The organism is Paracoccus sp. AK26 (assembly GCF_011801365.1).
In the GTDB taxonomy this organism is placed as follows: domain Bacteria; phylum Pseudomonadota; class Alphaproteobacteria; order Rhodobacterales; family Rhodobacteraceae; genus Paracoccus; species Paracoccus aerius.
Genome location: NZ_CP041041.1, coordinates 301,270 through 356,524, shown reverse-complemented (window position 1 = coordinate 356,524; position 55,255 = coordinate 301,270). Strand labels below are relative to the sequence as shown.

The 55,255-nt window shown below is 65.8% G+C and carries 57 protein-coding genes and 1 tRNA gene (2 of these 58 running past the window's edge); 22 read left to right on the top strand and 36 right to left on the bottom strand.

Going from position 1 to position 55,255, the window contains the following annotated elements; genetic code table 11:
* The 5 genes from FIU66_RS01695 to FIU66_RS01675 all read right to left on the bottom strand — a co-directional run.
* Positions 1-1,044 carry the 5' portion of a site-specific DNA-methyltransferase gene (locus tag FIU66_RS01695; RefSeq protein WP_167621095.1) on the bottom strand. It extends 63 nt beyond the left edge of the window, so 1,044 of the gene's 1,107 nt are visible here — the first part of the coding sequence; the start codon lies at positions 1,042-1,044; the stop codon falls past the left edge of the window.
* 116 nt (positions 1,045-1,160) lie between these two features.
* Entirely contained in the window at positions 1,161-1,793 is a 633-nt protein-coding gene (locus FIU66_RS01690) for a ribonuclease HII (protein WP_167621094.1), read from the bottom strand.
* The gene (locus FIU66_RS01685; RefSeq protein ID WP_167621093.1) at positions 1,790-2,269 is read right to left on the bottom strand and encodes an ureidoglycolate lyase; all 480 of its coding nucleotides are present in this window, start codon (positions 2,267-2,269) and stop codon (positions 1,790-1,792) included. The genes FIU66_RS01690 and FIU66_RS01685 overlap by 4 nt, the downstream gene beginning before the upstream one ends.
* Before the next feature lie 22 nt (positions 2,270-2,291).
* On the bottom strand, positions 2,292-4,001 hold the full coding sequence (locus tag FIU66_RS01680) for a glycosyl transferase family 90 (protein WP_167621092.1): 1,710 nt from the start codon (positions 3,999-4,001) through the stop codon (positions 2,292-2,294).
* A complete protein-coding gene (locus tag FIU66_RS01675; protein WP_167621091.1) occupies positions 3,998-5,203 on the bottom strand; it encodes an MFS transporter in 1,206 nt (401 codons plus the stop codon). Before FIU66_RS01675 ends, FIU66_RS01680 begins: the two co-directional genes overlap by 4 nt.
* A 199-nt stretch (positions 5,204-5,402) precedes the next feature.
* On the opposite strand from FIU66_RS01675, the gene FIU66_RS01670 reads away from it, so the two are divergent.
* Positions 5,403-6,158 carry a GntR family transcriptional regulator gene (locus tag FIU66_RS01670; protein ID WP_167621090.1) on the top strand — a complete coding sequence of 252 codons (756 nt, stop codon included), beginning with the start codon at positions 5,403-5,405 and terminating at the stop codon, positions 6,156-6,158.
* Here the strand turns inward: FIU66_RS01670 and FIU66_RS01665 are convergent.
* Positions 6,155-7,396 carry a TRAP transporter large permease subunit gene (locus FIU66_RS01665; RefSeq protein WP_167621089.1) on the bottom strand — a complete coding sequence of 414 codons (1,242 nt, stop codon included), beginning with the start codon at positions 7,394-7,396 and terminating at the stop codon, positions 6,155-6,157. The genes FIU66_RS01670 and FIU66_RS01665 overlap by 4 nt on opposite strands.
* 192 nt (positions 7,397-7,588) lie before the next feature.
* On the opposite strand from FIU66_RS01665, the gene FIU66_RS01660 reads away from it, so the two are divergent.
* Positions 7,589-8,881, top strand: a complete 1,293-nt coding sequence (locus FIU66_RS01660) for a L,D-transpeptidase (protein ID WP_167621088.1) — start codon at positions 7,589-7,591, stop codon at positions 8,879-8,881.
* Positions 8,878-9,705: an extensin family protein gene (locus tag FIU66_RS01655; protein ID WP_167621087.1), complete on the top strand. Its 828-nt coding sequence runs from the start codon at positions 8,878-8,880 to the stop codon at positions 9,703-9,705. Before FIU66_RS01660 ends, FIU66_RS01655 begins: the two co-directional genes overlap by 4 nt.
* Before the next feature lie 10 nt (positions 9,706-9,715).
* Here FIU66_RS01655 and FIU66_RS01650 read toward each other — a convergent pair whose 3' ends face one another.
* Together FIU66_RS01650 and FIU66_RS01645 are read right to left on the bottom strand one after the other, a co-directional pair.
* Positions 9,716-10,447, bottom strand: a complete 732-nt coding sequence (locus tag FIU66_RS01650; protein WP_167621086.1) for a Crp/Fnr family transcriptional regulator — start codon at positions 10,445-10,447, stop codon at positions 9,716-9,718.
* A 110-nt stretch (positions 10,448-10,557) separates the two neighbouring features.
* On the bottom strand, positions 10,558-11,892 hold the full coding sequence (locus FIU66_RS01645) for a FliI/YscN family ATPase (RefSeq protein WP_370528934.1): 1,335 nt from the start codon (positions 11,890-11,892) through the stop codon (positions 10,558-10,560).
* A gap of 85 nt (positions 11,893-11,977) precedes the next feature.
* On the opposite strand from FIU66_RS01645, the gene FIU66_RS01640 reads away from it, so the two are divergent.
* From FIU66_RS01640 to FIU66_RS01595, 10 genes are all read left to right on the top strand, one after another.
* The gene (locus tag FIU66_RS01640; protein ID WP_167621084.1) at positions 11,978-12,364 is read left to right on the top strand and encodes a FlgB family protein; all 387 of its coding nucleotides are present in this window, start codon (positions 11,978-11,980) and stop codon (positions 12,362-12,364) included.
* Positions 12,364-12,756 (top strand): flagellar basal body rod protein FlgC, encoded by a 393-nt coding sequence (gene flgC / locus FIU66_RS01635; protein ID WP_167621083.1) that lies wholly within the window; start codon positions 12,364-12,366, stop codon positions 12,754-12,756. The genes FIU66_RS01640 and flgC overlap by 1 nt, the downstream gene beginning before the upstream one ends.
* An 11-nt stretch (positions 12,757-12,767) precedes the next feature.
* Positions 12,768-13,052, top strand: coding sequence for a flagellar hook-basal body complex protein FliE (gene fliE, locus FIU66_RS01630; protein ID WP_167621082.1), 285 nt, complete (start codon positions 12,768-12,770; stop codon positions 13,050-13,052).
* A 3-nt stretch (positions 13,053-13,055) separates the two neighbouring features.
* Positions 13,056-13,322 carry a flagellar biosynthetic protein FliQ gene (locus FIU66_RS01625; RefSeq protein ID WP_167621081.1) on the top strand — a complete coding sequence of 89 codons (267 nt, stop codon included), beginning with the start codon at positions 13,056-13,058 and terminating at the stop codon, positions 13,320-13,322.
* A gap of 3 nt (positions 13,323-13,325) precedes the next feature.
* A complete protein-coding gene (locus FIU66_RS01620; RefSeq protein WP_167621080.1) occupies positions 13,326-14,042 on the top strand; it encodes a flagellar hook-basal body complex protein in 717 nt (238 codons plus the stop codon).
* 11 nt (positions 14,043-14,053) lie between these two features.
* On the top strand, positions 14,054-14,839 hold the full coding sequence (flgG, locus tag FIU66_RS01615; RefSeq protein ID WP_167621079.1) for a flagellar basal-body rod protein FlgG: 786 nt from the start codon (positions 14,054-14,056) through the stop codon (positions 14,837-14,839).
* Positions 14,839-15,252, top strand: coding sequence for a flagellar basal body P-ring formation chaperone FlgA (gene flgA / locus FIU66_RS01610; RefSeq protein ID WP_167621078.1), 414 nt, complete (start codon positions 14,839-14,841; stop codon positions 15,250-15,252). Before flgG ends, flgA begins: the two co-directional genes overlap by 1 nt.
* Positions 15,253-15,261: 9 nt before the next feature.
* Positions 15,262-15,987 (top strand): flagellar basal body L-ring protein FlgH, encoded by a 726-nt coding sequence (gene flgH / locus FIU66_RS01605; RefSeq protein WP_167621077.1) that lies wholly within the window; start codon positions 15,262-15,264, stop codon positions 15,985-15,987.
* An 8-nt stretch (positions 15,988-15,995) separates the two neighbouring features.
* Positions 15,996-16,577: a hypothetical protein gene (locus FIU66_RS01600; RefSeq protein ID WP_167621076.1), complete on the top strand. Its 582-nt coding sequence runs from the start codon at positions 15,996-15,998 to the stop codon at positions 16,575-16,577.
* 61 nt (positions 16,578-16,638) lie between these two features.
* Positions 16,639-17,613, top strand: coding sequence for a glycosyltransferase (locus FIU66_RS01595; RefSeq protein ID WP_167621075.1), 975 nt, complete (start codon positions 16,639-16,641; stop codon positions 17,611-17,613).
* Here the strand turns inward: FIU66_RS01595 and rfbA are convergent.
* From rfbA to FIU66_RS01545, 10 genes are all read right to left on the bottom strand, one after another.
* Complete coding sequence (rfbA, locus tag FIU66_RS01590; RefSeq protein WP_167621074.1) at positions 17,583-18,461, bottom strand: glucose-1-phosphate thymidylyltransferase RfbA; 879 nt, start codon at positions 18,459-18,461, stop codon at positions 17,583-17,585. The genes FIU66_RS01595 and rfbA overlap by 31 nt on opposite strands.
* Positions 18,458-19,315, bottom strand: coding sequence for a dTDP-4-dehydrorhamnose reductase (rfbD, locus tag FIU66_RS01585; RefSeq protein WP_167621073.1), 858 nt, complete (start codon positions 19,313-19,315; stop codon positions 18,458-18,460). The genes rfbA and rfbD overlap by 4 nt, the downstream gene beginning before the upstream one ends.
* Entirely contained in the window at positions 19,312-20,352 is a 1,041-nt protein-coding gene (gene rfbB / locus FIU66_RS01580; RefSeq protein ID WP_167621072.1) for a dTDP-glucose 4,6-dehydratase, read from the bottom strand. Before rfbB ends, rfbD begins: the two co-directional genes overlap by 4 nt.
* A complete protein-coding gene (rfbC, locus tag FIU66_RS01575) occupies positions 20,349-20,909 on the bottom strand; it encodes a dTDP-4-dehydrorhamnose 3,5-epimerase (protein WP_167621071.1) in 561 nt (186 codons plus the stop codon). Before rfbC ends, rfbB begins: the two co-directional genes overlap by 4 nt.
* Positions 20,910-20,995: 86 nt before the next feature.
* Positions 20,996-22,099: a flagellar basal body P-ring protein FlgI gene (locus tag FIU66_RS01570; protein ID WP_167623344.1), complete on the bottom strand. Its 1,104-nt coding sequence runs from the start codon at positions 22,097-22,099 to the stop codon at positions 20,996-20,998.
* Complete coding sequence (locus FIU66_RS01565) at positions 22,096-23,106, bottom strand: flagellin (RefSeq protein WP_167621070.1); 1,011 nt, start codon at positions 23,104-23,106, stop codon at positions 22,096-22,098. The genes FIU66_RS01570 and FIU66_RS01565 overlap by 4 nt, the downstream gene beginning before the upstream one ends.
* A gap of 2 nt (positions 23,107-23,108) precedes the next feature.
* On the bottom strand, positions 23,109-24,563 hold the full coding sequence (gene flgK / locus FIU66_RS01560) for a flagellar hook-associated protein FlgK (RefSeq protein ID WP_167621069.1): 1,455 nt from the start codon (positions 24,561-24,563) through the stop codon (positions 23,109-23,111).
* 13 nt (positions 24,564-24,576) lie between these two features.
* Positions 24,577-25,893, bottom strand: a complete 1,317-nt coding sequence (locus FIU66_RS01555) for a flagellar hook protein FlgE (protein WP_167621068.1) — start codon at positions 25,891-25,893, stop codon at positions 24,577-24,579.
* A gap of 69 nt (positions 25,894-25,962) precedes the next feature.
* Positions 25,963-26,700 (bottom strand): flagellar motor protein MotB, encoded by a 738-nt coding sequence (locus FIU66_RS01550; RefSeq protein ID WP_167621067.1) that lies wholly within the window; start codon positions 26,698-26,700, stop codon positions 25,963-25,965.
* Between the two features lie 104 nt (positions 26,701-26,804).
* On the bottom strand, positions 26,805-28,244 hold the full coding sequence (locus tag FIU66_RS01545; RefSeq protein WP_201281104.1) for an aldehyde dehydrogenase family protein: 1,440 nt from the start codon (positions 28,242-28,244) through the stop codon (positions 26,805-26,807).
* A gap of 162 nt (positions 28,245-28,406) precedes the next feature.
* Between FIU66_RS01545 and FIU66_RS01540 the strand changes: the two genes are divergently transcribed.
* Complete coding sequence (locus FIU66_RS01540) at positions 28,407-29,063, top strand: peroxiredoxin (protein ID WP_167621065.1); 657 nt, start codon at positions 28,407-28,409, stop codon at positions 29,061-29,063.
* A gap of 37 nt (positions 29,064-29,100) precedes the next feature.
* Here FIU66_RS01540 and FIU66_RS01535 read toward each other — a convergent pair whose 3' ends face one another.
* From FIU66_RS01535 to FIU66_RS01525, 3 genes are read right to left on the bottom strand one after another with little or no spacing between them, the layout of a single operon-like run.
* The gene (locus tag FIU66_RS01535) at positions 29,101-29,922 is read right to left on the bottom strand and encodes a glycosyltransferase family 2 protein (RefSeq protein WP_167621064.1); all 822 of its coding nucleotides are present in this window, start codon (positions 29,920-29,922) and stop codon (positions 29,101-29,103) included.
* A complete protein-coding gene (locus FIU66_RS01530) occupies positions 29,919-30,698 on the bottom strand; it encodes a hypothetical protein (RefSeq protein WP_167621063.1) in 780 nt (259 codons plus the stop codon). The genes FIU66_RS01535 and FIU66_RS01530 overlap by 4 nt, the downstream gene beginning before the upstream one ends.
* Before the next feature lie 36 nt (positions 30,699-30,734).
* Positions 30,735-31,337, bottom strand: a complete 603-nt coding sequence (locus FIU66_RS01525; protein WP_167621062.1) for a hypothetical protein — start codon at positions 31,335-31,337, stop codon at positions 30,735-30,737.
* 361 nt (positions 31,338-31,698) lie between these two features.
* Here FIU66_RS01525 and FIU66_RS01520 point away from each other — a divergent pair, with 361 nt between their 5' ends.
* Positions 31,699-32,529 carry a glycosyltransferase family 2 protein gene (locus tag FIU66_RS01520; RefSeq protein ID WP_201281074.1) on the top strand — a complete coding sequence of 277 codons (831 nt, stop codon included), beginning with the start codon at positions 31,699-31,701 and terminating at the stop codon, positions 32,527-32,529.
* A gap of 70 nt (positions 32,530-32,599) precedes the next feature.
* On the opposite strand, the gene pnp is transcribed toward FIU66_RS01520, so the two are convergent.
* From pnp to FIU66_RS01485, 7 genes are all read right to left on the bottom strand, one after another.
* Positions 32,600-34,741, bottom strand: coding sequence for a polyribonucleotide nucleotidyltransferase (pnp, locus tag FIU66_RS01515; RefSeq protein WP_167621060.1), 2,142 nt, complete (start codon positions 34,739-34,741; stop codon positions 32,600-32,602).
* Between the two features lie 196 nt (positions 34,742-34,937).
* Positions 34,938-36,407: a sodium/proline symporter PutP gene (gene putP, locus FIU66_RS01510; protein WP_167621059.1), complete on the bottom strand. Its 1,470-nt coding sequence runs from the start codon at positions 36,405-36,407 to the stop codon at positions 34,938-34,940.
* Between the two features lie 223 nt (positions 36,408-36,630).
* The gene (locus tag FIU66_RS01505) at positions 36,631-37,242 is read right to left on the bottom strand and encodes a hypothetical protein (protein ID WP_167621058.1); all 612 of its coding nucleotides are present in this window, start codon (positions 37,240-37,242) and stop codon (positions 36,631-36,633) included.
* A 157-nt stretch (positions 37,243-37,399) separates the two neighbouring features.
* The gene (gene rpsO / locus FIU66_RS01500; protein WP_103172335.1) at positions 37,400-37,669 is read right to left on the bottom strand and encodes a 30S ribosomal protein S15; all 270 of its coding nucleotides are present in this window, start codon (positions 37,667-37,669) and stop codon (positions 37,400-37,402) included.
* Positions 37,670-37,808: 139 nt separating this feature from the next.
* Positions 37,809-38,762 (bottom strand): calcium-binding protein, encoded by a 954-nt coding sequence (locus FIU66_RS01495; RefSeq protein ID WP_167621057.1) that lies wholly within the window; start codon positions 38,760-38,762, stop codon positions 37,809-37,811.
* Between the two features lie 162 nt (positions 38,763-38,924).
* Complete coding sequence (gene ykgO, locus FIU66_RS01490) at positions 38,925-39,050, bottom strand: type B 50S ribosomal protein L36 (RefSeq protein WP_042245282.1); 126 nt, start codon at positions 39,048-39,050, stop codon at positions 38,925-38,927.
* A 79-nt stretch (positions 39,051-39,129) separates the two neighbouring features.
* A tRNA-Val gene (locus FIU66_RS01485) sits at positions 39,130-39,204 on the bottom strand.
* 178 nt (positions 39,205-39,382) lie between these two features.
* Between FIU66_RS01485 and FIU66_RS01480 the strand changes: the two genes are divergently transcribed.
* Genes FIU66_RS01480 through FIU66_RS01470 form a run of 3 tightly spaced genes read left to right on the top strand, consistent with a single transcriptional unit; the run spans position 39,383 to position 41,386 of the window.
* Positions 39,383-40,228, top strand: coding sequence for an N-formylglutamate amidohydrolase (locus FIU66_RS01480; RefSeq protein ID WP_240544713.1), 846 nt, complete (start codon positions 39,383-39,385; stop codon positions 40,226-40,228).
* A gap of 10 nt (positions 40,229-40,238) precedes the next feature.
* Entirely contained in the window at positions 40,239-41,129 is an 891-nt protein-coding gene (locus FIU66_RS01475; RefSeq protein WP_167621055.1) for an SPFH domain-containing protein, read from the top strand.
* Complete coding sequence (locus FIU66_RS01470) at positions 41,126-41,386, top strand: NfeD family protein (RefSeq protein ID WP_167621054.1); 261 nt, start codon at positions 41,126-41,128, stop codon at positions 41,384-41,386. Before FIU66_RS01475 ends, FIU66_RS01470 begins: the two co-directional genes overlap by 4 nt.
* Positions 41,387-41,397: 11 nt before the next feature.
* On the opposite strand, the gene FIU66_RS01465 is transcribed toward FIU66_RS01470, so the two are convergent.
* Both FIU66_RS01465 and pyrF read right to left on the bottom strand, forming a co-directional pair.
* On the bottom strand, positions 41,398-42,117 hold the full coding sequence (locus tag FIU66_RS01465) for a DUF998 domain-containing protein (RefSeq protein WP_167621053.1): 720 nt from the start codon (positions 42,115-42,117) through the stop codon (positions 41,398-41,400).
* Between the two features lie 47 nt (positions 42,118-42,164).
* Positions 42,165-42,848, bottom strand: a complete 684-nt coding sequence (pyrF, locus tag FIU66_RS01460) for an orotidine-5'-phosphate decarboxylase (RefSeq protein WP_167621052.1) — start codon at positions 42,846-42,848, stop codon at positions 42,165-42,167.
* A gap of 153 nt (positions 42,849-43,001) precedes the next feature.
* On the opposite strand from pyrF, the gene clpB reads away from it, so the two are divergent.
* Positions 43,002-45,641, top strand: a complete 2,640-nt coding sequence (gene clpB, locus FIU66_RS01455) for an ATP-dependent chaperone ClpB (protein WP_167621051.1) — start codon at positions 43,002-43,004, stop codon at positions 45,639-45,641.
* A 254-nt stretch (positions 45,642-45,895) separates the two neighbouring features.
* On the opposite strand, the gene dxs is transcribed toward clpB, so the two are convergent.
* Genes dxs through FIU66_RS01430 form a run of 5 tightly spaced genes read right to left on the bottom strand, consistent with a single transcriptional unit; the run spans position 45,896 to position 51,520 of the window.
* A complete protein-coding gene (dxs, locus tag FIU66_RS01450) occupies positions 45,896-47,812 on the bottom strand; it encodes a 1-deoxy-D-xylulose-5-phosphate synthase (protein ID WP_167621050.1) in 1,917 nt (638 codons plus the stop codon).
* A gap of 42 nt (positions 47,813-47,854) precedes the next feature.
* The gene (locus FIU66_RS01445; RefSeq protein ID WP_167621049.1) at positions 47,855-48,718 is read right to left on the bottom strand and encodes a polyprenyl synthetase family protein; all 864 of its coding nucleotides are present in this window, start codon (positions 48,716-48,718) and stop codon (positions 47,855-47,857) included.
* On the bottom strand, positions 48,718-48,954 hold the full coding sequence (locus FIU66_RS01440; RefSeq protein ID WP_154764573.1) for an exodeoxyribonuclease VII small subunit: 237 nt from the start codon (positions 48,952-48,954) through the stop codon (positions 48,718-48,720). The genes FIU66_RS01445 and FIU66_RS01440 overlap by 1 nt, the downstream gene beginning before the upstream one ends.
* Positions 48,951-49,871, bottom strand: a complete 921-nt coding sequence (locus tag FIU66_RS01435) for a histone deacetylase family protein (RefSeq protein WP_167621048.1) — start codon at positions 49,869-49,871, stop codon at positions 48,951-48,953. Before FIU66_RS01435 ends, FIU66_RS01440 begins: the two co-directional genes overlap by 4 nt.
* A gap of 11 nt (positions 49,872-49,882) precedes the next feature.
* Complete coding sequence (locus tag FIU66_RS01430; RefSeq protein WP_167621047.1) at positions 49,883-51,520, bottom strand: MFS transporter; 1,638 nt, start codon at positions 51,518-51,520, stop codon at positions 49,883-49,885.
* A 379-nt stretch (positions 51,521-51,899) separates the two neighbouring features.
* On the opposite strand from FIU66_RS01430, the gene FIU66_RS01425 reads away from it, so the two are divergent.
* From FIU66_RS01425 to FIU66_RS01415, 3 genes are all read left to right on the top strand, one after another.
* A complete protein-coding gene (locus FIU66_RS01425; RefSeq protein WP_167621046.1) occupies positions 51,900-52,760 on the top strand; it encodes a L,D-transpeptidase in 861 nt (286 codons plus the stop codon).
* A 120-nt stretch (positions 52,761-52,880) separates the two neighbouring features.
* On the top strand, positions 52,881-53,687 hold the full coding sequence (locus FIU66_RS01420; protein ID WP_167621045.1) for a hypothetical protein: 807 nt from the start codon (positions 52,881-52,883) through the stop codon (positions 53,685-53,687).
* Positions 53,688-53,695: 8 nt separating this feature from the next.
* The gene (locus FIU66_RS01415) at positions 53,696-54,637 is read left to right on the top strand and encodes a lytic transglycosylase domain-containing protein (protein WP_167621044.1); all 942 of its coding nucleotides are present in this window, start codon (positions 53,696-53,698) and stop codon (positions 54,635-54,637) included.
* An 86-nt stretch (positions 54,638-54,723) separates the two neighbouring features.
* Here the strand turns inward: FIU66_RS01415 and FIU66_RS01410 are convergent, their stop codons facing one another.
* On the bottom strand, positions 54,724-55,255 hold the 3' portion of the coding sequence (locus FIU66_RS01410; RefSeq protein WP_167621043.1) for an SDR family oxidoreductase. The gene runs 212 nt beyond the window's last position; the window shows 532 of its 744 coding nt (coding positions 213-744); its start codon lies off the right edge, out of view; its stop codon occupies positions 54,724-54,726.

Here is a 55,255-nt window from a genome sequence, read left to right as displayed (position 1 = left end):
GGGGATCATCCGGCCTTCGCGGCGGTAATGCCAATATGTCCAGCCATTGCAGGATGGCGCGCCTTCCAGGGCGGCGCCGACCTGGTGGATCGATCCCTTCACGTCATTGCCGATCAGGCTGCCGTCGGCGCGGACCTTGGCCTTGTGGCGGTTGTTCATCGAATAAAGCTCCTCGCCCGGGCGCAGCATCCCGCGCTCGATCACCTGGCCGAAGGGGATGCGCGGTTCGGACCGCTTGGCGCGGGTGGTGGCCAAGGCATCGGCATCCAGGCGGCGGATGCGGCTGATGCGGCGTTCGGCCACGGTGCGATAGGCTTCCTCGCGCTCGATCCCGATGAAGTCGCGGCCCAGCATCTTGGCGACCGCGCCGGTGGTGCCGGTGCCAAAGAACGGGTCCAGCACCACGTCGCCGGGATTGGTCGTGCCGATGATGACGCGGTGCAGCAGCGCCTCGGGCTTTTGGGTCGGATGGGCCTTGTCGCCCGCCGCGTCCTTCAGGCGTTCCCCGCCGTTGCAGATCGGGATCACCCAGTCCGACCGCATCTGCGTGCCTTCGTTCAGCGACTTCAGCGCCTCGTAGTTGAAGGTGTATTTGGACGATTCCGATTTAGCGGCCCAGATCAGCGTTTCATGCGCGTTGGTCAGCCGCTTGCCGCGAAAGTTCGGCATGGGGTTCGACTTGCGCCAGATCACGTCGTTCATGATCCAAAAGCCCTGGTTCTGGATCTCGGCCCCCACGCGGAAGATGTTGTGATAGCTGCCGACAACCCAGATCGCGCCGTTGGGCTTCAGCAACCGGCGCGCGGCAGCCAGCCAGTCGCGGGTAAAGGCGTCATAGCTGGCGAAGCTGGAAAACTGGTCCCAGTGATCGTCCACCGCATCGACCTTGGAATTGTCGGGCCGGTGCAGGTCGCCCCGCAATTGCAGGTTATAGGGCGGGTCGGCAAAGATCAGGTCCACGCTGGCTTCGGGAAGCGCGTTCATCACCGCGATACAATCGCCGGCCAGAATCTGGTTCAGGGGTAACGGTCGCGCGGCTGCCATGCGCTGATCCTTGGTCTTTATCATCTTCGCCTCAGGGGGGATTTGCCGGCTTTTTGCCGGTCTGGTATCCGCACAAGATGATTCAGACCCGAATCGGCGTCAATTTCTTTTTTGAATCAACAGCTTGCCTCTAGGGCTTTACACAAGATGTTGTGGACTGGCTGGAACGAACGCCTATGATAGGGGGTGACGCCCAAATCTAGCAGGGCCTGCTTGTGCGCGGGTGTCCCGTATCCTGCATTTGATTCCCAGCCGTATCCGGGATGTTGTTGCGCCAAATCCACCATCAGGCGGTCGCGCGCCACCTTGGCCAGGATCGAGGCGGCGGCAATCGTCACGCAACGCGCGTCGCCTGCGACGATTGCCTCGCCCGGGCAGGACAGGTCGCGGGGCACGCGGTTCCCGTCCACAAGCACCATGCAAGGCCGGGTGCGCAGACCGGCGACCGCCTTGCACATCGCCAGATGCGAGGCATGGTAGATGTTCAGGCGGTCGATCTCGTCGACGCCGATGTGGATGACGCAATGGTCGCAGTTGGCGGCCAGCCATTCCGCCAGGGTCTCGCGCCGCTTGGCCGTCAGTTTCTTTGAATCGTTCAGCCCGTCGGGGATGTTGTCCGGGTCCAGCACCACGGCGGCGGCGGTGACGGGACCGGCCAAGGGACCGCGGCCGACCTCGTCCACGCCGGCCACATGTCGGGCGCCGCGCGACAGGGCGGCCAGTTCAAGGCTGAAATCGGGCAGAATCATGGGGTGATGGTTACAGGGGCGATGGTGACCTCTTCAAGGTTCACGCCTTCGCCTTCGCGGTCCACGACCAGGAAATCGGTGGGCCTGTCCAGCGGCGTCAGCACGCCATGCCAAACGCCCGCCCGCAGGTTCACGCCCATGCCGGCAGGCACAAGGAAAGCGCGCGGCGCGCCGGGCCTGCCGCCTTCGTCCGGGGCCACGACCGACAGCCAGGCATCCGGCCCCAGCGGCATGAAGGCCTGGCTGCCCAGCGGGTGGCGTTCCAGCAGCGTGCAGTCATAGGGCAGGCTGACCGCTTTCGACCGGAAGATCGAGATGATCGCCTCGCCCCCTGCGCGTTCCACCGTGGCAAGCGCGTGGTGGCGTTCGCAGCGGCCCGCGTTGATCATGCGGTCCGGCGTGGCGCGGGGTGTCAGCAGATCGCCGAAGGGGGCGAAGGCTTCGGCGGTGATGGGTTCGATGCGGATGGTGGTCATGGCTTCCTCCTGCACGCAAGACTTAGCCTGCGGCGGCCAGCCCGTCGAGGATGCGGGCCATGATCGCCCGTCGCGTGGCAGGCTTGCGCAGCAGCGCGGCTTCATGGCGCGCGGCGGCGGACATGGCCTTGCATTGCTGGGGATTTCTGCGCGCCCAAGCCAGCTTTTTGTCGATGTCGCCGCAATAGCGTTCCAGCGGGATATAGTGTTTCCACGGCTGGAAGCGGCCGGAATAGAATACCTCCCACCCGTCTTCCTCGGCCAGCAGCACCGACTGGGCGTCGATCGCGCCCATGAAGTTCGACCCGTGGTCATAGCCCGACAGGCACAGCTGATACCGGAAGCGGTGGAAGAAGGCCCGGTCCTGGCGTGGCGTGCAATAGGGCGCAAGCAGTGGGTCGCGGGCAAAGTCGCGAAAGCGCCATGCCATCACCACCCCCAGGTCGAAGTCGGGATGCCCCCACCACTGCCGCACGAAGGCCAGCCGGTTGGTGTTGCACAGCCGGTCCCAGGCGGCCTGCCGCCGTTCCGGGTCGTCGCCCGCCGCTGCCAAGTCCCGCAGGATCGCGTGCGAGGCCGCGCGCGGCCTGATGCCGCCCGTCATCTCACTGCCCGAGATCATGCCGCGCCAGACGACCTGGTCCAGCTTCTCCTCCCACGGGACCGGGTCGGGGGCGGCATCGGGATCGAAGCCCGGCAGTCCGATGCTGTGCTGGTCGGGCAGCGGCCACAGGACTGCGTTCCGTGCACCCGCCCTGCGGTTGTGGCACAATGTCGGCGCGGCCAGCGGCTGGCCCTGGGGGCTGCCGAACCAGCGGGAATCCTCCATGTCAATGCGCAGGGGCATGGCGCGGCCTAGGCGCAGGGCGTCGTTGACGACGCCTTCGGCCCGGATCAGCTTGAAATGCCGGTCGGGGGCCGAAACCGCGCCCGTTCCCGGCAGGACGCAGATGCGGCGACGGCTGCCGTGGCGGTTGGCAATGGTCGCATCGCCATCCCAGGTGGAAAAATATTCCGAAACCTCGGCATCCCCTCCCTCCCCCGGCCCCATGCCCCGCAGGCAAAAGGACGCCACATCCCTAACATAGTCCTGATCGATTTTCTCGGCAGGGGGCTGGGCCAGCAAGGAGAGCAAGTCTGCAGGCGCCGGACGCGTGGGGGGAAACCAGGCCTGTTGGTCACCCGGATCGTCCAGCCGAAGCAGGGGCGCCAACCGCCTGGCAAGATCGGCCGGGATTTCCTTGTCCAGATCGACGCGGATCAGCCGGGGATCCGTGCCGAAGAAGGCATCGACGGCGGCCAGGTGGGCGTGCCAGTCAGCCTCCCACAGGTCGGGCAGGTCGGCGGTGGTGCAGCCGCGATGATGGGCATAGCAACGCGCCACTGCGCCGCCATCGCCCGTCAGGCGGTCGAGGATCCAGCTTTCGGGATCGCGCAGTGCCAGGATGAAGCGCGCCTGCGGGAAACGGTCCGCCAGCCAGCCGAACTGCCGCCACGCTTCCAGCGGCGGACGCCAATGGGGGGCGTGGCGGTAAAGACCCGAAAACAGCACCGCATCAGGCCAGGGCTGAAGCGGATCGCAGCCTGAGGCGCGGGCGAACAGGATGTCCTCGGCCAGCCGCCCGTTGTCATGGCAGACGGCGGCATGGCCGTTGCGGCGGAACAGCCGGGCGAGGCGCGCATCTCCACAGCCGTCGGGGCTGATGTGGAAGAACAGCGGCCCTTCGGTCATCCGCCGATCAGGCGACCGGGCCGCGGCAGGAAGATCGTCAGGATGCCGAGGATCGGCAGGAACGAGCAGAGCAGGAACACCGTCTCGATCCCCCGCGCGTCTGCCAGCACGCCAAGGGCGGCGGCGGCGATGCCGCCCATGCCGAAGGAAAAGCCGAAGAACAGGCCAGCGATCGTGCCGGTGCGGCCCGGCACCAGTTCCTGGGCGAAGACCACGATGGCCGGGAAGGCCGATGCCAGGATCAGCCCGATGAGGACCGCCAGGATCCCGGTTGCCGCCAGCCCCACATGGGGCAGCAGCAGCGTGAAGGGCAGGACGCCCAGGATGGAAAACCAGATGACCCGCAAGGGCCCGATCCGGTCGCCCACGATGCCGCCCAGGATCACGCCCCCGGCCATGCCGCCCAGGAACAGGAACAGCATGATCTGCGCGCCCTGCGGGCCCAGGCCGAACTTCTCGATGGTGAAGAAGGTGAAATAGCTGCTCATCGAGGCGGTGTAGATGTTCTTGGTGAAGGTCAGGACCGCAAGCACGGCAATGGCCCGGATCACCAGGTTGCGCGGGTAACGCAGGGTGGTGTCGGGCCGCGCAGTTGCGGCGCGGCGGCGGCCTTCGGCCCAGCTGCCCACATGCCACAGCAGCGCCCCGCCCAGGGCTGCGGCCACGGCGAACCAGGCGACCGCCGGGCGACCCAGCGGCACGACGATAAAGGCCGCCAGCAGCGGGCCCAGCGACTGCCCGAAATTGCCGCCCATCTGGAACAGCGACTGCGCCGTCCCGAAGCGCCCGCCGGATGCCAGCCTCGCCACGCGCGAGCTTTCGGGATGGAACACCGCCGAGCCGACACCGATCAGCATCGCCCCGGCCAGCAGCATCCCGTAATGATGCGCGAATGCCAGAAGCAGCACCCCGCAAAAGGTCGAGCCCATGCCGAAGGGCAGCGAACGGGGCTGCGGGTGCCTGTCTGTCGCCATCCCGATCAGCGGTTGCAGCAGCGATGCCGTGACCTGGAAGGCGAAGGTCATCACCCCGATCTGGGCATAGGTCAGCGAGAACTCGACCTGCAGCAGCGGATAGATCGCGGCCAGCATCGACTGCATCACGTCGTTGACCATGTGGCACAGGCTGATCGCCGTCAGGATGCCCCAGGCCGTGCCGGTCGCAAGTGTCGGATTGGCTGTCGGGACTTCCGCGCGCATCATGACCCCCCGCGTATCTGCATATGATGCAATACCAGCCGCAACGGCGGGCGCAAGCGGATGCAGGCCCGGTTCTGCGTCGATCTGCGGCAAAACAACGCGGATCCGGCAGATTTCGCCGACTGACGATTTGGACAGCTTCCCTTACCGGGGACCAGACCCGACATTGGGAAGGATTGTGTTTCGAGTAACAAAGTTAACTATGGCAAAGATTCCCGGCAACCTCGTCCGGTCGCTGCGTGCTTCGGGCGCGGCGGGGGGCGGAAGACGCATGAACACCTGGCAGTCCGTCAGGGCTGACGTGCTCGACCGGATCCGGTCCCGCGAATGGCCGCCCGGCGAACTGATTCCGACCGAACAGGAACTTGCGCGAAGCCTGGGCTGCGCACGGGCGACCGTGAACCGCGCCCTGCGCGAATTGGCCGACAGCGGCATCATCGAGCGCAGGCGCAAGGTCGGCACCCGTGTTGCGGCGACTTCGGCCCGCAAGACGGTCCTGGACATGCCGGCCGTGCGGACCGAGATCGAGGGGATAGGCGCGGCCTATTCCTATGAACTGACGGGCTTCGGGTCGCAGCTTCCGACGCCCCTGGCCGCACGCGCGCTTCAGGTTCCCCCCACGCAGCCGCTGCTGCTGATCAAGGCCAAGTATGCAGCCGACGGCGTTCCGCATTGCTGCGAGGCGATCTGGCTTAACCCTGCGCTGTTGCCAGCCATGACCCGTGACGATGTCGAAGGGCAGTCCGCGCATGAATGGCTGGCCGCGAAGGTGGCCCTGACGCATGGACGGTTCTCGATCCTGGCAGATGCCGCCACGGGCGATTGCGCACGCAATCTCAGCATCGCCGAAGGCACGGCGGTGCTGACCATCGAACGCACGAATTGGTCCGACACGACCCCTGTTTCCTTTGCGCGCCAGTTCTATCCGCCGCAGCACCGCCTTGTATCCGAGGACTAGGCCAGCGCCGGGAACATCACCAGGGCGGTCAGGACCAGAAGGTCCAGGAACAGGAACCGGCCAAGACCCGCGAAAACCGCCTGGGGATGGATGCGGGCGGCCGTCGCGACAACCACCGCGTTCAGCCCCAGGGGCGGCAGGATCAAAGCAATCTCGACCAGCTTGATCAGCACGATGCCGGACCAGACCGGCCCCGGCCCATGCGCCGCGCCGATCCCCAGGGCAAAGGGCAGCGCCAGGATCAGGATCAGCGCCGGTTCGGCCAGAAGGCCCAGGACAATGCAAGCCAGGCCCAGCAGCATGACCGCGACCAGCAGGGGCAAGGCGCCTGCCTCCACCGCCAGCATCCCCGGCAGTCCCGACAGATCCATGGCCGTAAGGACCAGGCGCGCGCCTGCCAGCATCAGCAGGGTGATCGCCGCCTGCAGGATGGAATCGCGCAGCACCGACAGCAGCGTCTCGCCCGTCAGGCGACCATTGCCCAGCGCAAGGGCCAGCATCACCCCGGCGGAAAGACCCAGTGCGGCGACAGGGGACAGAAGCCCGAAGCCGATCCCGCCCAGCAGGATCGCCAGCAGCACCGGCGCAGGCCATGCCGCCTGGACCGCCATGCTGCGCGGCACCTGGAGAATCTGCGCAGGCGGTCCGGCCTCCAGGTCGCGCCGGACCCACCACAGCACCGTTGCAACCATTCCCGCCAACGACAAGGCGGCCGGCAGCAGGGCGCCCATGAACATCTGCGCCAAAGGCGTGCCGGTCAGCAGCGCCCACAGGATCAGCAGCATGGATGGCGGCAGCAGCGCCCCCAGCGTGCTGCCGATCGCCACCGAGGATCCTGCAAGGCGCGGATCATATCCCGCCTGCCCCATCGCTGGCACGGCGATCCGCCCCATCGTGGCCGCACAGGCGACCGAGGATCCGCTGGTCGCGGCAAAGCCCGCGCAGCCAAGGATCGACGCCAAGGCCAGGCCGCCGCGCCGGCCTTGCAGCAGAACCGCCGCGGCGTCATGCAGTTGCGTGGCATAGCCCCCATGGAAGGCAATGTTCCCCAGCAACAGGACCAACGGGACCGCCGCCAGATCGGGGGCCGCCAGCAGGGCCCATAGCTGGTCCGGGATCTGCCCGCCCGCACCCAGGACGGCCAGGCCGATGGCACCGGGCAGGATCAGCGACAGCGCCACGGGCATGTGCAGGGCGACCAGAACGACGACCGCGGCCAGGACGGCAAGCCCCGTCATCTCCATGCGGTGCCCGCCCGGCCTGCCGCCTTGTCTCGCCCCATCCCATGCCCCCGGACCTGCTGCCGAGCCGGCAGGCTAGTGCCGGCCCCAGGCAAACTCAAACTGGAATTGACCGAAATGTGACTGCCGGTCTATCTGGCGATTTCGCGCAAGACCCTGAATGCTGCGCCTATCCCGACGGAGAGTTTCATGCCGCGATTCACCCTTCGAATCCCGCTCGCCCTTGTTCTTGCGGCGCTGTCAGCCGCGCCCGCGGCCGCGCAGACAGACACGCCCTTCACCGCGGCCCAGATCGAGGCCGCGACCTATGACGGGGGCGACCTGCCCAAGGGGCGGTCGGCGCTGACGACAAAGGTGCAGGTCCTTCTGGATCGGTCGGGGATCTCGCCCGGGGTGATCGACGGCTTCAAGGGCGGCATGAGCCAGAGCGCGATCATGGCCTTCGAACGACGCTCGGGTCTGCCCATCGACGGGGTGATGGATCCGCATGTCTGGAACCTTCTGCAATCCTTCGCGGCCCTGCCCGCCACCAAGGACTATACCATCACCGCCGAGGATGCCGAGGGTCTGGTCGATGCGATCCCGACCGATTATGCCGAAAAGGCGAAGATGCCTGCCATGGCCCATACCAGCGTCGCCGAACGCCTGGGCGAGCGGTTCCACATGGACGAGAAGTTCATCGGCTTTCTCAATCCAGGAGTGGATCTGGTGCCCGGCAACACGATCAGGGTCGTCGATACGGGCAGCCGGATGCGCGGCAGCGTCGCCAGGATCCTGGTCGACGTGAACACGCGCCGGGTGGCCGGATATGATTCGAACGGCCGGCTGCTGGTCGATTATCCGGCGACCATCGGATCCTCGGCCACCCCCTCGCCCTCGGGGACGCACAGCGTGAAGACGGTCGCGCTGAACCCCAATTATACCTATGATCCGAAGAAGAACTTTCAGCAGGGCGACAATGACAAGGTGCTGGTGATCCCGCCAGGCCCGAACGCCCCGGTGGGCACGGTCTGGATCGGGCTGTCCAAGCCCACCTACGGGATCCACGGCACGCCTACCCCGTCGCAACTGTTCAGCAACCAGTCGATGGGCTGCGTCCGGCTGACCAACTGGGACGCCGAGGAACTGGCCCGCATGGTCAGCACAGGCAGCACCGTGGTCGAGTTCCTGCCCCAGGGCGTGACCATTGCCCAGGCGACAGGTGCGGCCCCCGCTGCCGCCCCGGCGGAACCGGCCATGCCCGCCGAACCGGCGGCGCCTGCAACAGCCGTGGCCGACCCTGCCCAGACCGCCCCCGCCGCCGCGCCCCTGGATTATACGGACCCCCTGGCCGCCAAACGCGCCCCGGCCGAGCCTGTCTATGAAAACACCTCCGAGGAGGAGGCCGATGCCCTGGCGCCCGCCGTGGATCCCTTGACGGACGCCCTGACCGGCGCCCTGCCCAGCGGATTCGTGGTTCCCCCCGTGGACGAACAACCGTGATCCGCTGGGGGCCGGCCCTGGGCGTCCTGGCCCTGTGCCACCTGGCCCCCGCCCAGGCACAGGACCGCCCGCCGGAGCGGCCGGAAGGGATCGAAACGCAGCCCCTTCCCGCCGCGCCGCCGGCCCGTCCCGAAGTCGAGGACGAGGACGAGACATCGGCGGCGGACGCACCCAAACCACAAGGCGACCCGCCCCCCGAGCAGGCCGAGGCCTTTGGCCCCCCTGTCCCTCCCCGCTGGTTCACCCTGCGCGAAAGCGATGCGGACTATGCTGCCTGCAAGCTCGCGCTGTCCTACCTGGGCGCTGCCTATTCCGAGGAACCTGCCCTTTCCGACCCCCAGGATGCCGACTGCGGCATTTCCCGACCCATCCGGATAGAACGGATCCTGCCGGACCTGACCCTTGAAGGGGGTGCGGTGATGCGCTGCGATACCGCCCGTGCGCTTGGGTTCTGGGCGCGCGACTTCCTGCGCCCGGCATCCGCCATGCTGCCTGGTGCGCCCCGGGTCGTGGCGCTGCAGTTGGGCACCACCTATGACTGCCGCCCGCGCATCGGCACTGGCGCCGAGAAGCCCAAGCTGTCGGAACACGCCCTGGGGAATGCCATCGACATTGCGGCTTTCGTCTTTGACGGACAGGAGCCGCTGGCAATCCAGCCACGCACGGAATCAGGCGATCTGCCCGAGGCGTTCCAGCGCGCCGTTCGTGCGGCGGGGTGCCTGTTCTTCACGACGGTTCTCGGCCCCGGCTCGAACGAGGCCCATGACGACCACCTGCATTTCGATGTCGCGGTCCGGCGTGGTGGTTGGCGGCTTTGCCAGTGACGGCGATCGATCAGCGCCTGACGCGTTCCAGGTCCAGATAGGACGGGTCGAACCGCGCCAATGACGACAACCCCTTCCAGTCGGTGATGGTGATGTCCGATCCTGTCCAGCGGATCAACTGGCGATCCCGCAGATCGCGGACGGCCCGATTCACGTGGATCGGGGAATATCCCAGGATGTCGGCCAGTTCGCGTTGCAGCAGCGGCAGCTGGAACTGGCCATCCGACGCCGCGCCGACGGCATTCAGCCTCGTGTAGATCTCGCACAGGAGATGCGCCAGATGCGCGCTTGACCGCAGGGATGCGGCAGCCACCAGCCATTGCCGATGGATCGCCGAATCGATCAGCGTCGCCATCCACAAGAGCCTGCTCAGATGCGGGAAGTTCCGGGAAATCTCCAGCAATTCGGCGTGGTCGATGAACTCGACCTCGACCGGGCCGACGGCGATGATGGAATGATCCAGCTTCGACAGCACGAATGCGTGCAGGTCCACGAAATCGCCGGGCACCTGAAGGGCCGTGATGACCCGGTGATCCGGCCGCCCGACCAGCCGGTTCGACCGCGCCGAAATCCCGCGCAGCATCATGCAACTGCGCGACGGGACGCTGCCTGCCGGAACAATCACCTCTCCGGCAGCGAAGCTGGCATGTTCGGTCCGGATTGCCCTGAGCCGCGCCAGATCCTGGGGAGAGAGTTCGTCTCGCTGTTCAAGATAGCGGACAAAATACTCGGTGATCGCCAATTCCGTCCCCTTGCTAAGGCACGGGACAGTTGCAAATCGTGCTGCGCTACGCAATGGCCGACACCCCGGTCTAACATTCATTAAGCGAACTCAGCCGCTTGCGCGACAAGTCACCCCCGTCCGGTCTGGCGAGAGTGGCCCTGAACCCGCAACGAAGCCGCAAGTTCCTGAAAACTTTCAGCCACGCCCGGGGTGCGGCGGGTGACGAGATCGTCCAGCTGCGGGAACAGCTTGACCGCCTCGTCCAGCTTGGGATCGGCCCCTGGTGCATAAAGACCCGCGCGAATCATAAGCTCGGATTCCGCATAGGCGCCAAGTGCCGCCCGGGCCTTGGCAATCATCCGGTTCTCCTCCGCCGTGGCCGCATCGGGAAGTGACCGGGACACGGACCTGACCACGTCGATGGCCGGAAAGCGGCCGCGTTCCGCAATGGTGCGGTCCAGCACCACATGGCCGTCCAGCGTGCCGCGCAGGATGTCGGCCACCGGCTCCTCCATGTCGGACCCTGCAACAAGCACGCTGAAGATGCCGGTGATGTCGCCCGTCCCCTCCAACCCCGGACCCGAGCGCTCGGCAAGCGCCATGATCAGGTTGGAAACCGAGGGCGGAAAGCCCCGATAGCTGGGCGGCTCGCCCGCTGCCAAAGCAATCTCGCGGTGCGCCTCGGCAAAGCGGGTGATCGAATCGGCCAGGAACAGGACATGGCGCCCCTGGTCGCGGAAATGCTCGGCCACGGCCATCGCGGCCCAGGCGCAGCGCCGCCGGATCAACGGCGAGCGGTCGGATGTCGCGGCCACGATCACCGACCGGGCCATGCCGTCCGGCCCCAGGGTCTTCTCGACGAACTCGCGCAGCTCGCGCCCGCGTTCGCCGATCATGGCAATGACCACGACATCAGCCTGAACGCCCTTGGCAAGACCCGACAGCAGCGTGGACTTTCCCACGCCCGATCCCGCGAAAAGCCCGATCCGCTGGCCCTTCACCAAGGGCAGAAGCGTATCGAAGACCGCAAACCCCGTGGGCAGCCGCGCGCCCAGACGCTTGCGGCGCACGGCGGGCGGGGCCTCGCGGCGGAAGGGCAGCGGCGCCAGCCCCGACGGCAGCGGGCGGCCATCCAGGGGCTGGCCCAGCGGGTCGATGATTCGGCCGATCCAGGCGTCGGATGGGGCGATGGTGGGCACGAACAGCAACTCGGCCTCGGCCCCCACTGACAGCCCTTCGGCATCGCCCTCGGGCAGCACATCCGCATGGCGCGGCGCAAGCCCGACAATTTCGCCCGCGACCTGGCCCTTTTGCAGCGAAATCAGCACCCTGTCTCCGACCGAGGCATGGCTGTTCAGCCCCTCGACCCGGATCAACCCCGCCTGCATCGAATGCACCCGGCCAAAGTGGCGCGTCATGCGCAGATCGCCGATCCGTGCCGCGATCGAAGTCAGGTGATCCATGTCCGCCATCCGTTTTTTCCAGCCGCAAACGGTTTCTAAACGAATCGGGGTTAAGACCGGGTTATCGCCAATGAGGAGAAGCCTCATGTTTGAAAAGATCGAAATGATGCGCATGGCCCGTGCCCTGGGTGCCCATGCCAGCCAGCGGCACCTTGTCGTGGCCCGCAACATCGCCAATGCCGATACGCCCGGCTTCAAGGCAGCCGACACGGCCAGCTTTGCCGACAGCTACCGCAGCGCGGAAACCACCCCGCTGCGGACCACCAATGCGCGCCACCTGGCCCTTCCCGAATGGTCGCCCGTCATCCGTCAGACGGCCGACGAAACCGGCGTCTCGCCCAACGGCAACTCGGTCTCGCTGGAGGAGGAGATGCTGAAGGCGGCCGAGGTGAAGCGCGGCCATGACCTGTCGCTGGGCATCTACAGTTCTGCGCTGGACCTGATGCGCACCAGCATCGGGCGGAGGGTGTGATGGATCGTCCCGTTTCCGCCCTGCACCTGGCCGCCTCCGGGATGCGCGCGCAAAGCGAACGCCTGCGCCACACGGCCGAGAACATCGCCAATGCAGACACGCCCGGCTACCGCCGCAAGCTGGTCACCTTCGAGGAGGCCGTCCGCTTCGGCCGCCCCAGCGGAGAGGTCGAGGCATCGAAGGTGCGGCTGGACCAGGGCGAGCTGCCGCGCCTTTACGACCCCTCGCATCCCCTGGCGGACGAGGACGGCTATTACCTGGGCTCCAACGTGGATCTGGTGATCGAGATCGCCGATTCGCGCGAGGCGGGCCGCAGCTATGAAGCCAACCTGAAAATGTTCGAGCAGACGCGCCAGATGGGCGCGTCCCTTCTGGAACTTCTGCGCCGCTAGAAAGGTCGCCCATGTTCACCAGTTTGAATGCAGCCACTGCCTATTCCGCCGCCCGCACCGCCGTGGCACCCGGCCAGCCCGGCCCGGCCGTCCAGGCCCTTTCCAACGCGGCCGAGGATTTCGCAGCCCAGATGGGCAAGGTGGATCAGGTCGCGACCGGCGCCATGACCGGCCAGGTGGAAACACACCGCCTGGTCCAGACCATCGCCGAGGCCGAAATGGCGATGGAGACCGTGGTCGCCATCCGCGACAAGGTCGTCGAGGCCTATCAGGAAATCCTGCGGATGCCGGTGTGATCCATGGATGAAACGCTGCTGTTCGACATGCTGCGCCAGGCGCTGCTGATCTCGGTCCGCATTTCCGCGCCGATGCTGGCGGTGGCGCTGATCGCGGGCGTCGTGATCGGCCTGTTCCAGGCGCTGACCTCGGTCCAGGAAATGACGCTGACCTTTGTGCCCAAGGTCGGGCTGATGCTTGGGGTCTTCTGGGTCTCGATGAGCTTCATGACCACCGCCCTGTCCGATTTCTATCTGGGGCAGATCATCCCCCTGATCGCGGGAAGCTGACCCATGGACAACGCGATCTACGCGACGCTGACCCGCCAGGCCGGGCTGATGGCCGAGATGCGGGTGGTGGCCAACAACATCGCCAACGCGAACACCACCGGCTTTCGCCGGGAAGGGGTGATCTTCGCCGAGCATCTGTCGGCGCTGGACCGCAGGGGCGACACGCTGTCGATGGCCCATGCCCGCGGCCGCACGCTGGATCTGGACCAGGGCGTGCTAACCCAGACAAACGGAAACTATGACCTTGCCATCGAAGGCGAGGGCTTCTTCCTGGTCGAAACCCCGGACGGCAACCGCCTGACCCGCGCCGGGGCCTTCCTGCCCTCGGCCGAAGGCGAATTGATGACCGCCGACGGCTTTCGCCTGCTGGACGAAGGGATGGCGCCCATCGTGGTCCCGGCGGGCGCCAGTGGCGTCGCAGTGGGCGCGGACGGCACCATGTCCGCGAATGGCGTGGCCTTCGGCAAGATCGGCATCTTCACCGCCCCCCAGGACGCGCAACTGACCCACAAGGGCGGCACCGCCTTCACCATCGACCAGCAGCCAGAGCCTGTCGATGACGCCCGCATCCGCCAGGGTTTCCTCGAGGAATCGAATGTCGATTCCGTCTTCGAGATCACCCGCATGATCGAGGTCCAGCGCGCCTACGAACTGGGCCAATCCTTCCTTGACCGCGAAGATCAGCGCATCCGCAGCGCGATCTCCGGCATGACCCGCTGAAAGGACCAGCCATGAGAGCCCTGCAGATCGCCGCCACCGGCATGAGCGCGCAGCAGACCCGGGTCGAGGTCATCTCGAACAACCTCGCCAACATGTCCACCACCGGCTATAACGCCCGCCGCGCGGAATTCGCGGACCTGCATTACCAGCAGGCAACCCGCCCCGGCACCGTGACCGCCGCCGACGGCACCGTCATCCCCGCCGGCGTCCAGCTGGGCCTGGGGGTGCGGCCCACGGCCGTCAGCATCAACCTGCAGCAGGGTGCGCTGACCCAGACCGGGGGCGACCTGGATCTGGCCATCGACGGCGACGGCTATATCGAGGTGACGCTGCCCTCGGGCATCTCGGCCTATACGCGCGACGGCGGGCTGAAACGCTCGCCCGACGGGTTGATCGTGACCTCGGACGGCTATGCGGTCGCACCGGGCATCACCATCCCGGACGATGCACGCTCGATCTCGATCAATGCGGCGGGAGAAGTCTTCGCCTATTTCAGCGACCAGGTCGAACCGGAACTGCTGGGGCAGCTGACCCTTGCGGGCTTTTCCAACGAAAAGGGGCTCGAGGCTATCGGATCGAACCTGTTCCTGGAAACCGCGGCATCCGGCACGCCGCAGGTGACCACGCCAGGCCAGGAAGGCCTGGGCACGCTGCGGCAGGGTTACCTTGAGGATAGCTCGGTCGATTCCGTGCGCGAGATCACCGAGCTGATCAAGGCGCAGCGCGGATACGAGCTGAACGCCAAGGTCATCACCGCCGCCGACCAGATGCTGGCGGCCACCACGCAGGTGCGCTGATGCGGTGGCTGGTCCTTCTTCTGGCCCTGGCGCCCCTGCCCGCATCCGCAGCGGTTCTGGCGGCAGCGCGGACCCTTCCCGCGGGCACCATCATCACCCCGGCCGACATCCGCGCCATCGACGGCGACCGGCCGGGCCTGTCCGATCCCTCGCAGGCGATCGGGTTGCAGACCCGCATCACGATCCACGAAGGCCGCCCGTTGCAGGCGTCGTTGCTGCAAGCGCCCAAGCTGATCGCGCGCAACCAGATGCATCCCTTGGTCTTCCAGCGGGGCAGCCTGCGCATCGTCACCACCGCGCGGACCTTGGCGGACGGCGCGGCGGGCGATGTGATCCGCGTCATGAACCTCGAATCCCGCGCCACGATCAGCGCCGTCGTCCAGCCGGACGGCAGCCTTGTGGCGATGAAGTAAGGACCACCGATGAATCCCATTCCCCTTCTCTGCCTTGTCCTTGCCGCGTCGGCCTGCGCGCGGGCCGATCACATGGGCAAGCCGCCCAGCCTGACCTCTCCGCGCAACAGCGAGGAGTTCATCGCCATGACCAATCCGCCACTGGAGATCCCGGTGGATTCGGGCCGACCCGAGGCCGCGGCGTCGCTGTGGGCCGGAACCACCTCGTCCCTGATCAGCGACAGGCGGGCGGCAACGCGTGGCGACATCCTGACGGTGGTGATCGAGATCGACGACGAGGCGCAGATGACCAACACCTCGGGGCGCAGCCGCCAGTCGGGCGAAAGCGTCTCGATCCCGCAGATGATCGGCATCCCGCAGCGCCTGAACCGGGAACTGCCCGATGGCGCCAGCTTCGACAACCTGGCCGAGGCCGAATCGTCGTCGACCTACAAGGGCAGCGGCAACATCACCCGGCGCGACAAGCTGACCCTGCGGGTCGCTGCCACCGTCATCGACACGTTGCCCAACGGCACCCTGCAGATCGAAGGCACGCAAGAGGTGCGCGTGAATTATGAACTGCGCGAACTGACCGTCAGCGGCTTTGTCCGCCCCGCCGACATCGACCGCAGCAACGAGATCGCCTATGACCGCATCGCAGGCGCGCGCATCAGCTATGGCGGGCGCGGGCAGATCACCGATGTGCAGCAACCCCGCTTCGGCCAGCAGATCGCCGACGTGATCCTGCCCTACTGAGGTCGTTCATGAAGAAGTTCCTGCCGATGCTGATCCCGGTCGTGGCGCTGGCCGGGGGGGTCGCCGCCGGCGACATGCTGCGTCCCGCGCCCCAAGCGGCCGACCATGCCGCCCAATCCCCCGTGGATGACGGGCACGGCGCCGCAAAAGCCGAAGATCATGGCGCCGAAGGCTCCTCGGACCATGCCGCGCCCGCCGCGGCAGAAGGCCACGTGGCTGCCGGGGATCATGGCGGTGGCGACGGACATGGCGATGCCCCGGTTTCCGCGGAAGGCTGGTTCACCTTCCCGACTCAGTTCTTCGTGCCCCTGATGCGCAATGGCGACATGGGCGCGGTGATGATCCTGACCCTGACGATCGAGACGGGCGGCGCCGAGCTTGCCGCGATGAAGCAGCAGGAACATCGCCTGCGGGATGCACTGCTGCGCGAGCTGCTGATCCACGCCAATACCGGCGGCTTCGACGGCAATTTCACCGCCGAGGCCCGGCTGGCACCCTTGCGGGAACGTCTGCAAAAGGCAGCCCAGGCCGCCACCAGCCTGCCGGTCAAGGCCATCCTGATCGAGGATATCGCACGCCAGGCGGGCTGATGGTTGCATCCTCAGGGGCGGCAGGGCAGAAACCGGCCCTGCCCATTCCAAGGACATGCCGGTGGACCGCCAGACCCGAACCGATCCCGACGCGCCCGTGACGATCCTGCTGGCCAGCTATCGCGGCGCGCGGTTCATCGGCGCGCAATTGGACAGCATCGCGGCGCAGACTCACCGGGACTGGCAGCTGATCGTGTCGGACGACGGATCGGATGACGGGACGCCGAAGATCATCGCGGATTTCGCGGCGTCACGTCCTGCCGGCCAGGTCCGGATCGTTCGCGGCCCCAGCCGAGGGGCGACGCAGAACTTCCTGCATCTGCTGTCGATCGCGCCCGATGGCCCAATCGCCTTCTCTGATCAGGACGATGTCTGGTTCCCCGACAAGCTGGCCCGCGCCCTGGCCGCGCTGTCTCATCACCAAGGCGCTGCGCATTACGCCGCGCGCACCGTGATCGCCGACCATGACCTGCGGCCCTTGGCCCCATCGCGGCATTTCCGCCGCCCCCTCGGTTTCCGGAACGCCCTGGTTCAGGCGATCATGGCGGGCAATACATCGGTCTTCAATGCCCCGGCGGCCGCGATCCTGCGCCGCTGCGTGGGCCCTGCGCAGCAGCACGACCTTGAGGCGCATGACTGGTGGGCCTATCAGGTCACCGCAGGTGCGGGTGCTGCACTGATCCATGACGCAGTCCCGGCCCTGCTTTATCGCCAGCACCCCCAAAGCGTCATGGGGCGCAACGATACTGTCAAGGCCTTGTCGCAACGCGTCGGGATGCTGCTGGCCGGAGAGTACGGCGCCTGGCTTGCGGCCAATCACGCTGCCCTGCAGGTCGTCCGATCGGAACTCCTGCCGGAGAACCGGCGGATCCTGGATAGGTTCGGGGCACTGCTGCAAAGACCGGGGCCGGTCGCGGCAAAGGAATTGGCCCGTCTTGGGATTTACCGTCAGACGGGGACGGGAACTGCTGCCTTGTATGCGGCGGCGCTTGCGGGACGGCTGCGTCAGTGCGGGCCCAGCAGCCCCATCAGGTAGCGGCCATAGGCGTTCTTGGAGAAGCGTTGCGCTTGTTCGCGCAGGGCGTCCTCGGTGATCCAGCCGGCCTCGAAGGCGATCTCCTCGGGGCAGCCGGTTTGCAGGCCCTGGCGCTTTTCCAGGGTGCGCACGAAGTTGCCGGCATCCAGAAGGCTGCCATGGGTGCCGGTGTCCAGCCAGGCAAAGCCGCGGCCCATCTTTTCCACCGTCAGGCTGCCGTCATGGAGATAGCTTTCCAGAAGCGTGGTGATCTCCAGCTCCCCCCTTTCAGAGGGCTGGACCTGGCGCGCGCGCTCGGGCGCGGTGCCGTCCAGGAAGTAAAGCCCCGTCACGGCAAAGTTCGAGGGCGGCAGGTCCGGCTTCTCGATGATCGCCCGCACCCGGCCGTCGCTCTGGAAATCCACCACCCCATAGCGTTCCGGATCGGCCACGCGATAGCCGAAGACCGTGCCGCCGCTGTCACGCCCGCCTGCCGCCTTCAGCAGTTCGGGCAACCCGTGGCCGAAGAAGATGTTGTCGCCCAGCACCATGGCCGAGGGCGCGCCGGCCAGGAAATCCTCGGCCAGGATATAGGCCTGGGCCAGCCCGTCGGGGGAAGGCTGGATGATCCATTCGAACCGCAGCCCCCATTGCTCGCCGCTGCCCAGAAGCCGCTGGAACTGGGCCTGGTCCTCGGGGGTGGTGATGATCGCGATCTCGCGGATGCCGGCCAGCATCAGCACGCTGATCGGATAGTAGATCATCGGCTTGTCATAAAGCGGCAAAAGCTGCTTCGACACGCCCATCGTGATCGGATAAAGGCGCGTCCCCGAGCCGCCTGCCAGAATGATGCCCTTGCGCGTCGTCATGTCGGATATCCCAGTTGCTTCAAGACCCGGTCCAGATCGGCCTGCCAGTCGGGCCGGGCAATGCGGAAGTCGCGCCCGATGCGCGCGCAATCCAGCCGCGAGTTCGCGGGGCGCCGCGCGGGCGTCGGATAATCGCTGCTGGGGATGTCGCGCACCCGGCAGGACAGCCTGGCGCGGGCGAAGATGGCGCGGGCGAAATCGGCCCAGCTGACATCGGGGGCGCCCGCGAAATGGTAAAGCCCACCCTTGGCAGGATCGGCCAGCATCTGCCGCGCCATCTCCAGCAGGGCCTGGGCGATCCGGCCGGCTTCGGTCGGTCCGCCGACCTGGTCGGCCACCACCGTGATCTCGTCGCGCTCGGCGCCGAGCCGCAGCATGGTCTTGACGAAGTTTGCGCCATCCGCGGAAAACACCCAGGACGTGCGCATGACCGCCCACTGCCCGCCGGCTGCCGCCACCTGTTCCTCGCCCGCAAGCTTGGTCCGGCCGTAAACGCCAAGCGGCGCCGTGGGCGCATCCTCGCCCCGCGCCTGCTCGCCCGAGCCGTCGAAGACATAGTCCGTCGACACATGCAGGAAGGGGATGCCCCCTTCCGCCGCCGCCCGGGCAATGGCGCCGGGGGCGGTGGCGTTCAGCACCAGGGCGGCCTCGATCTCGGTCTCGGCCCGGTCAACGGCCGTATGGGCCGAAGCATTGATGATCGCGGTCGGGCGCAGGTCGCGGATCCTTGCCGCCACCGCCTGCGGATCGGACAGATCGGCCTCGGCGCGGCCCCAGAAGGTCGCGTCGGGAACAAGCCGTGCCAAGGCTTGGGCCAGTTGGCCAGACTTGCCGAGTACCAGAAGCCCGGTCATCCTGTCCGACCCAGCCTCTGGCCCACGCCGTCGCGCGACAAAAGCGGCTGCCACCAGTCGCGGTTGCCCATATACCATTCGACGGTCCGGCGCAGCCCTTCCTCGACCGTGACCGAGGGCCGCCAGCCCAGCTCGTCCCGGATACGGGCCGGGTCGATCGCATAGCGGCGGTCATGGCCGGGGCGGTCGGTCACGAAGGTGATCAGGTCCGCGTGCGGCGCGCCTTCGGGATGCAGGTTGTCCATATGGGCACAGATGGTGCGAACCAGGTCGATGTTCGTGGCCTCGTTCTCGCCGCCGATATTGTAGCTGCGGCCGATCTGGCCCTTCTCGACCACCAGCAGCAAGGCATCGGCATGATCCTCGACGTAAAGCCAGTCGCGCACGTTGCCGCCATCGCCATAAACGGGGATCGGCTGGCCCGCCAGGGCCTTGAGGATGACGACCGGGACCAGCTTCTCGGGGAAGTGGTAGGGGCCGTAGTTGTTCGAGCAGTTGGTCAGCACGACCGGCAGGCCATAGGTCTCGTGCCAGGCGCGCACCAGATGGTCGGACCCGGCCTTGCTGGCGGAATAAGGGCTGCGCGGGTCGTAGGGGGTGGTTTCCGTGAACTGCCCCGTCTCGCCCAACGATCCGAACACCTCGTCGGTCGAGATGTGGTGGAAGCGGAAGCCTTCCGGCCGGCCTTGGGCCGTCCAATAGTGGCGCGACGCTTCCAGCATGTTGAAGGTGCCGATCACGTTGGTCTCGACAAAGGCACCGGGGCCGTCGATGGATCGGTCGACATGGCTTTCGGCGGCCAGGTGCATCACTGCGTCGGGGCGATGGGCGGCGAAGACGCGGTCCAGGGCCGCGCGGTCGCGGATGTCGACATGCTCGAAGGTGTAAAGCGGGCTGGCCGCCGCATCCGCCACATTGGCGGGATTGGCGGCATAGGTCAGCGCATCGACATTGACCACCTCGTGCCCGCGCGACACCGCAAGCCGGACCACGGCCGAGCCGATAAAGCCCGCGCCGCCCGTGACAAGGATCCTCATGCCGCCACCATGTGGTCAAACGGGGATCGCCAATCCGCAAAGGCCGGGGCGTCGCGGTCCTTGTCGGACAGCAAGGGATCGCTGACGTCCCAGTCGATCCCAAGGCTGTCCCACCGGACCGCGCCGTCGCTGGCACGGTCGTAATGCGCGGTGCATTTGTAGACGATCTCGGTGTCGGGCTGGGTCGTGACAAAGCCGTGCAGGAAGCCCGCGGGGATCCACAGCTGCCGGCCGTTCTCGAAGGAAAGTTCGACCGAAACCCATTGGCCATAGGTCGGGCTGCCCAAGCGCGCGTCCACCGCCACGTCCAGAAGCGCGCCGCGCCCGCAGCGCACCAGCTTGCCCTGCGCGAAAGGAGGCGCCTGGTAGTGAAGTCCCCGCACCGTCCCCGCCCGGCGCGACAGCGAATGGTTGTCCTGCACGAAGTCCGGCAGGTTCACGCCAGCTTCGGACAAGGTCCTGCGGTTCCAGCTTTCCGAGAAAAAACCCCGCTCGTCCCCGAAACGGGCAGGCGTCAGGATCAAAACATCGGAAAGGAAGGTGGTCTCTATCTGCATTCAATCAACCCGAGGCGCAGGATTTCGCCCCTGGTCTATGCGATGAAAAGGGCAGTGTCACTTGCCCCGGCGAAAAAACCGTGCCGTCATTCGATGACCAGATCCGCGTGCAGCGCACCTGCCGCATGGATCGACTTCAGGATGTCGATCATCTCGCGCGGCCTGACGCCCAGGGCGTTCAGCCCCTCGACCAGATCGCTGAGCGAGGTTTCCCCTGCCACTTCGGCAAAGCCAATGCCGGGTTCGTTGCGCAATTCGGCGACCGTGCGGGGAACCGTGACGGTTTCGCCCCGGGCGAAAGGATTGGGCTGCGACACCATCGGTGCCTCGCTGACACTGAGGGTGAGCGCCCCCTGCGATACCGCAACCCGCGAGATACGCACCCTTTCCCCGATCACGATCGTGCCGGACTTGTGGTCGATGACCACCTTGGCCCGATCCTCGGGCTCGACCGTCAGGTTCTCGATGCGGCCGAGAACGCGTGCGGGGTTGACATCGCCAAGCTGGCGGAACTCAACAAGAACTGTTCCGCTGTCCTGGGTTATCGCCACGCGACGGTCGAAGTCGCGGTTGATGGCGTCCTCGATCCGGGTGGCGGTGGTGAAGTCGGCATTGCGGAGGGCCACGCGGATGTTCTGGATGCTGGCAAAGTCGAACTCGACCTCCCGCTCGACCCGGGCGCCGACGGGAATTTTGCCCGCGGTCGGCACGCCCTCGACCACGCGGGCCGCTTCACCCTCGACCGCAGCGCCGCTGGCGATGATCGAGCCTTGCGCGACGGCGTAGATATTGCCGTCGGCTGCCTTCAAGGGTGTCATGACCAGGGTTCCCCCCAGCAGGCTTTTCGCATCGCCGATCGTGGCCACGTTGACATCGATGCGGCTGCCGGACCGTGCAAAGGGGGGCAGCGTCGCCGTGACCACCACGGCCGCGACATTGCGCGACCTCAATGCCTCGTCCGTGACGTTGACGCCCAGTCGTTCCAGAAGGCCCGCCAGCAGTTCCTCGGTGAAGGGGGCATTGCGGAAGCCATCGCCGGTGCCGTCCAGGCCGACGACAAGGCCGTAGCCGACCAAATCATTGCCCCGCACGCCGTCGAAATCTGCCAGATCCTTGATGCGGACAGGCGCTGCCACCGTTGCCAATGGCAAAAGGGCAGCAAGGATCACCAGCATCAGGCGCCGCATCAGATATAATCCGCCAGCTTGAGCTGCGACAGCCGCCCGATCACGGAATAAAGCGATTGGAGCTTTGTTTCAGCTTCGGAAATGGCGGCGGATGTCGCGAAGGGATCAGCCTCGCGCATCTGGTTGCGGGCGGTCTGCAACGTAGCGGATGCGGCGCTGCCTTCAGTGCGGGCAGTCTCGATGACCTGCTGGGCATAGCCCACCCGCGACATCTCGACCGCCAAGGCCGGAGAATTGTCGAGCAGCGCCTTGCCGGCGCCCTGCAAAAGCGCCCGCGCCTCGATCCCGCTGCCGGCCAATGCGCCCCGGTCGACCATCGCCGCCGTGGCCAGCCCCTTCAGACTGTCCCGGACGGCGGGCGTCAGCGGGGTCGTGGACAGCGAGACCGTTGTTCCCTCTCCGATCGGCATCGGCTGGCCGCCGGGGCCGCCGTGGTAAGCAAGATCAACGAAGCCGCCCATCCCCGGCGGCGCATCAAACCAGTCCGACACGGCCGCTGCCACGCCGGCGGCGGTCGTCAGCCCCGCCACCTCGGCCGTCAGGGCGGAAAGAATGGCATCGGCCGATGACAGCGGCTGGGTGTCGCTGTTTGTGCCCGAAAACAGGAAGCGCTGGCCCACGGCGCCGTTCAGGTGCCCGATGACGGTCTGCAGCGCCGATGCGGCCTGGGCCGAACGCGCGACGACCAAACCCTCGGTCACGGCCCCAGGCTCGATAAAGAGGCCGCGGCCCATGTCCTCGGTCAGGGAATGGATGGAGGTAAGGGCATCCTGCATCCCCCTCGCGTGGCTGGCGGCCTCGGCCGCGCTGCGCCCGAACTGCGCGAGCATCGAAATCCGCGCCTCGATCCCTGCCAGATCCTGGGTGTTGCCCTGCAGCCGGGCACCCAGATCCGCAACCTCTCCGCTGGCCAGTTCGGCGGTCAGGGTGGCCATGGTGGTCTTGATCCGGCTGGATGCCGACTGAAGGGCAAAGGCCCGCGCCTGATCCCCGATGGATTGCACTGTCATCGTCATATCCCCAGTATCTGATCCATCATCGTCTGGATCGCCTGAATGACCCGCGCATTGGCGGCATAAGCCTGTTCGTATTGCAGCAGGCGCTGCATTTCGGCATCGCTATCGACCCCGTCGGCCGCGAGCCGCGACCAGATCGTGTCGGCCTGGCCGTTGCGGACCGCAGCCTCGGACTGCGCGTTGACCCGGACCGTCGAGACCTGCGCTTCGACGCGGCCCAGGCGGTCGGCCAGCGAGGCCTTGCCGCTGAAGCCGCTGCCCGGCGGGGCGGGGGTCGCCCGCTCAAGCGCCTCGGACATTGCGATCAGGAGGCCTGATTCCCCGACCGGCCCCTCGCTTCCTGCTTCCAGTCCCGATCGCAGGCGCCAGGCCTTGCCGCCCGATGCCTCGACCACCGCGTCGTTCAGGGCGATCCGGCCGGCAAGGCCTTGCTTGGCGCCCGGATCGGCGCGAAGGCCGCCATCGGTGAACAACCCGGCCGAGGTCGGGGAAAGCGTTCCGTCAACCGCCGGATCGGCCAGCCGTTCGTGAAGGTCAAAGGCCAGGTCGTCCAGCGAGGCCTGAACCTCGGATGCCAATTCATCGCGGACGGCGAAATGCGCCGACAGCGATCCGCCCGCAAAAAGCCGCATCTGCGACTTGGTCAATTCGGCGCCGTTCTGCGTCAAGAGCGCCAGACCCGAACCCACCGACTGGCCCGCTGTCACCTGCCCAGCGGCCGCGAAGGAAAGCTCCGTCGGGACGCTGCCGTCCAGCAGGACGGCCCCCTGGGACGTGAACAAGGCCACGGCGCCGGCTGGCCGGGTCACCTCTTGCACAGGCACGATCTTCGAGATGTCGCTGATGATCGCCTGCCGCTGGTCCATCAGCGCCGAGGGATCCGAGCCATCGGCCTCCAGCACGGCGATGCGGCGGTTCAGATGCGCGACCTCGGCCAGCGACTTGTTCAGTGTCGCAACGTCCCGGGCGATCCCCTGGTCGGCTGCGCCGCGGGCGGCCTGAACCTGGGTCGAGGCCGCGTTCAGCCGGTCCGCCAGTGCCTTCGCCTTGTCCGCCACCTGCGTCAGCCGGATGCCGTCGTCCGGGCGGCTGGCAGCCGAGGACAGCGCCGTCCGGAAGTCGCTTAGCGCCGCACCGAGGCTGCCTGCACTGCCGGCAATGCCGATCTGATCCTCGACCTGCTTGGCGAAGGCCAGTCGGGTCGCCGCCTCGGCCCTTGCCCCTTCGGCCAGGCGCGACTCGGACAGCACGCTTGCATTGACCGCGCGGGCGATGCCATCGACGCGCACCCCGCCGGCGTTGCCGCCCGCAGTCTGGGCGCTGACCACCATGTCCCGCCGGGCATATCCGGGGGTCGAGGCATTGGCCAGGTTCGCGGCAACGGTTTCGGTGCCGCGTGCCGTGGCCGTCAGCCCCGACATGGCGTTTCCCAAGGCGCGCGCAATGCTCATGTCACCAGCCCCCTCAGCGCTTGATGTTCGTGGTTTCCTGCAACATCTCGTCCACCGTCTGGATGATCTTGGCGTTCGACGAATAGGCGCGTTGCGTCAGGATCAGATGGGTCAGCTCCTCGGCGACATCGGTCGTCGATTCCTCAAGCGCATAGCCCTGGACCGATCCCGTCGGCCCATCGCCCGCATCCCACAGGAAGAAGCTGCCCGAGGTCGGAGAGATCGTGTAGGCCTGCGCATCCGCGGAAACGAGACCGTTCGGGTTTGGAACATCCACCAGAGGGATCTGGTAAAGGGTCTTCACGAAGCCCGTGTCATAGGTGGCCTTGAGGAAGCCGTCGGCATCGACCTCGACCGTTGTCAGGTTGCCGACCGGAGAGCCGTTCTTGGTGATGTTGGTGGGGGAGAACTTTGCCGACAGCTGGCGCAGGCCGGTGGTTCCGCCGGGCGTCCCAATCAGCATGTCCATTGGCCCGCCTGCGACCGTCAGCCCGATCGCCCCCGTGACGGGATCATAGGCACCGCCGCTGAGCGTTGTCACGCTGGCAATGCTGCCGCCATTGGCTTGGCTGTCGTCAAAGGTGATCCGGTAGGATCCCACAAGGTTGGATGCGGGATCGGATGCCGAATCGCGCACCTCCATCACCCAGGTGTTCGACATGCCCGTCGGATCCGACGTGTCCGGCACAAAGGTCACGTTCAGCGATTCCGAAGTGCCGAGGTTGCCGAAATACTCGATCTTCAGGGCCAGCGGATCGCCCGATGCGGTGGGCTGCGTCTCGGTCGCGGGCAGGTTCACCCCCAGCGAAACCTGGGTCGTGGGATCGCCCGCCGTCTGGTTTGCACTGATCTGGACCGGAACAAGCCCGCCCATCGTGTCACGCGACATCAGCGGCACGGTCCCGTCGGCCTGGGCAGGCCAGCCCATCAGCACCAGCCCCGACTGCGTCTTCAGGATGCCTTGGGCATCGGTGCGGAAGGAACCGGTGCGGGTCATCATGAAGGGCATCTGGGTGAAGCCGTTATCCAGATCCACGGCCGAGGTGACCGGCAGCATCCCGCGCCCCGAGACCGCGATGTCCAGCGGATGGGTGGTGGTCGACAGCGCCCCGTCATCCTCGATCACACGTTGGGTCGTGGCCGTCACACCACCCGCCGAATAAAGACCGGCCACGCGGTGCTGGTTCAGCACGAAGGAATTGAAGTCGGTTTCCATCCGCTTGTAGCCGTAGGTGCCCGAGTTCGCGATATTGTCGGAAATCGTCGCCAGACGGGTGGAGTTGGCCGCCAGCCCCGAGACACCGGCGCTCATCGCGGAAGACATAGACATGGAATCACCTTTCCTTGTTCCTTTTGGATCATCCCTGCCAGGGCTTAAGATTCGCCTAATCCCGCCCCTCTAGCGCAACAAAATCACCTCGATGCGGTTGTTGGCGGGGTCCATCGGGTTTCCCGTCTTGCTCTTGCGGTCGGCATAGCCGGTCACCCGCTGGATCCGCTGGGCATCCAGGTCGGATCCTTCCAGAAGGTTGCGCACCGCATGGGCGCGGGCATCCGACAGTGCCCAGACCGGTGAGTTCACCAGCATTTCGGGATAGGCCCGGACATGGCCAGAGATGGCAACGGGATTGCGCGTCTTGGCGATCACGCGGCCAATGATCCGGGTCAGGTCGGACAGCACCGGCTGCGGCTGGCCAGTATCCTCGACGAAAAGCGGCTGATCGGTCAGGTCGCCCAGTTCGATCACCAATCCTTCGTCGGTCATGCGGGTGACCACGTGGCGCAGAAGGTTCGTCAGTTGCTGCGATTCGCCGCCGCTTGCGCGCAGTGCCCGGTCGATTTCCTCGGCCACCTCTTGCAGCGTCGCCTCCGAGGGATCCTTGCCCTGCTGCTCGACCCCTTCGCCCGAGGAACCGGGGGTTCGGACGATTGTCGGGTTGAAGTAGTCCGCCAGGCCCGCCCGCTGCTGCTCGGTTGTGGCATTGAGCAGCCACATCAGCAGAAAGAACGCCATCATGGCCGTCACGAAATCGGCATAGGCAACCTTCCATGCGCCGCCGTGATGGCCCCCTTCGCCAGAGGCCGTCACCCGCTTGATCATGATCGTGGGGCCTGCCGCCCCTTTCTGCCTTGCCATCGCCACACCGCCATCGACTGTACCGGGGGAATGTCGCGGCAAGCGGGCCTTGGAACAAGCCGACCCCTCAAATGCAAGGCATTATCCCGGCAGGCGGCAGCGGCCTAGTCGCGGTGCCAGCCGCTGATGGCCTTGGAATCCATGAACTCCTCAAGCCCCATCACGCCGCCTTCCCGTGCCCGGCCGGACATCTTGACCCCGCCGAAGGCCGCGCCCGCGCCACGCGACTGGCCGTTCATCTCGACCATGCCCGACCGGAGGCGGCGCGCCACCCGGTTGCGCCGCGCCCCGTCCTGGGACTGGACATAGTTCGTCAGACCGTAGGGGGTGTCGTTCGCGATCTCGATGGCCTGTTCCTCGGAATCGAAGGGGATGATCGACAGGACGGGGCCGAAGATTTCCTGCTGGGCGATGGTCATGTCGTTGCTGACATCGGCAAAGACCGTGGGGCGCACGAAATAGCCGCGATTGACGCCCTCGGGCAGGCCGGTGCCGCCGGCCACAAGGCGCGCGCCTTCGTCGATGCCCTTCTGGATCAGATCCTGGATCTTCTCCCACTGCTGCCGGCTGACCACCGGGCCGATATGGCGGCCCGGCTGATGGGCGCTTGCGACAGGGGTTTCCCGGGCCACCCTGGCCGCCGTCTCGACCGCCTGGTCATAGACCGAGCGTTCCACCAGCATTCGGGTCGGCGCATTGCAGGACTGGCCGCTGTTATAGAAGCAATGCCGCGCACCGCGGACGACAGCCTTTTCGTCCGCATCGGCAAAGACGATGTTGGCGCCCTTGCCGCCCAGCTCCAGCACGACCTTCTTCAGCGTGTCGGCCGCAGCCTTCGTGATCGCGATCCCGGCGCGGGTCGACCCGGTGAAACTGATCATGTCCACGTCCTTGTGCGTGGAAAGCTGGGTTCCGACGCCCGGCCCGTCGCCGTTCACCAGGTTGAAGACACCCTTGGGCAGCCCGGCTTCATGGACGATCTCGGCGAACACCATCGACGAAAGCGGCGCGATCTCGGACGGTTTCAGCACGCAGCTGTCGCCCGCCAGGATCGCCGGGATGACCTTCAGCGTGACCTGGTTCATCGGCCAGTTCCAAGGCGTGATCAGGCCCACCACGCCGACCGGCTCCCACGCGACCATCGAGTTGGGCGCATGGTCCCCCAGCGGGCGGATGAACTGGAAGTCCTTGAAGGCCGTGATGAAGTTCTGGATGTGCCAGGTTCCTGCGGCGACCTGGTCGCCCAGGGACATGTCCTGCGGCGCGCCCATCTCGTGGCTGATCGCCTCCGCCATGCCCTGCGCCCGGCGGTTGTAGATTTCAAGGATCTTCTCGACATGGCTCAGCCTCTCGGCCGGGTCGGTCTGCGACCAGGACGCGAAGGCGGTCTTGGCCGCCGCCACAGCACGATCCGTATCGGCCCGGTCGCCCAGGCTGATGACTGCCACGGCTTCCTCGGTCGAGGGGTCGATCACCTCCAGGTCATTGGCGCGGGCGGGATCCACCCATTCGCCATTGATATAGAACTTGCGCTTGTCCAGCAGGCCGGTCATCGCGATCCCTCCATTCAGATTCTTGCACAAGGTGAAACGAGCGTCAGGCCGGCGCAAGCCTTGTAAATCCCGATCATCTAGGTCGAGAAAAGGCTGGAAATCCGTTCTGTTTTGCCTATCCTCCAGCCGCAACGGTTTGAAAGGACGCGTCTCATGTCCCTGCGCATCAACGATATCGCCCCCGATTTCACCGCCCCCTCGACCGAGGGAGAGATCCGCTTCCACGACTGGCTGGGCGACAGCTATGGCATCATCTTCAGCCACCCGCGCGACTTCACGCCGGTCTGCACGACCGAGTTCGGCGCCGTCGCGCAACTGGTCCCGGATTTCGAGAAGCGCAACACCAAGGTTCTTGGCGTCTCGGTGGATTCGGTCGAGGATCACGGTAAATGGAAGCGCGACATCGAGGCGGTGGCCGGCGTCCCCGCCAATTTCGCGATGATCGACGACCGCGACCTGACAGTCGCCAAGGCCTATGACATGCTGCCCGCCGATCATTACCTGCCGGCCGAGGGGCGCACGCCCGCCCATTCGGCGACCGTGCGCAGCGTGTTCATCATCGGCCCGGACAAGAAGGTCCGGCTGACCATGACCTATCCCATGTCCATCGGCCGCAACTTCGCCGAGATCCTGCGCGCGCTGGACGCGGTGCGCAAGACCGACGGCGTGCCCATTGCCACGCCCGCGAACTGGGTGCCCGGTCAGGACGTGATCGTGGCCCTGGCCCTTGACGACAAGGCGGCCGAGGAACGCTATGGCCCGCTGGAGATCAAGCTGCCCTATCTGCGGTTTGCCAAGGATCCGGCCTGATACCCCTGCACGCTCTGCCGGTGCGGGACGCGCGATTTTAGGCGGGCCAGCTGTAATGTGCGATCATGGCGGCGATCGCCTGATCGTTGCCCGTCCCGTGCAGGTTGGCGGCTCGAAGGCTTTGCGTCTGGCTGCCTTCCCACTCCAGGATACGGGCGCGGCTGCCGATCTTCTGGGCCTCGACCCCATTCAGGCGGTGCATCCAGTAAAGCCACACATCGTCCGAACGCGGGGCAAGACGGGTGAAGAGGTCATCGCGCGTGACATCGGCATGGAAAACGCCGGGTGCATAGATCACCCCGCTGACCCCGGTCAGGAAGGTCAGAGGGGACCGTTCTGGCGCATCGACATTGTGCTGCCAGTCGGCATAGGGCGCGGGCAGTCCGTCGGACCCAAGCGCGACGTGATGGGCGCGATGGCAGGCGATGGTTGCACCTGACCGGATTGCCGTCACCAGTCGTTCCAGCCAATCGGCGGGATAATAGACATCATCGTCGGCCGTCACGACAAAGGCATCCGGATGATCCAGAAGCGTCGGCACGATCTTCTTGTAGGACCGCCAGTTCGGGCACACCCGAACCTCCAGCCCTGCCAGCACGCGGACCTCCTGCGGCAAATGTGCCTCGTCCCCGTGATCGAGCCACAGGATCACCCTGTCGGGCTGCACCGACTGGCGCAGGATCCCCTGCAGCGTCAGCGCCAGCGTGCCGAAACGGGCCGGATAGCTGGTCAAGGACACCACCAGCGGCCCCGGCAAGCCATGTGGCCGGCCAGAGGTGTCGGGGCGGCTGGCGATCTCTGCCTGGGCGCGAGCCAGCCTGCGGCGGTGCTTGAAGGCCCGAAAGGCGCCGGAAATCATGTCGGATCCCAAGCCCGGCGAAGCCAGTCGATGTTGCCGATGCGGCGATACCACTTGTGCCCGCGACCGGCAAAGACGTCCTCCATCTTGGGGGCGCCTGCGAACAGGACGATCTTCGCGCCTTGCGGCAAGGCCGGGTCACGCAGATAGCTGGACAGATGACGCGGCACGCAGTCGTTCTTGAAGCTGACGCACCACCCCTTGGGCCAATAGTGCAGGTTCCCATGCGCAGCCAGTTGCGCCGACTGGAACTGCTGGCTGATCTCGTACCGCGCGGTCGCGGCCGAGGGATCGGCCAGATAGGCGTCCAGGATATAGGCATGCTGGCCTATTTCGAACCGGAAGACGCTGGAATTGCCGACGCTGTGCAAGAAGCGGTCGCGGGCCGGGTTCACGCGGCGCAAGGGCTTGGCGCGGAACAGGTCGTCGTCGCGGATGATGTAGAAGTTGCCCGGCAGGTCGAAGAAGGGCGACAGGTCGTCCACCACCACCAGGTCGAGATCCAGGAACAGCGCCCGGCCCGTCAATCCGCCAAGTCCCCGTTGGAACAACCCCAGCTTTCGCCAGCGAAGATCAGCATGTCCCTTGGCAAGGCCCAGTTCCGGCAGCGGCATCGCCTCGATTTCCGGATCAAGGCCATGCATGTCATCGGTAAAGCAGATGAACCGATGCGAACGGGCAAGATGCCGGCGCACCTGGCGATGCAGCCGGTTCACGTCTGCGGCAGAATAAAGCGTGCCCCATTTGATCGTCAGGATGAAAGGCTGATCTGTCATGCAACCCTCTCATGCCAACTGCGCGCCCTAAGTATGTTAATCAACATGCCTTATGCAGTCCTTCATGGCTTGCTGTACGCTGCGGCCGAGAACAACGCTGACGTCATGCTGACGTGCCTGCTCAACGAGTTGATGCATCATAGCAGCTTCGCGGTTCGGCTTATGATGTTGCCTCGCGGCAATGCGCTCGACTGCTGCCGCGTCTGAGTCCACTGTGTCGTCATATCCACGCAGGTAATGCGTCGTGAAAAAGCTGAACCCAACAATCGCGACTTTCTCAACTGGTGCCTGAAGGAAAAAGCGGCAGCAGACCAGTCCCGTTGTCGGACTCGCGTCCAACGTCTTGCGCAGGTTCTCATAAACTTGGGAGGGGATATGTTTAACTGCTACTTCAGGGCAGAACCGTCGAAAGGCAATCAGCGTGTCAAGGAAAGCAGCCTTTGTAGGGGTGCGATGCACCAGCCAACGCACGCCCGCAGCTGCCAGCTTACTCGGCGTGACGGGTCGCGCCTCATCAGTCAAAGAGTGAAAAAGCAGATCACATCGCAACGGATTTTGGCCCAAAGAGCTGATTGCTGTATCCAGGCCATTATTCATCCTCACGATTAAATCATATTGTGCTAAGTCAATGTCGCGCATGTCGTCAGTCAGCGTCCGCGCCGGACCCAAGATGAGAACCCGGCGCCCGCGGAAGCTATCTGGATCAAGCACAAGCGAACTACCATATCGGTACAATAGGGCTTTGGCGAACACCCCACGCAAGAACCCTGGCAGGCGGCGGATCGAGTTTAGAGGGATCCTCGCAGGTATCGAACTCATAGCGGGTGCTGATTTGGACAACGCCACATGTCAGGTCCAACTCCGAGTGACTAACCATCCGCTCCACTAGCTTCAACACGTCACAACCGCTAGTTAAAAACGAATCAGCATCACAGTAGGTATCCTTGTGGTCAGCCCAACGATCATCACGCTCTCTACCATTCCACCGCGCTTTGGTCTCTTGGAACCTACATTGCAAAGCCTGCTGGACCAGTCACTGCCTGCTCAAGCAATCGAACTGTATATCCCGCATTACTACCGCCGTTTTCCAGACTGGAATGGCCAACTCCCGGTAGTGCCAAGTGGCATAACGCTTCGGCGCTGCGCCCAAGACATGGGACCGGCAACTAAAGTTCTACCCGCTTCGCAGCGGTATGCCGGTCAAGATGTGGATATTCTGTTCTGTGATGATGACAAGCTTTATGATCGGGATTGGCACGCCCGCCTGAAACGCGCTCGTAAAGCTCATCCTGGTGCGTGCCTTGTGGAAGCGGGTGAAAGCTTGCCTGATATAGCTGACAATGAGCGTCCTGCTGACCGGCTACCGCGGGCAAGGCGCTGGATGCGAAAGCCGTTGTCCTATCGGATCAAGCGCCTTCTATCCCTGTTCACCATCAAGTCCCCGATCTATGCGGCAAGCGGCTATGTGGACATCCTGAATGGGCATGGTGGGGTGATGCTAGATCCTAGCTGGATCCCGCATCAAGCCTGGGACATTCCAGACATCCTGTGGACTGTAGATGATCCTTGGCTTTCGGGACACCTTGAACGTCAGAATGTTCCCATCTGGCTGGTTGCTGGCGTCAGTCGCATGAATGTCTCCCAGGCAGGCGTGATCGATGCATTGCATGATCACGTCGAATCAGGACATGGCCGCGTCATGGCCGACATTGCTGCCATAGAATACATGCGCAGGACATATGGAATTTGGCAGCCACGCGGCAAAGCTGTGCCTCCCGCAACCTGGATGAGCGAAACAATGCGCCAGATTGCCCAACGGTCCGCAGCCTGATGCATTAAGGGAGGATTTAAACGCAAAAGGCCCCGCAAACGCGGGGCCTTTCCGTTTCGATTGGCCCAAATTATTCGGCCGCTTCTTCCTTCGTCTCGGTGATTTCCTGGCCGGTTTCCTGGTCGACCATCTTCATGCCCAGGCGGACCTTGCCGCGGTCGTCGAAGCCCAGAAGCTTGACCTTGACCTCCTGGCCTTCCTTCAGCACCTCGTTCGGGTGGGTCAGGCGCTTGTTGGCGATCTGGGACACGTGGACCAGGCCGTCGCGCTTGCCGAAGAAGTTCACGAAGGCGCCGAAATCGACCAGCTTGACGACCTTGCCGGTATAGATCTTGCCTTCCTCGGGCTCGGCCACGATCGAGTAGATCATGTCATAGGCCTTCTTGATCGAATCGGCATTGGCCGAGGCGATCTTGATGGTGCCGTCGTCGTTGATGTCGACCTTGGCGCCCGAAACCTCGACGATCTCGCGGATGACCTTGCCGCCCGAGCCGATCACTTCGCGGATCTTGTCGGTCGGGATCTGCATCGTCTCGATACGCGGCGCATGGGCGCTGAACTCGCGACGACCCTCGGTCAGGGCCTTGGCCATCTCGCCCAGGATGTGCAGGCGGCCTTCCTTGGCTTGCGCCAGGGCTTGCTCCATGATGGCGGGGGTGATGCCCTGGACCTTGATGTCCATCTGCAGCGAAGTGATGCCCTCGGACGTGCCGGCGACCTTGAAGTCCATGTCGCCCAGGTGGTCTTCGTCACCCAGGATGTCGGTCAGGACCGCATACTTGCCGTCGTCTTCCAGGATCAGGCCCATCGCCACGCCGGCAACCGGCGCCTTCAGCGGAACGCCCGCATCCATCATCGCCAGCGACCCGCCGCAAACCGACGCCATCGAGGACGAGCCGTTGGATTCGGTGATCTCGGACACGACGCGGATGGTATAGGGGAAGTCGGTCGGTGCGGGCAGAACGGCCTGCAGCGCGCGCCAAGCCAGCTTGCCGTGGCCGATCTCGCGGCGGCCGGGCGAACCGACGCGGCCAACCTCGCCCACCGAATAGGGAGGGAAGTTGTAGTGCAGCAGGAAGTTCGAGCGGAAGTTGCCGTGCAGCGCGTCGATGATCTGTTCGTCATCGCCGGTGCCCAGCGTGGTCACGACCAGGGCCTGGGTTTCGCCGCGGGTGAACAGGGCGGAACCATGCGTACGCGGCAGGATGCCCACTTCGCTGTCGATGGCGCGGACGGTGCGGGTGTCGCGGCCGTCGATGCGGGCGCCGCCATTGATGACGTCACCGCGCAGGATGCCCGATTCCAGCTTCTTCAGCGCCGAGCCGAGGTTCGCGTCTGCCAGTTCTTCCTCGGACAGGCTGGCCACGACCTTCTCGCGGACGGCCTGGATGGCGTCGCGGCGTTCGGCCTTGTCGATGATGGCATAGGCCGCGCGCATTCCTTCTTCGCCCAGCGACTTCACGCGGGCATAAAGCGCGCTGTAGTCCGGCGACTGGAAGTCGAACGGCTCTTTCGCGGCGGCTTCGGCCAGGTCGATGATCAGGTCGATCACGGGCTGCATCTGCTCGTGGCCGAACTTGACGGCGCCCAGCATCTCCTCCTCGGTCAGCTCATAGGCTTCCGATTCGACCATCATCACGGCGTCCTTGGTGCCGGCGACGACCAGGTCCAGGCGCTGCTCGGGGTTGCCGCGCAGGTTGTCCATGTCGGACACTTCGGGGTTCAGCACATACTGGCCGTTCGAGAAGCCGACGCGGGCCGCGCCGATCGGACCCATGAAGGGCACGCCCGAGATGGTCAGCGCGGCGGATGCCGCGATCATCGCCACGATGTCGGGGTCGTTGACCAGATCGTGCGACAGCACGGTGCACATCACCAGGGTCTCGTTCTTGAAACCGGGTGCGAACAGCGGGCGGCAGGGACGGTCGATCAGGCGCGCGGTCAGCGTCTCCTTCTCGGTCGGGCGTGCCTCGCGCTTGAAGAAACCGCCGGGGATCTTGCCGGCGGCATAGTATTTTTCCTGATAGTGAACCGTCAGCGGGAAGAAATCCTGCCCGGGCTTGGGTTCCTTCGCGAAGGTCACGTTGGCCATGACGCTGGTCTCGCCCAGGGTGGCGATGACCGTGCCGTCGGCCTGACGGGCAACCTTGCCCGTTTCCAGCGTGAGCGTTTCCTGGCCCCACTGGATGGATTTCTTCACTTCTTCAAACATCTGGTTTCCTCTGGGCCGCACCAGCCCTCTGGCAGCGGCCGTGTCTATGGCGGCCCCATTGCCGCCGCCCCTATCCTTTGCATGTGCCCCGGGGCATGGGCGTCACGTCACAGATGGCGGGGCCATACAGGAAAACAAGGCCTTTGGGAAGTAGGCGCCGATGGCCCGCCCCTGGGGGACGGGCCATGCCAGCCGCTCAGACCACGGGGCGGGCGCGGTACTCGCCCTGGTCTGCCGTCACCATGCTGACCAGCACGATGGCGATCCAGGACGCGACAAACCCCGGCACGATTTCGTAAAGCCCTTCGCCGCCCAGAAGCGACTGGTTCAGGCCCAGCCAGATCCACAGGGCCACGGTGACGGCGCCCACGATCAGGCCGGCGACGGCGCCCGCGCCCGTCATGCGCTTCCAGGTCAGCGACAGCACCACCAGCGGACCGAAGGCCGCGCCAAAGCCCGCCCAGGCATTCGACACAAGGCCCAGGACCTGCGCGTCGGGATCGGCGGCGATCAAAGCGGCGACCAGGCCCACCGCCAGCACCGTCAGGCGGCCCACATTGACCAGTTCACGATCCGACGCCCCGCGCTTTAACAGGGTGTGATAGATGTCCTCGGTCAGCGACGACGACGACACCAGAAGCTGGCTGGACACGGTGGACATGATCGCGGCCAGCAGCGCGGCATACAGGAAGCCCGTCACGACCGGGTGGAACAGAAGATCCGACAGGATGATGAAGATCGTCTCGGGGTCGCTGACGGTCAGGCCGTTGCGTTCCGCATAGGCCCGGCCGAAGACGCCCACGCCCACGGCCCCCGCCAACGAGATCACCATCCAGCCCATGCCGATATTGCGCGCGACCGGCACGTCGCGGACGCTGCGGATCGCCATGAAGCGGACGATGATATGGGGCTGTCCGAAATAGCCCAGGCCCCAGGCCATGGCCGAGATCCAGCCCAGCAGCGTCATGCCCTTGGCCATCGAGAAATAGTCGGCGTTGATCGCCGTCAGCCGGTCCACGGCCTGGCCCACGCCATTGCCCTGCCCCGTGGTCAGGATCACGATGGGCATGATGACCAGGGCCAGCATCATGATCAGACCCTGGACGAAGTCGGTCAGGCTGACGGCCAGAAAGCCGCCGATCACGGTATAGACCAGCACGATCCCCAGCGTCAGCAGGACGCCGGTCATGTAGTCGCCGCCAAAGGCACTGGCGAACAGCTTGCCGCCGCCCACAAGACCCGAGGCCGTGTAGACCGCGAAGAAGGCCACGATGATGACGGCCGACACCATCCGCAGCAGCCGTGCCTGGCTGGGGAAGCGGTTCCCCAGGAAGCCGGGGATCGTCAGGCTGTTGTCATAATACTCGGTCTGCTCGCGCAGGCGGGGGGCCACGATGATCCAGTTCAGCAGCGCGCCAAGGGTCAACCCGATGCCGATCCAGGACTGCGACAGGCCCGACACGAACAGCGCGCCGGGCAGGCCCAGCAGAAGCCAGCCGCTCATGTCGGACGCGCCCGCCGACAGGGCGGTGACCGACGGCGACAGATCGCGCCCGCCAAGAATATAGCCTTCCGAACTGTCGGTGCTCTTGCGCCAGGCATAGATGCCGATGCCGATCATCAGCAGGAAATATGCCGAAAGACTGATCCAGACTCCAAGCTCCATAAACCGCTCCCTTCGATTTCAAAGTTGCGCGGGCCTGTGTCACAGGATGTTGCAGGAACAAAGCAAAAATGACCTTGCATCTGCATCGGGGCTGTATTTCGGGTCATTGGCCTAGGATTTCTGCCGTGACAGGACAATCGCCTAAGCGGTCAGCCCGTCCCGATGCAAGGCGCCCACTGCCAAGGGGCGGCGGGCGCTGCTTCCGTCGTGGTGCGGAAAAGGGTTAGACGGTCGCCAGTTTCTCGGCTGGCGAGGCTTGGACGGAGGGTTGCGCGGCAGCGTTCTGAGCGACCTCCTTTTCGGCCGGGTCGGCCTTAGGGGTCACTTTCAGCGTCTCGACAAGGTTCAACAGCTTTTCGCGTTCCATCCCGCGGATCGCCCAGGCACGGGCGCGTTCTTCCTCGGTGGGGTCGATGGCTTCAAGCGGATCGGCCTTGGGCGAAGTCGACACTGGCTGGGGCTCAGGCGCGGTGGATGACGCGCCGCCGCGCGACGTGATCGGCGCCCGGGCTGGCGCCTGCGCGGCCGAGGAAGCGGAGGCAGCGGTCGCAGGTGCAGCAGCGGAGGATCCTGCAGGGACGGCTGGCCCGGATGCGGCAGCCTGCCCCACCAGTTGCAGCGCCTTGTCCGACAGGTCGAACTTGACCCCTTCGGTCGGCGCTTGCGCGGGGGATGGTTGCGACGCCGGCTTGTCCGCCGAAGCCTGCTGGGCCGCGGCCTCGCTGGCCGCCTGGGCAGCGGCGGCTGCACGGCCCACGGCGCTGTTCGGGGCTGCGTTGGATGCCGCCGGGGTCAGCAGCGGGTTCAGGACGGGTTTCAGGATACCAAGTACCATTCGCATGTTCCTTTCGTAACTGCCCCCATTCTAGAGCATGCCGGAACTGCCGCCACTTCAAAGCCCATTGAATTTTAACGAACAATTAACCATGTTTCGCCAATGCAAAACGCCCGCGACAGGGTCGCGGGCGCTTGCTTCTCCGGTCGGTCCGCGATCAGCGGCGCAGGCCCAGCTTGCCGATGAGGTCGGTATAGCGGGCTTCGTCCTTCTTCTTCAGGTAGTCCAGCAGCTTGCGGCGCTGTGCGACCATCATCAGCAGGCCACGACGCGAGTGGTTGTCCTTCTTGTGGGTCTTGAAGTGCTCGGTCAGGGTGGCGATGCGCGACGACAGGATCGCGACCTGCACCTCGGGCGAGCCGGTGTCGCCGGCGGCGGTGCCGAATTCCTTGATGACGCGGGCTTTTTCTTCAACTGTGATCGACATCGGGGTCTCCTTTCAGGAAAGGGGTTATGGCTCAGGCCGGGATGTCGTCCAGCACTGGCCCGTGGAGTGTCCGCCCCGATTAAGGGGATCGGATGCGCGCCCATACAGGAAATGGATCGCGATGGAAAGGGGTGCGGCTTCAGCCAGGCAGCCTGACCACCAGGATATCGCCCGCAGCCAGGCCGCCGCCCTGCAGCATCCGTGCGATCGGATCGCCGTTCACCGTCACCAGCACCGTGCCGTCCCCGTCGGGCGCCAGGTCGATCTGGGCATCCTGCGCCAAACTGTCCGGCAGATGCAGGATCAACTGGTCTTCCCGGGCATCGAAATCGGCGATCACCGGCAATCCCCCGCCCGGTTGCCGCAGGACAAATTGATCCGCGCCACCCTGCCCTTCCACAAAGTCCCCCGCACCGGGCATCAGGCTGTCGTCGCCTTCGCCACCATGCATCCAGACAGTCCGGGGATCGTCGTCGCCCACCAGCAGATCGTTGCCTTGCCCGCCGTCAAGGTCGTCGCCACCCCCGCCCGCGATCAGAACGTCGTCGCCGTCATGTCCTGCCACCCAATCGTTGCCCGCGCCGCCGAACAGCGTATCGTTTCCTTCGCCGCCCTGGATCGTGTCGTCGCCCTCGTCCCCCCAGACCAGGTCGTCGCCGCCCTGCCCGGCCAGGGAATCGTCGCCCGCGCCGCCATGTATCTCGTCCCAGCCGGATGGGTCGAAGGTGCCGTCGCCCTGGACCCAGTCATTTCCTTCGCCCGCGAATATGGTGTCGTTGCCCGTTCCGCCCTGAAGCTCGTCATCCTCGGCGCTGCCGTCGATAAGGTCATCGCCAAGCGGTCGTTCGGGATTGGGCAAGGAAATGACCGGTTCGGTCGGATCGGGCAGCGGATCGGGCTTGGGCCAATCAAGGGGCTCTTCCCCGCCCTCCTCGGCGTCCGGACTGACATCACCGATTCGCGGCACATCGTCGTCGCCCAGGGCAGGCCCGAAAGCATCGCCGTCATCTTCGTCGGGGTCATGGCTGCTTGTCGTCAAGTCAAGCGCCGCACCGGCGGCAGCAAGCGCCATCAGGCTGGCAAGCACGAACATGAAAACACCCCGGGCACTGATTACAGGTCAGCGATACAACCGCCGCGGGCAATTAACCAAGCATCATCTTAAGAAAGCGTTAATTCCGACGCATCTCCCTTGGCCATGAAAAAACCCGCCGGTTTGGGCGGGTTGTTTCGTTTTCGCTGTGATCGCGCCGGATCAGCCCTGACGAGCCTTGAAGCGGCGGTTGGTCTTGTTGATCACGTAGATGCGGCCCTTGCGGCGCACGACCTGGCAGTCGCGGTGCCGGCTCTTGAGCGAGCGGAGCGAATTGCGAACCTTCATCGGTTTTTCTCCATCACGCGGCTCGCAGCCGCAGGAAAACGAAAGACCCCCGACGAACCTGCCGGGGGCGGCGAAATCATGGTGGGCGGTACTGGGATCGAACCAGTGGCCACTACGATGTCAACGTAGTGCTCTACCGCTGAGCTAACCGCCCGTTCCTTCGGCCATCCCCTTTGCTTCCTGAGGGAAACATCCTGAACCGCCTTCGGTCCGCGTGTCTATATAGGGGGGTTCAGGGGGTTTCAAGCCCTATCGCAGCAAGAAAATTGGCGCTTATATGGGCGGAACGGAAATGCCTGCCGGGGTCTGTCTTGACCGAATCCGACTTGCCTGTGCTGATTGACCGGCCCGAGTTCTGGGCCAGTGGCGTGATCTTCGGATCGCCCCATTCCGGCCGCATCTATCCCGAATGGTTCCTTGAAGGAACAAGGCTGCCCGCCGAAACGCTGCGGTCCTCCGAAGATGCCTTCGTGGACCAATTGATCGCCTGCGCACCGTCCTTCGGTGCGGTGACGATCCGCGCCCAGGTGCCCCGCGCCATCGTGGATCTGAACCGTGCGCCGGACGAAATCGACCCCCTTGTGGTGCGCGGCGTGCCCCGCCATCCGCTGAACCAGCGGACCCTGGCCGGGCTAGGGGTGATTCCCCGCGTCGTGTCGCAGGGCCGGACGATCCTGGAACGCCCGATCGACCGGACCGAGGCCGAGCGCCGCATCGACGCCTATTGGCGGCCTTATCACCTGGCGCTTGCTGCCCTGATCGCCGAGGCGCGGGCGCGCTTCGGGCAGGCGATCCTGATCGACATGCATTCCATGCCCCACGACGCGCTGAACCACCTGCACGGTCAGCGCCCCGACATGGTGCTGGGCAACCGCCACGGGCTTTCGGCCTCGGCCCGGGTTTCGGACGCGATCATCGCGGCGGTCGAGGCCGAGGGCTGGCGAATCAGGCGAAACTCGCCCTTTGCCGGTGCCTATATCTGTTCGGCCTATGGCAGGCCCGGCCACAATGTCCACGTGGTCCAGCTCGAGATCGACCGGTCGCTTTACATGGACGAGAAGACGATCACCCCAAACGACCGCTTCGCCGACGTGGCAAGCCGGATCGGGCGGGTGATTCGGACCCTTGCCGTCCTGGACGCGGGCGGCCGGGCAGGACCGGCAGTCGCTGCGGAATGAAGGGAACAGGATGGACGACTTCAGCAGCCTGATCGGCCAGAACCTTGCCTTGATCGTCCTGGCCGTCGTGATCCTTCTGGCGGTCACCTCGGCCGTGAAGATCGTCCCGCAGTCCGAGAAATACGTGGTGGAACGGTTCGGGCGGCTTCACGCGGTTCTTGGCCCGGGGATCAACCTGACGGTGCCCTTCCTTGACCGGGTGGCGCATCGCATCTCGATCCTGGAACGGCAGCTGCCGACCAACAGCCAGGATGCGATCACCGCGGACAACGTGCTGGTGCAGGTGGAAACAAGCGTCTTCTATCGCATCATCGAACCGGAAAAGACCGTCTACCGCATCCGCGACATCGACGCGGCCATTGCCACCACGGTCGCCGGGATCGTCCGGTCCGAGATCGGCACGATGGAGCTGGACGGGGTCCAGTCGAACCGCGCGCAGCTGATCACCCGGATCCGCGAATCGCTGGCGAATGTTGTGGACGACTGGGGGATCGAGGTCACGCGGGCCGAGATCCTGGACGTGAACCTGGACCAGGCCACCCGCGCCGCCATGCTGCAGCAGTTGAACGCCGAACGCGCCCGCCGCGCCCAGGTGACCGAAGCCGAGGGCAAGCGCCGCGCCGTCGAACTGGCCGCCGACGGCGAGCTTTATGCAGCCGAGCAGCTTGCCAAGGCCAAGCGCGTCTTGGCCGATGCCGAGGCCTACGCCACCGCCGCCATCGCCGAGGCGATTTCGAAGAACGGGCTGGAAGCGGCGCAGTATCAGGTGGCACTGAAGCAGGTCGAGGCCCTTGCCGATATTGGCAAGGGTCAGGGCAAGCAGGTCGTCCTGGTCCCGGCGGCGGCGCTTGACGCCTTCACCGACGCATTCGGATTGCTGCGCGGGCGGTCGCCCTCATGAACGGCTGGTGGTGGCTGATCGCCGCTTTCGTGCTGGCGGGGGTCGAGCTTCTGGTGCCGGGCTGGGCCTTCATGGGGCTGGCGGCCGCGGTCGGGCTGATGGGGATCCTTATGCTGACGGGGCTATGGTCAGCGGGCCTGCCGCTGACGCTGGTGGTGACCGCGCTGCTGTCGGCCCTGGCCTGGCTGCTGTTCCGCCGCCTTTGGCCGACCAGTCGGGGCGAAAGGCGGATCTGGGACCGTGACATAAACGACTGACCGCGCGTTTCTCAGCGCAGCGCCGCAACCCCGCGCACCAGCGGGCGCAGGGCGTCGCCCTTGACCATCCAGCTTGTCGCGAAGGCGAAGGTGGCGATGGTTTCCAGCCAGAAGACCGGGCGCAGGCCCGCCAGCCGGTCGTCGAGGCCAGTGGCGAACATCACGCCGATCAGCCCGATGCTGGCGATGATCGTCCAGCCGCAAAGGCGATAGATCCGGTTCGACGCCGCCTTTTCCGGGCCGTCCACGGCGCCCTTGGTAAACAGCACGAGGCAATAGACGGCAAGCGCGCCGAAGAACACGGCCGCCGCGCCCAGGTGGACCAGCGACGACAGTCCCGCGCGATCGGCCAGGCATTGCAGAAGCGTGCAGCCCGCGCCTTGTGGCTGGACCGCGTCCGGGCCAGTCGGCACCAGGGCCACAAGGGCAATGGCGACGGCCGCCACGCGCGCGGTTCCCTTGTCGGTCACAAGGTCGCCCGCGTCGGGACGAAAGCCCTCGTAGCTCCAAAGAAAGACCGCCTGCGCGATCAGGCTGCCCACGAAGATCTCTCGCATGGGGGAGTAATAGGCCGCCGAGATGCTGGGCAGCAGATCCCCCGACAGAAGCCCATAGGCCAGCAGCGCCAGGGGCAGGAAGAAGCCCAGAGCCCCGATCGCCCGCCTGACTGCCAGGAAGGACAGCACCAGGTCGTTGTGGGCCTTCTGCGATATGCCGTGATCGTCCGTCATCCGCCCCCCGTTTCGGCCAGACTGGCGCGGAAGGCAGGGGCGGTCAATCAGCCGCGCATCTCGGCCAGGATCGCCTGGGCCGCGGCGCGGGGATCGTCGGCCTGCCAGACGGGACGGCCCACGACGATATGGTCGGCCCCTGCGGCAATGGCACTGGCTGGTGTTTCCACCCGCTTCTGGTCGCCCAGGGCAGCGCCTGCCGGACGCACGCCCGGCGTCACGATCAGGCGCGCATTGGGCAAGGCGCGGATTGCAGCGGCCTCTCGCGGGGAACAGATGATGCCGTCGGCGCCTGCCTCGAAGGCGCGGGCGGCGCGTTCCACGGTGATCTCGTGCAGATCGCCGGGGCGGATCATGCCCGCATCCAGGTCTGTCCGTTCCAGCGAGGTCAGGATCGTCACGCCCAGGATCTTGAGGTTCGATCCCCCTGCCCCTTCCTTGGCCGCGCGCACGACATGGGGATCGCCATGCACCGTCAGGAAATCCAGGTCGAATTGCGCAAGGCCGCGCACGGCGGCTTCCACCGTGGCACCGATGTCGAACAGCTTCATGTCCAGGAAGATTCGCTTGCCGTGGTCCTGCTTCAGCTCGTTCGCAAGCGCCAGCCCGCCGCCGGTCAGCATTCCCAGCCCGATCTTGTAGAAGCCCACGGCATCGCCCAGCTTCTCGGCCAGGTCCAGTCCTGCAAGGGCGTGCGGCACGTCCAGTGCCACGATCAGCCGGTCATCCATTCAGTCGCCCTTTCCTGCAAAATCGCGGCCTTATGCCATAGTGACCTGCCGCTTGAAAGCGCCGCAAGACTTACCAGATCATAGTCGAAGACCCGGACCGGGACGTGCCTGTTGGGCGTCTGCGACACGGGGGCTAACAAAGGAGAAGTGCCGATGAACATGGAAAAGTTCACCGAGCGGTCGCGCGGCTTCATGCAGGCCGCCCAGACCATCGCGATCCGCGAGGAAAACCAGAGGGTCGTCCCCGAACATCTGCTGAAGGCGCTGATGGATGACGACCAGGGGCTGTCGTCGAACCTGATCGCCCGCGCGGGCGGCGACGCGCGCCGCGTCAAGGAAGCGGTCGATGCGGCGGTCGCCAAGCTGCCCAAGGTCAAGGGCGGCAACAGCCAGGTCTATGTGGACCCGTCGCTTGTGCGCGTCCTGGACGAGGCCGAACAGGTTGCGAAAAAGGCGGGCGACAGCTTCGTCCCGGCCGAACGCATCCTGATGGCGCTTGCAATGGTCAACACCAATGCCCGCGATGCCCTGACGGCGGGCGGGGTCACCGCGCAGAACCTGAACGCGGCCATCAACGACATCCGCAAGGGCCGCACGGCGGACAGCGCGTCGGCCGAGGACAGCTATGAGGCGTTGGAGAAATACGCCCGCGACCTGACGCAGGCGGCGCGCGACGGCAAGATCGACCCGATCATCGGCCGGGACGAGGAAATCCGCCGCGCGATGCAGGTCCTGTCGCGCCGCACTAAGAACAACCCAGTGCTGATTGGCGAACCCGGTGTCGGCAAGACGGCGATCGCCGAGGGTCTTGCGCTGCGCATCGTCGATGGCGACGTGCCCGAATCCCTGCGTGACAAGCGGCTGATGGCGCTGGACATGGGCGCCCTGATCGCCGGCGCGAAATATCGCGGAGAGTTCGAGGAACGGCTGAAGTCGATCCTGAAGGAGATCGAGACCGCCGCGGGCGAGATCATCCTGTTCATCGACGAACTGCACGTCCTTGTCGGCGCGGGCAAGACCGACGGCGCGATGGACGCCGCGAACCTGATCAAGCCCGCGCTTGCGCGGGGCGAGTTGCATTGCGTCGGCGCCACGACCTTGGACGAATACCGCAAGTATATCGAAAAGGACGCGGCCCTGGCCCGGCGCTTCCAGCCCGTTCTGGTGCAGGAACCGACGGTCGAGGACACGATCAGCATCCTGCGCGGCATCAAGGAGAAGTACGAGCTTCACCACGGCGTCCGCATCTCCGACGCGGCCCTGGTCGCGGCGGCCACGCTGAGCCACCGCTACATCACCGACCGCTTCCTGCCCGACAAGGCCATCGATCTGGTGGACGAGGCCGCCAGCCGTCTGCGCATGGAAGTGGACAGCAAGCCCGAGGAACTGGACCAGCTTGACCGGCAGATCCTGCAGATGCAGATCGAGGCCGAGGCGCTGAAAAAGGAAGACGACGCGGCATCCAAGGACCGGTTGGAACGGCTGGAACGCGACCTGTCCGACCTGCAGCAGCGCAGCGCCGAGATGACCGCCCGCTGGCAGGCCGAACGCGACAAGCTGGAAGGATCGCGCAACCTCAAGGAACAGCTTGACCGCGCGCGTGCTGAACTGGACCAGGCCAAGCGCGAGGGCAACCTGGCCCGTGCGGGGGAACTGTCCTATGGCATCATCCCCGGCTTGGAAAAGCAGCTGGCCGAGGCCGAGAATGGCGGCGCCGACGGGCTGATGGTCGAGGAAGCCGTGCGCCCCGAGCAGATCGCCGAGGTCGTGGAACGCTGGACCGGCATCCCCACCAGCAAGATGCTGGAAGGCGAGCGCGAGAAGCTGCTGAAGATGGAGGAGCAGATCGGCGCCCGCGTCATCGGCCAGCAAGAGGCTGTGGTGGCCGTGTCGAACGCCGTCCGCCGTGCCCGCGCGGGCCTGAACGACGAGAACCGCCCGCTTGGGTCGTTCCTGTTCCTTGGGCCCACCGGCGTCGGCAAGACCGAACTGACCAAGGCGCTTGCCGAATACATGTTCGACGATGACAGCGCGATGGTCCGCATCGACATGTCCGAGTTCATGGAAAAACATTCCGTGGCGCGGCTGATCGGCGCCCCTCCGGGCTATGTCGGCTATGATGAAGGCGGCGTGCTGACCGAAGCCGTGCGGCGGCGTCCCTATCAGGTGATCCTGTTCGACGAGGTCGAGAAGGCCCACCCGGACGTCTTCAACGTGCTGTTGCAGGTTCTGGACGACGGGCAGTTGACCGACGGCCAGGGCCGGACGGTGGACTTCAAGCAGACGCTGATCATCCTGACCTCGAACCTGGGGTCGCAGGCGCTGTCGCATCTGCCGGAAGGATCGGATTCTACCGATGCGCGGCAGCAGGTGATGGAGGCGGTGCGGTCCCATTTCCGGCCCGAGTTCCTGAACCGCCTGGACGAGATCATCATCTTCCGCCGCCTGTCGCGGCAGAACATGGACGGCATCGTCAAGATCCAGTTGCGGCGGCTGGAACAGCGTCTGGCGGGTCGGAAGATCACGCTGGACCTGGACGAGGATGCGCGCAAGTGGCTGGCCGATCAGGGCTATGATCCGGTTTTCGGGGCACGTCCCCTGAAGCGGGTGATCCAGCGGGCGCTGCAGGATCCGCTGGCGGAACTGCTGCTGTCGGGCGAGGTTCTGGACGGGCAGACGGTGCATGTCAGCGCCGGGCCGGACGGGCTGATCGTGGAAAACCGCATCGGCCGCGCGGGGCACAAGCTTGGGGCCGTTGGCGAAGGCCCCAAGCCCGAGGCAACCGTTCACTGATGAATGACAAGGCGCGGACATTGTTCCGCGCCTTTTTCTTGAACCGGAACCGCCAGAGACAGGGTTTTTGGGGGGAGGAGGGAGTTGTCTCTGGCGGCCATGCGGGAGGATGGGCGGATCTGGTCGCCCATGATTCACAATACCCTTGAAAGCCGTCTGGCGCCGACCAAAAGGCAAAAAGGATGCTGCGGCGCAGAAAAAATCCGGGATCTTGTCGCTGCAGGGTCAGTTTGCCTAAGGAACGGGCAAAATCTTCAGGCAGTCTTGCCCGCCAGCCGCGCCACGCCCATGACCTCAAGAACCTTCGCCTCGATATGGGCGGCGTTCAGCGCCGAGGTGTCATACATCGCATAAGGCGCGTCGTGATCGACGAAGCGGTCCGGCAGCACCATCGACCGGAAGCGCAGGCCGCGGTCGAAGACAGCTTCATCGGACAGCAGCTGCGCGACATGGCTGCCGAAGCCGCCGACCGCGCCTTCCTCCAGCGTGATCAGCGCATCATGGGTCGCCGCCAGCCGCAGGATCAGGTCGCGGTCCAGGGGCTTGGCGAAGCGCGCGTCGGCAATCGTGGGCGTGATGCCGCGCGCGCCCAGCGATTCGCAGGCCTTCTGCGCCTCGGACAGGCGGGTGCCGAAGGACAAGATCGCAACGCCCTTGCCCTGCTGCACGATGCGGCCCTTGCCGATCTCCAGCACCTGGCCGCGTTCGGGCATCTCGACCCCCGTCCCCTCGCCGCGCGGAAAGCGGAAGGCGATGGGGCTGCTGTCATGGGCGGCGGCGGTGGCGACCATGTGCATCAGTTCCGCCTCGTCCGCGGCGGCCATCACCACCATGCCGGGCAGGTTCGCAAGAAACGCGATGTCATAGGCGCCCGCATGGGTCGGGCCGTCCTGCCCCACAAGCCCCGCCCGGTCGATGGCGAAGCGCACGGGCAGGTTCTGGACCGCCACGTCATGAACCACCTGGTCATAGCCGCGCTGCAGGAAGGTCGAATAGATCGCGCAGAAGGGCTTCATTCCGCCCGCAGCCAGGCCCGCCGCGAAGGTCACGGCGTGCTGTTCGGCAATGCCCACGTCGAAGGTCCGGCGCGGAAAGCGTTCGGCGAACTGCTTCAGCCCCGTGCCGTCCGGCATGGCGGCGGTGATGCCGACGATCTTGTCATCACGCCCGGCCTCGTCGATCAGGGCACGCGCGAAGACGGCGGTATAGCTGGGGGCGTTGGATTTCGCCTTGGCCTGCACGCCGGTGACCATGTCGAACTTGCCCGTCGCATGGCCCCGGTCGGCAGCGTTTTCGGCGGGGGCGTAGCCCTTGCCCTTTTTGGTGACAACATGGATCAGCACCGGCCCGGTCGCCCGCGACTTCACTGTGCGCAACAACGGCAGAAGCTGGTCCAGATCATGGCCGTCCACCGGGCCGACATAGGAAAATCCCAGCTCCTCGAACAACGTGCCGCCGACAGCCATCCCCTTCAGCATTTCCTTGGCCCGGCGCGCGCCTTCCTGGATGGGCGGCGGCAGCAGGCCGACCGCGCCCTTGGCGGCGGCCTTCAGATCCTGGAAGGGGCCGCGTGTGTAAAGGCTGGTCAGGTATGACGACAGCGCGCCTACCGGCGGGGCGATCGACATCTCGTTGTCGTTCAGGATCACGATCAGCCGCTTGCCCAGGTGGCCCGCGTTGTTCAGCGCCTCGAAGGCCATGCCCGCGCTCATGGCGCCGTCGCCGATCACCGCGATGGCATCGCCCGGATCGCCGCCCAGGTCGCGCGCCACCGCAAAGCCGAGCGCCGCCGAAATCGAGGTCGAGGAATGGCCCGCGCCGAAGGGGTCATAGGGGCTTTCCGTCCGCTTGGTAAAGCCCGCCAGTCCGCCGCCCATGCGCAGCGTGCGGATGCGGTCGCGCCGGCCGGTCAGGATCTTGTGGGGATAGCACTGGTGGCCCACGTCCCAGATGATCTTGTCGCGCGGCGTGTCAAAGACCGCGTGCAGTGCCACGGTCAGTTCCACCACGCCCAGACCCGCGCCCAGATGCCCGCCGGTGACGCTGACCGCGCTGATCGTTTCCGACCTGAGTTCGTCGGCAAGCTGGTGCAGTTCGCGGTCGCCAAGCGACTTGAGGTCCGAGGGCAGCTTGACCCGGTCGAGGATCGGCGTCTTTGTCAGGTCGGTCATCGGCTGGCCCTTCGGGCGAAAGATTGCAGGGGCGGGCGTCGTTCAGGTGTCGCGTTCGATAACGAAACGCGCCAATTGGCGCAAGTTTGCAGCGGCCTCGCCATAGGGCGCAAGGGCCGCATCGCCTGATGCGACAAGGCGCGCGGCCTCGGCCCGGGCGCCGTCAAGGCCCAGCAGGGACACGAAAGTGGCCTTGCCCGCCGCCATGTCCTTGCCGACCCGCTTGCCGGTCACATCTTCGTTTCCGGTCACGTCCAGGATGTCGTCGGCAATCTGGAAGGCAAGGCCAAGCGCCTCGGCGTAAGCGGCCAGCGGCGCGGGATCGGCATCCGCCATCAGGGGCCCGGCGATGGCGGCAAAGCGGATCAGCGCGCCGGTCTTGCCGCCCTGCAACTGGGTGATCTGGTCCAGCATCAGCGGGGTGGCGGCCGTTTCAGCCTTGATATCCAGGGCCTGCCCCCAGACCATCCCTGCCCCACCGACCGCCTGCGCGAAACCTGCGACCAGTCGCACGCGCGCAGCCGGATCGCCGACCGCCGGATCGGCCAGCAGCCCAAAGGCCAGCGATTGCAGCGCGTCGCCCGCCAGGATCGCGGTTGCCTCGGACCATTTCACATGAACGGTCGGCTGGCCGCGCCGCAGGTCGTCGTCGTCCATCGCGGGCAGGTCGTCATGGACCAGGGAATAGGCGTGCAGCGCCTCGACCGCCGCCGCCACGGGCAGCGCGGCATCGTCGGCCACGCCATGAAGCCGCGCGGATTCCATCACAAGGAAGGCGCGGATGCGCTTGCCGCCATTGCAGGCATAGCCCATCGCGTCGCGCAATTCGCCGGGGGGCAGATCGCCGATGGCGCGGTCAAGCGCGGCCTGAACCTGGGCCCTTACCGCCGTAAGTCGTGCCTGCATCACAGCCCCTCGGCCGGTTCCGTCCCCGTGGGCTGGCCATTGGCCGCAAGGGTGATCTTTTCGACCCGGTCCTCGGCCTCGCGCAGGCGTTTTTCGCAATGCTGGCGCAGGGCCGCGCCGCGTTCGTAAAGGCGGATGGATTCGTCCAGGGACGCATCCCCTGTTTCCAGCTTGCCCACGGTGGCCTCGAGTTCCTTCATGGCTTCCTCGAAGCTCATGGTCGCGATGTCGTTCATTCTTGGGCCTCCAGCAGGACTTGGACATGAGCGCGGGCGGACCGGCCCAGGGCCGCCAGATCATAGCCACCTTCCAGGCAGGATACCACCGGAGCCGACAGATCCGCCGCCATGTCGCAGATCATCCGGGTGATGGCCGCGAAATCGCCTTCGTCCCAGTTCAGCTGCGCCAGCGGATCGGCGGCATGGGCGTCGAACCCGGCCGAGACGATCACCAGTTGCGGATCGAAGTCCCGGCAGCGCGTCAGGATGTCGCGCCAGGCCGCCCGCCCTGCCGCGCCGTCCGATCCGGGCGGCAGCGGCACGTTCACCATCTGCCCATGCGCGCCACGTTCCGATGCGGCACCGGTGCCGGGATAAAGCGGCATCTGCTGGCTCGAGGCGAAGAAGGCGCGCTTTTCGTCCCACAACAGATCCTGCGTGCCGTTGCCGTGATGGACATCGAAATCCAGCACCGCCACGCGGTCCAGCCCGTGATGGTCCAGGGCCCGCATTGCCCCGACCGCCGCATTGCCGAAGATGCAGAAGCCCATCGGCGTTTCGCGTTCGGCATGGTGGCCGGGCGGGCGCATGGCGACAAAGGCATTCGCGACCTCGCGCGCAAGCACCGCATCCACCGCCGCAACGGCCCCACCAACCCCGCGCAGGGCGGCATCCAGGCTGCCGGGCGACAGATGAGTATCGGCGTCCAGCATCTGCCAGCCTTCCTCGGGGACGGCCGCGCGGATGCGTTCCAGATAGGACTGCGGATGGCAGCGCAGGATGTCGGCCTCGTCGGCGCGCGGCGCCTCGCGCCGGTCAAGGGCCAGGTCGGCAAGCGCGTCAAGGACCGCGGCATGGCGGGCGACCTGCTCGGCATGGCCGGGGGGCGTGATATGGCGTTCGGCGTCGGGATGCGTGAACAGGGCAGTGGTCATGGCGGCCTTTCCTATACGTCCATCTTGCCGATCAGGGGCAGGTCATCCTCGGGTCCGACGCTGTGGCGTTCGATCATCCGGTGGACCAGCGGATCGCTTTCGCCTTGATGCAGGGCACGAAGCGCCACCGCAACCTCGGCGTCGGATTTCGTCCGGCGCAGGTTGTGGCGGACATATTCGTCCCAAGTGGCGATGTGATAGCTTTCCGACCATTGGTCAGGATGTTCCAGGTCGCGCAGCAAAGCCCAGTTCCGCGCCCCGTCCCGCCGGCGGATGTTGCGGCGCAGCTGCATCAGGCGCAGGAACTCGGCCGTGTCCTTCTGGGCGATGCGGTAATCCACCATCACCATGATCGGCCCCGACCGCCCGCGCAGATCCAGCCGCAGCGCGGGTTCGCGGAAGCGGTTCACGGGATCCAGATCGGCGGTGCCGAAGTCGGGCGCCTTGAACCAGACCCCGATCACCGCGCCGACCAGCAGCACCGCCCCTGCCGCCGTCAGCGCGTCACCCAGGCCATGCGCCCCCGCGATGCCGCCCCAGACCCAGGATCCTGCCGCCATGCCGCCAAAGGTTGCCGTCTGATACAGCGCCAGGGCGCGCGCCACGACCCAGCGAGGGGTCGACAGCTGCACCGTCACGTTGAACAGCGACAAGGCCAGCACCCAGGACGCGCCCGCAGGCAGCAGCGCCAGGGCGTGCAGCCAGACGTTCTGCGTCTGCCCCAGGACGATGGCCGACAAGGCGAAGCCCGCGAAAGCCACCCTCACGATGTTTTCGTTGTCGAAGCGCGCCCGGATGCGCGGGTTCAGCGCCGCGCCCGCAATGGCCCCCACGCCATAGCAGCCCAGAAGCCCGCCGAACAGCATCGACCCACCCTCGGGATGGGACTTGGCCACCAGCGGCAGCAGCGCCAGGACGGACACGGCGGCAAAGCCGAACAGGGCGGCGCGTCCGATCACCTTTGTCAGGTTCGGCGACAGGAAGACATAGCGCAGCCCGGCGGCCACGGCAGGGAGAAACTCCTCGGGCGGGGCGGTGCGGGGGGCGATGTCGGGGCGCCAGCGGAACAAGGCGCCCAGCAGCGGCACATAGCTGGCCGCGTTGACGGCGAATGCCGCCGCCGCGCCGAAGGCCGCGACGATGAAGCCGCCCGCCGCCGGCCCCACGCTGCGCATCAGGTTGAAGCCGACCGAGTTCAGCGTCACCGCCGCAGGCAGGTCTGCCCGCGGCACAAGATCGCCCATGCTGGCCTGCCAGGGCGGGTTGTAAAGCGCCTGCCCCGCGCCGATCAGGAAGGTGAAGGCCAGCAGCAGCCAGGGCGTCAGCCAGCCCTGCCAGGCCACCACCGCCAGGGCCAGGGACACCGCCGCCATGAAGCATTGCGCGAACATCAGGATCGCCTTGCGGTCGAAGATGTCGGCCAACGCGCCTGACACAAGCGCCAGCAGCATGATCGGCAGCGTGTTGGATGCCTGCACCAGGGCGATCAGCGTGGCGCTGTCGGTCAGTTGCGTCATCAGCCAGGCCGCACCCACCGCCTGCACCAGCCCGCCGAAGTTCGACACCAGCGTGGCGCTCCACAACAGGCGGAAATCGCGGTGGCGGAAAGGGGCAAGGGCCGAGGGACGGGAAGAAGTCTGGTCGGTCACGGACACTGTCGCTTTGGGCTTCGGATGCAGCCTAGCCAGCCGCGCGCCGAGGGGCAATCTTCGCCGACAGGTCCTGGCACCGCCCGAAGGTGATGAATTTGCGCCACAGGCTGCTGTCTTCAACGATGGCCATGAAACCAAAACAAACGCAGAATTGTTCCGCCGTCAGCCAATCTTGAACAAACTGCCGCCCATTCGCCACAACGTGACGACGGCTGCCTTCTGGCCTGGATTGCATGTCTTGACGCCCGGGGTCTGTGACGGGCTCATGAAGCCCTGCGCGAATCACCCCCTGCCCTTGCGGCATTGGTGCTTCGGACGAAAAAATTTGGACGCTGCTGGCGCCCGCGGGCTGCCGTTGCCATGAAGGAAGATGAAGATGCGTCTTGTTACCCTGTTCACGGCGGTTGCCCTGGGGCTTGCCGCATGTGGAAGCAGCCAGCCGATCACGCTGGCCACGCCTACCGTGCCCGAAGCCTATCAGGCGCGTGTGGATACCGGCCCCAACGGAGAGCCGATCCAGATCCCCGCAGTCCGCGCAGCCTACCTGACCGAGCGCAACCAGCGGCAGCAGGTGTCCTATAACGGCCCCGAGGCGCCTGGCAGCATTGTCGTCGATCCCTATGCGCGGGTGCTTTACCTCGTCCAGCCGGGCGGGCAGGCGATGCGCTATGGCGTGGCGGTGGGCCGCGAGGGGACGGGCTATTCCGGGACGGCCACCATCGCGCGCAAGGCCGCATGGCCCAGCTGGCGGCCAACGGACAACATGATCCGCACCCAGCCCGACCTTTACGCGCAATTCGCGGGCGGCCTGTCGGGCGGGATGCACAACCCGCTGGGATCGCGGGCGCTGTATCTGTACGAAGGCGGGCGGGACACCTATTACCGCATCCACGGCACGATGGACCCGTCCTCCATCGGCAAGGCGACCTCGGCAGGCTGCATCCGGCTGTTCAACCAGGACATCATAGACCTGTTTTCGCAAGTCAGCACCGGCACCACGGTGCATGTGCGCAGCCAGGCCGAGAGCCTGCGCTATGAAGGCCCGATGATCGAAACCCCCGAAGGCTATGTCGAGCCTGCAGCGGGCCAGGCGCTTGCGCCCACGACCACCGCGTCGCTGGCGCCCATGTCCCCCGCAACGTCGCAGGTGACGGACCCTTACGCGGTCACCACCATCAGCACCCCCTATAACGCGCCGGTCACGACCATTTCCCCGGTCGAAAGCGCCGTTCAGTAACACGGAAGGCGTGCCGGATGCTGATCGGAAGGCCCCGCAATGCCGGGGCCTTTCCATTTGCAAATCCCGTCGATCTTTCGCAAAATCCGCGCGAAATCAGGCTGCGGCAGGAAACGAGCAATGCCCAACTATAGCAAGCTGGAACAGGAACTGCTGACGCCCGAGCAGCGGTCCTTGCTGGTCAACAGCCGCAGCCCCGCGATCGGCAAGCTGGACGACGGCGGCCTGCAGGGCCTGATGGCAGACTTGGAAGCGGCCCTGGGCCAGGCCGGGCCAAGGGGCCAGAACGGGCAGGTGGTTGCCGCCGACGTGCTTGCCGCCGCGCTGAGGCGGGCCAGGAACGAACGCCGCCGGCGCAAGTCTGGAACCAAGCCTTCTGCCGATCTTTCTGCGGATTCAACCGCTGCATCGGCCTCGGCCGCCCCCGCCGCGCCTATGCCTGCCGCAAAGGCTCCCAAGCGCAAACCCGCCTCTCCGGCGCGCAAGCCCGCAGGCCGCGAAAAGGCCGAGCATCGCAAGGCGGATCTGCGGACAGGGTCGCGCCGGGTGGTCAAGAAGGCGGCGAAGCTGGCGGCCTCGGTGTCCCCAGATGTCGTGCCCCAGGCTTCTGCCCCGGCTCCGGCGGCACCCGCAACGCAGCCATCCCCGGCGATTCCCCCGGTCGTCATCCCGGCATCGGAGGCCCCGGCGGCCAAGGACAAGGCAGCCCGCAAGGCCGAGAAAGAGGCCGCAAAGGACGCCCGCAAGGCGGCGCGCAAGGCCGAAAAGGATGCCGAAAAGGCTGCGCGCAAGGCCGAAAAGAAATCCGCGCGCCAGGCCGAAAAAGTAGCACGCAAGGAACAGGGCAAGGACGACAAGACCAAGAAGGCGAAAAAGGACAAGGGCAAGCGCAAGGACAAGGGCACCGGCCCGGCGTCCGACGCCTGACCAGGTTCATGGCACGGCCCTTCCATTGGCGTCATCTGGCGTGGCTGCTGTCGATGCTGTCGATCCTGACGGCCCATGCGGTCCAGGCCTTTCCCGCCGTGGATGCCCTGGCCGGCCGCGCACCGGTGCGCCAGTCCGAGTCCTTGCGCTGCACGGATGACGGACGCGATTGCGTCCGGCTGGACCATTATGCAGCCGATGTCTGCAAGCTGATCGAACGAAACGCCGCCGAACGCGACCTGGACCCGAATTTCCTGGCCCGCCTGCTGTGGAAGGAAAGCCGATTCGAACCCGGCGCGATCAGCCCCGTTGGGGCACTTGGCATCGCGCAGTTCATGCCGGGCACCGCCGATCTCTATGACCTGCACGACCCGTTCAACCCGGCCCAGGCGATTCACAAGGCGGCCTGGTATCTGCGCCACCTGACCGACGTCTTCGGCAATATCGGCCTTGCCGCTGTCGCCTATAACGGCGGCGAGAACCGGGCGGCGCGCTTTATCGCCCGCAACGGCGGCCTGCCCTATGAAACGCAGGATTATGTCGCCTCGATCACCGGGTTCGAGGCACTCCGCTGGCGCGACAACCCGCCGCCCGAAGCCGAACTGAAGCTGGCGCTTGACCCCGACATGGCATTCCGCCCGGCCTGCGAGAAATTGGCGGGTGACCGCAAGCTGCGCGAATTCATGATCCAGCCCAAGGTCTTTCCCTGGGGCGTGATCGTGGCCAGCCATCCCAGCCAATCGGGCGCGATCCAACAGGTGGCCCGCCTGAACCGCAGCTTGCGCCCGATCCTGGGCGACAAGCAGGTGGGCTATGTCCGCAAGCGCCTGACCGGGATGCCCCGCGCCGTTTATACCGCCCAAGTGGGCTGGGACAGCCGGCGCGAGGCCGCCGCCTTCTGCAACCGCTTCAAGCAGTTGGGCGGGCGGTGCATCGTGTTGCGGAATTAGCGGAAGCAGGGATGGTGCGTGCGAGCACGCACCCTACCGGACGCCTCGCCAGACCGTAGGGTGCGTGCTTGCACGCCACCGGTATCCTACAACCCGTTCAACCGCGCGAAGGTCTGGTCATAGCGTCCCTCGGCCTCGGCCTTGGACAGGAAATCCAGTCGCTTGACGCCGACCAGCGGGGGCGTCGGATCCTGGCCCAGGATGCCCATCACCTCGTCAATGAATTCGGCCAGCGGCATGGCATTCGGGTCCGTGGCATGGCCGGGCATCAGATCCGTCTGGACGGCGGGCGGCGCAAGCTCCAGCACCTCGACCCCGGTGTCCCGCAGTTGGGCGCGCAGGGATTGCGACCAGGAGTGGATTGCGGCTTTCGTGGCCGAATAGGTGGGCGTCCGCACCAGCGGCACGAAGGCCAGGCCCGACGACACCGTCATGATCGTCGCGCGCGGCTGTTCCAGCAGATGCGGCATCAGCGCCGCCGTCAGCCGGATGGGGCCCAGCAGGTTGGTGACCACTGTCGCCTCTGCCGTGTCCAGGAAATCGCCCGTCACGTCCTCGGCCACCATGATCCCGGCGTTGTGGATCACGACGTTAAGCGCCGGATGATCCGCCGCGATC

What these genes read in the sequence shown, in the direction of transcription:
- FIU66_RS01530 (WP_167621063.1), bottom strand. Translation starts at nt 30,698, where the DNA reads ATGACAGATCAGCCTTTCATCCTGACGATCAAATGGGGCACGCTTTAT.
- FIU66_RS01415 (WP_167621044.1), top strand. Translation starts at nt 53,696, where the DNA reads ATGGCACGGCCCTTCCATTGGCGTCATCTGGCGTGGCTGCTGTCGATG.
- dxs (WP_167621050.1), bottom strand. Translation starts at nt 47,812, where the DNA reads ATGACCGACCTGACAAAGACGCCGATCCTCGACCGGGTCAAGCTGCCC.
- FIU66_RS01625 (WP_167621081.1), top strand. Translation starts at nt 13,056, where the DNA reads ATGGATGAAACGCTGCTGTTCGACATGCTGCGCCAGGCGCTGCTGATC.
- rfbB (WP_167621072.1), bottom strand. Translation starts at nt 20,352, where the DNA reads ATGAGGATCCTTGTCACGGGCGGCGCGGGCTTTATCGGCTCGGCCGTG.
- flgA (WP_167621078.1), top strand. Translation starts at nt 14,839, where the DNA reads ATGCGGTGGCTGGTCCTTCTTCTGGCCCTGGCGCCCCTGCCCGCATCC.
- FIU66_RS01640 (WP_167621084.1), top strand. Translation starts at nt 11,978, where the DNA reads ATGTTTGAAAAGATCGAAATGATGCGCATGGCCCGTGCCCTGGGTGCC.
- FIU66_RS01665 (WP_167621089.1), bottom strand. Translation starts at nt 7,396, where the DNA reads ATGACGGGGCTTGCCGTCCTGGCCGCGGTCGTCGTTCTGGTCGCCCTG.
- FIU66_RS01435 (WP_167621048.1), bottom strand. Translation starts at nt 49,871, where the DNA reads ATGACCACTGCCCTGTTCACGCATCCCGACGCCGAACGCCATATCACG.
- flgH (WP_167621077.1), top strand. Translation starts at nt 15,262, where the DNA reads ATGAATCCCATTCCCCTTCTCTGCCTTGTCCTTGCCGCGTCGGCCTGC.
- rfbD (WP_167621073.1), bottom strand. Translation starts at nt 19,315, where the DNA reads ATGACCGGGCTTCTGGTACTCGGCAAGTCTGGCCAACTGGCCCAAGCC.
- pnp (WP_167621060.1), bottom strand. Translation starts at nt 34,741, where the DNA reads ATGTTTGAAGAAGTGAAGAAATCCATCCAGTGGGGCCAGGAAACGCTC.
- FIU66_RS01565 (WP_167621070.1), bottom strand. Translation starts at nt 23,106, where the DNA reads ATGACAGTGCAATCCATCGGGGATCAGGCGCGGGCCTTTGCCCTTCAG.
- FIU66_RS01600 (WP_167621076.1), top strand. Translation starts at nt 15,996, where the DNA reads ATGAAGAAGTTCCTGCCGATGCTGATCCCGGTCGTGGCGCTGGCCGGG.
- FIU66_RS01465 (WP_167621053.1), bottom strand. Translation starts at nt 42,117, where the DNA reads ATGACGGACGATCACGGCATATCGCAGAAGGCCCACAACGACCTGGTG.
- FIU66_RS01475 (WP_167621055.1), top strand. Translation starts at nt 40,239, where the DNA reads ATGGACGACTTCAGCAGCCTGATCGGCCAGAACCTTGCCTTGATCGTC.
- FIU66_RS01555 (WP_167621068.1), bottom strand. Translation starts at nt 25,893, where the DNA reads ATGTCTATGTCTTCCGCGATGAGCGCCGGTGTCTCGGGGCTGGCGGCC.
- FIU66_RS01550 (WP_167621067.1), bottom strand. Translation starts at nt 26,700, where the DNA reads ATGGCAAGGCAGAAAGGGGCGGCAGGCCCCACGATCATGATCAAGCGG.
- FIU66_RS01470 (WP_167621054.1), top strand. Translation starts at nt 41,126, where the DNA reads ATGAACGGCTGGTGGTGGCTGATCGCCGCTTTCGTGCTGGCGGGGGTC.
- FIU66_RS01670 (WP_167621090.1), top strand. Translation starts at nt 5,403, where the DNA reads ATGGCAAAGATTCCCGGCAACCTCGTCCGGTCGCTGCGTGCTTCGGGC.
- rfbC (WP_167621071.1), bottom strand. Translation starts at nt 20,909, where the DNA reads ATGCAGATAGAGACCACCTTCCTTTCCGATGTTTTGATCCTGACGCCT.
- ykgO (WP_042245282.1), bottom strand. Translation starts at nt 39,050, where the DNA reads ATGAAGGTTCGCAATTCGCTCCGCTCGCTCAAGAGCCGGCACCGCGAC.
- FIU66_RS01420 (WP_167621045.1), top strand. Translation starts at nt 52,881, where the DNA reads ATGCCCAACTATAGCAAGCTGGAACAGGAACTGCTGACGCCCGAGCAG.
- FIU66_RS01680 (WP_167621092.1), bottom strand. Translation starts at nt 4,001, where the DNA reads ATGACCGAAGGGCCGCTGTTCTTCCACATCAGCCCCGACGGCTGTGGA.
- putP (WP_167621059.1), bottom strand. Translation starts at nt 36,407, where the DNA reads ATGGAGCTTGGAGTCTGGATCAGTCTTTCGGCATATTTCCTGCTGATG.
- FIU66_RS01660 (WP_167621088.1), top strand. Translation starts at nt 7,589, where the DNA reads ATGCCGCGATTCACCCTTCGAATCCCGCTCGCCCTTGTTCTTGCGGCG.
- FIU66_RS01445 (WP_167621049.1), bottom strand. Translation starts at nt 48,718, where the DNA reads ATGCAGGCACGACTTACGGCGGTAAGGGCCCAGGTTCAGGCCGCGCTT.
- fliE (WP_167621082.1), top strand. Translation starts at nt 12,768, where the DNA reads ATGTTCACCAGTTTGAATGCAGCCACTGCCTATTCCGCCGCCCGCACC.
- FIU66_RS01425 (WP_167621046.1), top strand. Translation starts at nt 51,900, where the DNA reads ATGCGTCTTGTTACCCTGTTCACGGCGGTTGCCCTGGGGCTTGCCGCA.
- flgC (WP_167621083.1), top strand. Translation starts at nt 12,364, where the DNA reads ATGGATCGTCCCGTTTCCGCCCTGCACCTGGCCGCCTCCGGGATGCGC.
- FIU66_RS01540 (WP_167621065.1), top strand. Translation starts at nt 28,407, where the DNA reads ATGTCCCTGCGCATCAACGATATCGCCCCCGATTTCACCGCCCCCTCG.
- FIU66_RS01505 (WP_167621058.1), bottom strand. Translation starts at nt 37,242, where the DNA reads ATGGTACTTGGTATCCTGAAACCCGTCCTGAACCCGCTGCTGACCCCG.
- FIU66_RS01525 (WP_167621062.1), bottom strand. Translation starts at nt 31,337, where the DNA reads ATGCGCGACATTGACTTAGCACAATATGATTTAATCGTGAGGATGAAT.
- flgG (WP_167621079.1), top strand. Translation starts at nt 14,054, where the DNA reads ATGAGAGCCCTGCAGATCGCCGCCACCGGCATGAGCGCGCAGCAGACC.
- FIU66_RS01690 (WP_167621094.1), bottom strand. Translation starts at nt 1,793, where the DNA reads ATGATTCTGCCCGATTTCAGCCTTGAACTGGCCGCCCTGTCGCGCGGC.
- FIU66_RS01645 (WP_370528934.1), bottom strand. Translation starts at nt 11,892, where the DNA reads ATGGATCACCTGACTTCGATCGCGGCACGGATCGGCGATCTGCGCATG.
- FIU66_RS01620 (WP_167621080.1), top strand. Translation starts at nt 13,326, where the DNA reads ATGGACAACGCGATCTACGCGACGCTGACCCGCCAGGCCGGGCTGATG.
- pyrF (WP_167621052.1), bottom strand. Translation starts at nt 42,848, where the DNA reads ATGGATGACCGGCTGATCGTGGCACTGGACGTGCCGCACGCCCTTGCA.
- rpsO (WP_103172335.1), bottom strand. Translation starts at nt 37,669, where the DNA reads ATGTCGATCACAGTTGAAGAAAAAGCCCGCGTCATCAAGGAATTCGGC.
- rfbA (WP_167621074.1), bottom strand. Translation starts at nt 18,461, where the DNA reads ATGACGACGCGCAAGGGCATCATTCTGGCAGGCGGCTCGGGGACGCGC.
- FIU66_RS01685 (WP_167621093.1), bottom strand. Translation starts at nt 2,269, where the DNA reads ATGACCACCATCCGCATCGAACCCATCACCGCCGAAGCCTTCGCCCCC.
- FIU66_RS01440 (WP_154764573.1), bottom strand. Translation starts at nt 48,954, where the DNA reads ATGAACGACATCGCGACCATGAGCTTCGAGGAAGCCATGAAGGAACTC.
- FIU66_RS01495 (WP_167621057.1), bottom strand. Translation starts at nt 38,762, where the DNA reads ATGTTCGTGCTTGCCAGCCTGATGGCGCTTGCTGCCGCCGGTGCGGCG.
- FIU66_RS01535 (WP_167621064.1), bottom strand. Translation starts at nt 29,922, where the DNA reads ATGATTTCCGGCGCCTTTCGGGCCTTCAAGCACCGCCGCAGGCTGGCT.
- clpB (WP_167621051.1), top strand. Translation starts at nt 43,002, where the DNA reads ATGAACATGGAAAAGTTCACCGAGCGGTCGCGCGGCTTCATGCAGGCC.
- flgK (WP_167621069.1), bottom strand. Translation starts at nt 24,563, where the DNA reads ATGAGCATTGCGCGCGCCTTGGGAAACGCCATGTCGGGGCTGACGGCC.
- FIU66_RS01675 (WP_167621091.1), bottom strand. Translation starts at nt 5,203, where the DNA reads ATGATGCGCGCGGAAGTCCCGACAGCCAATCCGACACTTGCGACCGGC.